The 56414-nt window shown below is 63.2% G+C and carries 53 protein-coding genes and 1 pseudogene (2 of these 54 cut by a window edge); 27 read left to right on the forward strand and 27 right to left on the reverse strand.

Translation table 11 applies throughout. From position 1 onward, the window contains the following. Positions 1–562, forward strand: the 3' portion of a protein-coding gene (gene alr, locus AC57B6_RS36800) for an alanine racemase (RefSeq protein ID WP_051743246.1). Its footprint begins 506 nt before the window's first position; the window shows 562 of its 1068 coding nt (coding positions 507–1068); its start codon lies off the left edge, out of view; its stop codon occupies positions 560–562. A 123-nt stretch (positions 563–685) separates the two neighbouring features. Continuing rightward, positions 686–2620, forward strand: coding sequence for a putative bifunctional diguanylate cyclase/phosphodiesterase (locus tag AC57B6_RS36805; RefSeq protein ID WP_046572301.1), 1935 nt, complete (start codon positions 686–688; stop codon positions 2618–2620). A gap of 84 nt (positions 2621–2704) precedes the next feature. Here AC57B6_RS36805 and AC57B6_RS36810 read toward each other — a convergent pair whose 3' ends face one another. Both AC57B6_RS36810 and AC57B6_RS36815 read right to left on the reverse strand, forming a co-directional pair. Then, positions 2705–3331 (reverse strand): hypothetical protein, encoded by a 627-nt coding sequence (locus AC57B6_RS36810; RefSeq protein ID WP_444514035.1) that lies wholly within the window; start codon positions 3329–3331, stop codon positions 2705–2707. 30 nt (positions 3332–3361) lie between these two features. Beyond that, positions 3362–3919, reverse strand: coding sequence for a hypothetical protein (locus tag AC57B6_RS36815; protein ID WP_315696909.1), 558 nt, complete (start codon positions 3917–3919; stop codon positions 3362–3364). A gap of 276 nt (positions 3920–4195) precedes the next feature. Here AC57B6_RS36815 and AC57B6_RS36820 point away from each other — a divergent pair, with 276 nt between their 5' ends. From AC57B6_RS36820 to AC57B6_RS36845, 6 genes are all read left to right on the forward strand, one after another. Beyond that, positions 4196–4615: a hypothetical protein gene (locus AC57B6_RS36820; protein ID WP_496423173.1), complete on the forward strand. Its 420-nt coding sequence runs from the start codon at positions 4196–4198 to the stop codon at positions 4613–4615. A gap of 141 nt (positions 4616–4756) precedes the next feature. Further along, the gene (locus AC57B6_RS36825; protein WP_106355599.1) at positions 4757–4951 is read left to right on the forward strand and encodes a hypothetical protein; all 195 of its coding nucleotides are present in this window, start codon (positions 4757–4759) and stop codon (positions 4949–4951) included. A 26-nt stretch (positions 4952–4977) separates the two neighbouring features. Then, positions 4978–7092 (forward strand): phosphocholine-specific phospholipase C, encoded by a 2115-nt coding sequence (locus tag AC57B6_RS36830; RefSeq protein ID WP_496423174.1) that lies wholly within the window; start codon positions 4978–4980, stop codon positions 7090–7092. 131 nt (positions 7093–7223) lie between these two features. Further along, positions 7224–7448: a hypothetical protein gene (locus AC57B6_RS36835; RefSeq protein ID WP_028195334.1), complete on the forward strand. Its 225-nt coding sequence runs from the start codon at positions 7224–7226 to the stop codon at positions 7446–7448. Positions 7449–7598: 150 nt separating this feature from the next. Next, positions 7599–8471 (forward strand): class A beta-lactamase, encoded by an 873-nt coding sequence (bla, locus tag AC57B6_RS36840; RefSeq protein WP_496423175.1) that lies wholly within the window; start codon positions 7599–7601, stop codon positions 8469–8471. Continuing rightward, the gene (locus AC57B6_RS36845) at positions 8471–9589 is read left to right on the forward strand and encodes an acyltransferase family protein (RefSeq protein ID WP_496423310.1); all 1119 of its coding nucleotides are present in this window, start codon (positions 8471–8473) and stop codon (positions 9587–9589) included. The genes bla and AC57B6_RS36845 overlap by 1 nt, the downstream gene beginning before the upstream one ends. Before the next feature lie 71 nt (positions 9590–9660). Here the strand turns inward: AC57B6_RS36845 and AC57B6_RS36850 are convergent, their stop codons facing one another. From AC57B6_RS36850 to AC57B6_RS36865, 4 genes are read right to left on the reverse strand one after another with little or no spacing between them, the layout of a single operon-like run. Next, positions 9661–10356 (reverse strand): DUF2894 domain-containing protein, encoded by a 696-nt coding sequence (locus AC57B6_RS36850; RefSeq protein ID WP_496423176.1) that lies wholly within the window; start codon positions 10354–10356, stop codon positions 9661–9663. Continuing rightward, entirely contained in the window at positions 10349–10996 is a 648-nt protein-coding gene (locus AC57B6_RS36855; RefSeq protein ID WP_028195330.1) for an OmpA family protein, read from the reverse strand. The genes AC57B6_RS36850 and AC57B6_RS36855 overlap by 8 nt, the downstream gene beginning before the upstream one ends. Continuing rightward, on the reverse strand, positions 10993–13608 hold the full coding sequence (locus tag AC57B6_RS36860) for a DUF802 domain-containing protein (protein WP_496423177.1): 2616 nt from the start codon (positions 13606–13608) through the stop codon (positions 10993–10995). Before AC57B6_RS36860 ends, AC57B6_RS36855 begins: the two co-directional genes overlap by 4 nt. Positions 13609–13618: 10 nt before the next feature. After that, positions 13619–14395, reverse strand: coding sequence for a DUF3348 domain-containing protein (locus tag AC57B6_RS36865; RefSeq protein WP_496423178.1), 777 nt, complete (start codon positions 14393–14395; stop codon positions 13619–13621). A gap of 348 nt (positions 14396–14743) precedes the next feature. Between AC57B6_RS36865 and AC57B6_RS36870 the strand changes: the two genes are divergently transcribed. Then, positions 14744–16435: a purple acid phosphatase family protein gene (locus AC57B6_RS36870; protein ID WP_496423179.1), complete on the forward strand. Its 1692-nt coding sequence runs from the start codon at positions 14744–14746 to the stop codon at positions 16433–16435. Between the two features lie 8 nt (positions 16436–16443). Here AC57B6_RS36870 and AC57B6_RS36875 read toward each other — a convergent pair whose 3' ends face one another. Further along, positions 16444–17049 (reverse strand): ParB-like protein, encoded by a 606-nt coding sequence (locus AC57B6_RS36875; RefSeq protein ID WP_028195326.1) that lies wholly within the window; start codon positions 17047–17049, stop codon positions 16444–16446. A gap of 143 nt (positions 17050–17192) precedes the next feature. Between AC57B6_RS36875 and AC57B6_RS36880 the strand changes: the two genes are divergently transcribed. Continuing rightward, positions 17193–17504 (forward strand): hypothetical protein, encoded by a 312-nt coding sequence (locus AC57B6_RS36880; protein WP_028195325.1) that lies wholly within the window; start codon positions 17193–17195, stop codon positions 17502–17504. Here AC57B6_RS36880 and AC57B6_RS36885 read toward each other — a convergent pair. Further along, entirely contained in the window at positions 17501–17992 is a 492-nt protein-coding gene (locus AC57B6_RS36885; protein ID WP_496423180.1) for a GlcG/HbpS family heme-binding protein, read from the reverse strand. The two genes, AC57B6_RS36880 and AC57B6_RS36885, sit on opposite strands and share 4 nt — an antisense overlap. Before the next feature lie 120 nt (positions 17993–18112). Here AC57B6_RS36885 and AC57B6_RS36890 point away from each other — a divergent pair, with 120 nt between their 5' ends. After that, positions 18113–19015 carry a LysR family transcriptional regulator gene (locus AC57B6_RS36890; protein WP_496423181.1) on the forward strand — a complete coding sequence of 301 codons (903 nt, stop codon included), beginning with the start codon at positions 18113–18115 and terminating at the stop codon, positions 19013–19015. A gap of 714 nt (positions 19016–19729) precedes the next feature. Continuing rightward, positions 19730–20065 (forward strand): hypothetical protein, encoded by a 336-nt coding sequence (locus AC57B6_RS36895; protein WP_496423182.1) that lies wholly within the window; start codon positions 19730–19732, stop codon positions 20063–20065. An 18-nt stretch (positions 20066–20083) separates the two neighbouring features. Here AC57B6_RS36895 and AC57B6_RS36900 read toward each other — a convergent pair whose 3' ends face one another. Beyond that, positions 20084–20596: a DUF3455 domain-containing protein gene (locus AC57B6_RS36900; protein WP_496423183.1), complete on the reverse strand. Its 513-nt coding sequence runs from the start codon at positions 20594–20596 to the stop codon at positions 20084–20086. A 277-nt stretch (positions 20597–20873) separates the two neighbouring features. Here AC57B6_RS36900 and AC57B6_RS36905 point away from each other — a divergent pair, with 277 nt between their 5' ends. Then, the gene (locus AC57B6_RS36905; RefSeq protein WP_406869227.1) at positions 20874–22025 is read left to right on the forward strand and encodes a peptidyl-alpha-hydroxyglycine alpha-amidating lyase family protein; all 1152 of its coding nucleotides are present in this window, start codon (positions 20874–20876) and stop codon (positions 22023–22025) included. Positions 22026–22250: 225 nt separating this feature from the next. After that, positions 22251–23573, forward strand: coding sequence for an MFS transporter (locus AC57B6_RS36910; protein ID WP_144192195.1), 1323 nt, complete (start codon positions 22251–22253; stop codon positions 23571–23573). Between the two features lies 1 nt (position 23574). Here AC57B6_RS36910 and AC57B6_RS36915 read toward each other — a convergent pair. From AC57B6_RS36915 to AC57B6_RS36925, 3 genes and pseudogenes are all read right to left on the reverse strand, one after another. Next, positions 23575–24857, reverse strand: a pseudogene (locus tag AC57B6_RS36915) (TAXI family TRAP transporter solute-binding subunit). A gap of 153 nt (positions 24858–25010) precedes the next feature. Next, the gene (locus tag AC57B6_RS36920) at positions 25011–25733 is read right to left on the reverse strand and encodes a response regulator (protein WP_496423184.1); all 723 of its coding nucleotides are present in this window, start codon (positions 25731–25733) and stop codon (positions 25011–25013) included. Between the two features lie 309 nt (positions 25734–26042). Then, entirely contained in the window at positions 26043–27371 is a 1329-nt protein-coding gene (locus AC57B6_RS36925; RefSeq protein ID WP_496423185.1) for a DUF1254 domain-containing protein, read from the reverse strand. Between the two features lie 204 nt (positions 27372–27575). Here AC57B6_RS36925 and AC57B6_RS36930 point away from each other — a divergent pair, with 204 nt between their 5' ends. Then, positions 27576–28913: a DUF1254 domain-containing protein gene (locus tag AC57B6_RS36930; protein WP_406869232.1), complete on the forward strand. Its 1338-nt coding sequence runs from the start codon at positions 27576–27578 to the stop codon at positions 28911–28913. Positions 28914–28972: 59 nt separating this feature from the next. Here AC57B6_RS36930 and AC57B6_RS36935 read toward each other — a convergent pair whose 3' ends face one another. Then, positions 28973–30316 carry an MFS transporter gene (locus AC57B6_RS36935; protein WP_496423186.1) on the reverse strand — a complete coding sequence of 448 codons (1344 nt, stop codon included), beginning with the start codon at positions 30314–30316 and terminating at the stop codon, positions 28973–28975. Beyond that, a complete protein-coding gene (locus AC57B6_RS36940; protein WP_496423187.1) occupies positions 30304–32427 on the reverse strand; it encodes an acetate--CoA ligase family protein in 2124 nt (707 codons plus the stop codon). Before AC57B6_RS36940 ends, AC57B6_RS36935 begins: the two co-directional genes overlap by 13 nt. 157 nt (positions 32428–32584) lie before the next feature. Here AC57B6_RS36940 and AC57B6_RS36945 point away from each other — a divergent pair, with 157 nt between their 5' ends. The 5 genes from AC57B6_RS36945 to AC57B6_RS36965 all read left to right on the forward strand — a co-directional run bounded on the left by AC57B6_RS36945 (position 32585) and on the right by AC57B6_RS36965 (position 37612). Further along, entirely contained in the window at positions 32585–34201 is a 1617-nt protein-coding gene (locus tag AC57B6_RS36945) for an IclR family transcriptional regulator (protein ID WP_496423188.1), read from the forward strand. A gap of 99 nt (positions 34202–34300) precedes the next feature. Continuing rightward, complete coding sequence (gene gcvA / locus AC57B6_RS36950; protein WP_496423189.1) at positions 34301–35221, forward strand: transcriptional regulator GcvA; 921 nt, start codon at positions 34301–34303, stop codon at positions 35219–35221. Positions 35222–35312: 91 nt separating this feature from the next. After that, entirely contained in the window at positions 35313–35786 is a 474-nt protein-coding gene (locus AC57B6_RS36955; RefSeq protein WP_444514020.1) for a RidA family protein, read from the forward strand. Positions 35787–35812: 26 nt separating this feature from the next. Next, entirely contained in the window at positions 35813–37012 is a 1200-nt protein-coding gene (locus tag AC57B6_RS36960; RefSeq protein WP_491565246.1) for an aminotransferase class V-fold PLP-dependent enzyme, read from the forward strand. 129 nt (positions 37013–37141) lie between these two features. Next, positions 37142–37612, forward strand: coding sequence for a hypothetical protein (locus AC57B6_RS36965; RefSeq protein ID WP_127837987.1), 471 nt, complete (start codon positions 37142–37144; stop codon positions 37610–37612). A gap of 3 nt (positions 37613–37615) precedes the next feature. Here the strand turns inward: AC57B6_RS36965 and AC57B6_RS36970 are convergent, their stop codons facing one another. Next, positions 37616–38089, reverse strand: coding sequence for an Lrp/AsnC family transcriptional regulator (locus AC57B6_RS36970; protein ID WP_028195311.1), 474 nt, complete (start codon positions 38087–38089; stop codon positions 37616–37618). A 143-nt stretch (positions 38090–38232) separates the two neighbouring features. Here AC57B6_RS36970 and AC57B6_RS36975 point away from each other — a divergent pair, with 143 nt between their 5' ends. Beyond that, positions 38233–41784, forward strand: coding sequence for an indolepyruvate ferredoxin oxidoreductase family protein (locus tag AC57B6_RS36975; RefSeq protein WP_496423190.1), 3552 nt, complete (start codon positions 38233–38235; stop codon positions 41782–41784). Between the two features lie 46 nt (positions 41785–41830). On the opposite strand, the gene AC57B6_RS36980 is transcribed toward AC57B6_RS36975, so the two are convergent. The 6 genes from AC57B6_RS36980 to AC57B6_RS37005 all read right to left on the reverse strand — a co-directional run bounded on the left by AC57B6_RS36980 (position 41831) and on the right by AC57B6_RS37005 (position 47514). After that, a complete protein-coding gene (locus AC57B6_RS36980) occupies positions 41831–43063 on the reverse strand; it encodes an NAD(P)/FAD-dependent oxidoreductase (RefSeq protein ID WP_496423311.1) in 1233 nt (410 codons plus the stop codon). A 101-nt stretch (positions 43064–43164) separates the two neighbouring features. Then, positions 43165–43893 (reverse strand): glutamine ABC transporter ATP-binding protein GlnQ, encoded by a 729-nt coding sequence (glnQ, locus tag AC57B6_RS36985; RefSeq protein ID WP_030099580.1) that lies wholly within the window; start codon positions 43891–43893, stop codon positions 43165–43167. Next, positions 43890–44546, reverse strand: a complete 657-nt coding sequence (glnP, locus tag AC57B6_RS36990) for a glutamine ABC transporter permease GlnP (RefSeq protein ID WP_042274292.1) — start codon at positions 44544–44546, stop codon at positions 43890–43892. Before glnP ends, glnQ begins: the two co-directional genes overlap by 4 nt. Positions 44547–44610: 64 nt before the next feature. Beyond that, positions 44611–45363: a glutamine ABC transporter substrate-binding protein GlnH gene (glnH, locus tag AC57B6_RS36995; protein ID WP_106355557.1), complete on the reverse strand. Its 753-nt coding sequence runs from the start codon at positions 45361–45363 to the stop codon at positions 44611–44613. Between the two features lie 252 nt (positions 45364–45615). After that, entirely contained in the window at positions 45616–46284 is a 669-nt protein-coding gene (locus AC57B6_RS37000; protein WP_028195306.1) for a Vgb family protein, read from the reverse strand. 9 nt (positions 46285–46293) lie between these two features. Next, a complete protein-coding gene (locus tag AC57B6_RS37005; RefSeq protein WP_281663672.1) occupies positions 46294–47514 on the reverse strand; it encodes a helix-turn-helix domain-containing protein in 1221 nt (406 codons plus the stop codon). 138 nt (positions 47515–47652) lie between these two features. On the opposite strand from AC57B6_RS37005, the gene AC57B6_RS37010 reads away from it, so the two are divergent. Both AC57B6_RS37010 and AC57B6_RS37015 read left to right on the forward strand, forming a co-directional pair. Continuing rightward, entirely contained in the window at positions 47653–48420 is a 768-nt protein-coding gene (locus tag AC57B6_RS37010) for a DUF899 domain-containing protein (RefSeq protein ID WP_030099584.1), read from the forward strand. Between the two features lie 41 nt (positions 48421–48461). Next, on the forward strand, positions 48462–49292 hold the full coding sequence (locus AC57B6_RS37015; RefSeq protein WP_496423191.1) for a DUF2182 domain-containing protein: 831 nt from the start codon (positions 48462–48464) through the stop codon (positions 49290–49292). A gap of 28 nt (positions 49293–49320) precedes the next feature. Here the strand turns inward: AC57B6_RS37015 and AC57B6_RS37020 are convergent, their stop codons facing one another. Continuing rightward, positions 49321–50325 (reverse strand): sterol desaturase family protein, encoded by a 1005-nt coding sequence (locus tag AC57B6_RS37020; protein ID WP_496423192.1) that lies wholly within the window; start codon positions 50323–50325, stop codon positions 49321–49323. A gap of 48 nt (positions 50326–50373) precedes the next feature. Beyond that, a complete protein-coding gene (locus AC57B6_RS37025; RefSeq protein ID WP_491564145.1) occupies positions 50374–51384 on the reverse strand; it encodes a YVTN family beta-propeller repeat protein in 1011 nt (336 codons plus the stop codon). Between the two features lie 29 nt (positions 51385–51413). Between AC57B6_RS37025 and AC57B6_RS37030 the strand changes: the two genes are divergently transcribed. Further along, a complete protein-coding gene (locus tag AC57B6_RS37030) occupies positions 51414–51617 on the forward strand; it encodes a hypothetical protein (RefSeq protein ID WP_183797531.1) in 204 nt (67 codons plus the stop codon). A gap of 129 nt (positions 51618–51746) precedes the next feature. On the opposite strand, the gene AC57B6_RS37035 is transcribed toward AC57B6_RS37030, so the two are convergent. Beyond that, positions 51747–52082, reverse strand: a complete 336-nt coding sequence (locus AC57B6_RS37035; RefSeq protein ID WP_030099588.1) for a TFIIB-type zinc ribbon-containing protein — start codon at positions 52080–52082, stop codon at positions 51747–51749. A 36-nt stretch (positions 52083–52118) separates the two neighbouring features. Next, complete coding sequence (locus AC57B6_RS37040; protein WP_183797530.1) at positions 52119–52871, reverse strand: TerC family protein; 753 nt, start codon at positions 52869–52871, stop codon at positions 52119–52121. A gap of 129 nt (positions 52872–53000) precedes the next feature. Between AC57B6_RS37040 and AC57B6_RS37045 the strand changes: the two genes are divergently transcribed. Next, positions 53001–53882 carry a LysR family transcriptional regulator gene (locus AC57B6_RS37045; protein WP_496423193.1) on the forward strand — a complete coding sequence of 294 codons (882 nt, stop codon included), beginning with the start codon at positions 53001–53003 and terminating at the stop codon, positions 53880–53882. Here the strand turns inward: AC57B6_RS37045 and AC57B6_RS37050 are convergent. After that, positions 53855–54307 carry a TerB family tellurite resistance protein gene (locus tag AC57B6_RS37050; protein WP_030099590.1) on the reverse strand — a complete coding sequence of 151 codons (453 nt, stop codon included), beginning with the start codon at positions 54305–54307 and terminating at the stop codon, positions 53855–53857. The genes AC57B6_RS37045 and AC57B6_RS37050 overlap by 28 nt on opposite strands. Positions 54308–54531: 224 nt before the next feature. Between AC57B6_RS37050 and AC57B6_RS37055 the strand changes: the two genes are divergently transcribed. Further along, positions 54532–54864: a DUF2322 family protein gene (locus AC57B6_RS37055; RefSeq protein WP_028195296.1), complete on the forward strand. Its 333-nt coding sequence runs from the start codon at positions 54532–54534 to the stop codon at positions 54862–54864. 20 nt (positions 54865–54884) lie between these two features. On the opposite strand, the gene AC57B6_RS37060 is transcribed toward AC57B6_RS37055, so the two are convergent. After that, positions 54885–55874, reverse strand: a complete 990-nt coding sequence (locus AC57B6_RS37060; protein ID WP_496423194.1) for a zinc-dependent alcohol dehydrogenase family protein — start codon at positions 55872–55874, stop codon at positions 54885–54887. Positions 55875–55978: 104 nt separating this feature from the next. Between AC57B6_RS37060 and AC57B6_RS37065 the strand changes: the two genes are divergently transcribed. Further along, positions 55979–56414: the start of a LysR family transcriptional regulator gene (locus AC57B6_RS37065; protein WP_281663667.1), read on the forward strand. The gene runs 473 nt beyond the window's last position; only the first 436 of its 909 coding nucleotides appear in the window; the start codon lies at positions 55979–55981; its stop codon lies beyond the right edge, outside the window.

A 56414-nucleotide genomic window follows, 5' to 3' on the forward strand; every position in this document is an offset into this window, starting at 1 on the left:
ATGGCAGATGGATCGTTTCGATGCGGTGACGCAAGACATCCCGGGTCAACGAAGTCTCGCGAACTCCGCGGCCGTTCTGTGGCATCCCCAGGCGCATCGCGACTGGGTGCGCCCGGGTGTCGTGCTCTATGGCGGTTCGCCCACCGGTCAGTCGCGTCACATTGACGACGTGGGCTTGCGCGCTTCAATGACGTTCACAAGCGAAGTGATCGGCGTGCAGTCGTTGTCGGCGCAGGAAACAGTCGGCTATGGTCGCGCCTTCGCCGCGAATCGTGACATGCGCATTGGCGTGGTTGCGTGCGGCTATGCGGACGGTTATCCCCGGCATGCACCCACGGGTACACCCATCGCGGTCGACGGCGTGATGACGCAAGTGGTGGGCCGTGTTTCGATGGACATGCTGACCGTCGACCTGTCGCCTTGCCCGCATGCGCGGATCGGTTCGAAAGTCGAGCTATGGGGTGATCAGGTCAGGATCGACGACGTCGCCCACGCGTCGGGAACCATCGGATATGAGCTGATGTGCGCGTTGGCAAAACGGGTACCTGTGGAAGTCGTTTGAGCGGCACTGTGGTTGCACAGGCTTAATGTGTCCGGGAGCAGGGCTGATGCTTTGCACCGGACGCTTTGTGTTTACGTGATAATCGCGCGGAGTATTCCACTAACCATTAAAAATGCGCAGGTCATGGCTTTCAGCGAACCAAGGTCTCCATTTTTCAAATGGGTAGTGTCCTCCGCTCAGAATCTGAGCGCTGACAATCGGCAAATATTGCTTGCCAACCTGTTCACTCGAACCGCGTCGATTGTATTTGCGTCGATTTGCGAAATCAGCGTTTGCGCGACCGCCTACTACCTGTATCCAACGGCCCTTTACGCGGCGTGGGGCTGCGCCGTGGTCGCGTTGCTGATTGCGCGTCTCATGCTGATCTGGCTGTGCCACCGGCGCAGCGCCCGCAACCTTCCGACTCCTACCTCAGCCTTTCTCCTCGCGAGTATTCTCTGGGCAGCCGTATTCGGCTTTGGCACGTTTCTGTGCAATACCAGCGGCGACCAGACGCTTTTCCTGCTCGGCAACGTTTGCGCGGTGGGCGTGATCGGCGGACTGGCCGGACGCAACGCGGGCACGCCCCGGCTCGTGCTTCTGCAGATTTCGTTCATTCTCGGGCTATTGGCTTGCGGGGCGGCCCTTTCTCCCGGCTCCGGCAAGCTCGTGCTGCTGTTCCAGGCGCCGTTTTGCGCGGCGGGTTTCTTCACCGTGGCGTTGCGCAGCAATCGCGACATCGTTGCGCTGCTGCTGGCGCGCGAAAGCAGTCACCGGCTCGCTCATCATGACAGCCTCACCGGCCTGCCCAACCGCGCGCGCATTAACGAGCTTCTGCTGGAGCGCACCGCGGCGGGCTCGTTGCGGCAGGACTATCGATTCGCGGTCCTGCTGATCGACCTCGACGGCTTCAAGGCGATCAATGACAGCCTGGGCCACGCCGCCGGCGATCAGATTCTTCAGGAGGCCGCGATTCGATTGCGCGAAGTGCTGACGGCCGGCGGCCTGGTCGGACGCCAGGCGGGCGACGAGTTTGTCGCCATTACCGACGGCACGGCATCGACCCGTGACGTCGATTTGCTGGCGGATCGCATCGTCAAAACACTCGCACGTCCTTTCGCACTGACCGAGGCATTGGTGCACATCGGCGGCAGCGTGGGCGTCTCGCTCTATCCGGAGCACGCAACCACCGGGCCGCAATTGCTTATCTGCGCGGACCGCGCGTTGTACGCTGTCAAGCGCAGCGGCAAGAGCGCCTTCGCGATCTTCGATGCGGTCAGACACGCCTCCGACGAAAGTTTGAGCTTGCTGCGCAGCGATCTGGAAGGCGCGATGCAGTCTTATCGCGATCTGCGCATGGAGTACCAGCCGATTGTCGATCTCAGCGACGACACGATTTCCGGCCGCGAGGCGCTGCTGCGCTGGACGCATCCGACTCGCGGCGAGCTTTCTCCCTCAGCCTTCATTCCTACTGCCGAACGTACCGGCCTCATCCTTGCACTCGGCGAGTGGGCTTTGCTGCAATCCTGTACGGAAGCGGCCAACTGGCGTGATGCGGTGAGCGTCGCGGTGAATGTGTCGCCGGTGCAGTTGCGGGAGGAGTCGTTTGCGTCGACAGTCGCCGCGATTCTTGGCAAGACGGGATTGCCGCCGGCACGTCTGAATATCGAAGTCACGGAAACGGTGTTGTTGAGCGACGATAGCGTCACCCGGCAAAACGTCGAGAAGCTGCGTGCGTTGGGCATCGGCCTCGCGCTCGACGATTTCGGCACGGGTTTTTCAACCATGTCGACACTCGTGCGTTTCTCATTCGACAAGCTCAAGATCGACAGTTCGTTCGTCAAGGAGTCCGTACATCGCCGCGAATCCGCGGCCGTGGTTCGCGGGATCGTGGCTTTGGCACGGGAAATCGGCATGCCGACCACGGCGGAAGGCATCGAGACGCAGGAACAGCTGAATTTCGTGCGGGTTTGCGGATGCACGCATGCTCAGGGCTTTCTTCTCGGCAAGTCGGTCCGGGGTGAGGAGATCCCGCGGCTCGAAAAAAACCTTGCCGCGCATTCCGCCGATAAGGTGTGATTGGCTTGAAGCTGGCGAGCAACTCTTCTGAACTAAACGATGCGCCCGCCGAATGCAGCGGGCGCCGATCATCGCGGACTGCTTTTACTGACGCAGTTCCGGCGTGTCCTGCATGGCGGCTTGCAGCTTCTGCACGGCGTCAGTCGTCGCGCGTTGTGCGGCGAGACCGAAATTGCGCTTGAATTCGCTGAACTCCGCGTGACCGTTACCCGTCACTTCCTTTTTCGTCACGAGCTTGCCGCTCGGATCGGTCACGGTACACACGAGCGTCACCGAAAAATCGGTCGGCGGCCAGGTCAGAAGGCTAGGCGACGAGGACGTCGTCGAGATGGTCGGCGTGACCACGTAGCTCAGATTTTTTGACTGGACCGTTGCCTGATCCGGCGCGGCATTCAGCTTCACCACATTGCTGAACACCTGGCTCAGTTCGACATAGATCGGCAGTTCCAGATCGCGATACGGTTTGTAGGCTACCTTGTCGCCACCGCCGCCCGGCGTAACGACTTCCTTGGTGCGCAGTTCGTCGGTAATCACAAGCCCGACCGTCTTGTTGATCGGCGGCGTTTGCGCGCTCGCCGGTGCCGTTGCCGCGGTGGTGGCCGCCGTGAGTGCAGCCGGGTCGCCGGAGATGGTGATGTCGTGTGCGCAACCTGCGAGCGACGCGATTGCGCCGGTGACCGCGATACTGCGAATAAGGTGCATCAGCTTCATGATGATTTCTGCTCTGTGAGAAAAGGAGGGTTACTGGATGGCTTGCATGAACGCGGGATCCGCGTAGAGCGACGCGAGCAGTTTCTGGACGATCAGCGGATATTCCTGGGTCGCCCGCGGAATCGCGATCGCGGCTGCGAATGCCGAGTCCCATTGCGTCGTTGCGGTTTTCACGCTGTCGTATCGCACTTCGTCGCCGCGCTTGACGATGAAGCGAGCGGAGATCGTGCCGGTGGCCGTGCCGATGTTGGCGTCGACGTTATTCTTCAGCAGCACGCCGCTCAGTTCGACCTTGGCATCGGGCGATAACGCGCGGGCGATGGACAGTTCCTGCTGCAAGGCGCCAGAAAGGTATTGGGCAAACGAATCGCCAACCGGCGAAGTCATACGGTTCGCACGCAACTGCACGGACGAATGATCGCCGTCGGCTTTATCGTTGGTGAACGTGCCGAGACGCGTTGTCAGAGGTGCTGCGTTCTTGAGTGTCTGGATATTGTCGACGGAAGCCGAATAGGGCGGCGCGACGACCGAGCACGCGGCGAGCGTGGCAATCGGAATGACGAGGAGAATCCTTCGCAAAGCAAACATGGGCTTCTAAATGCCTCTTTGGTTATGGTCTGAATGAGGTGGCCTCCCGCCTCGGCGTTTGTGCAAAGGCAGGTCCACGTGTTATCGGCAAGTCCTGAGAGAAATTGACTGAAGATTGATTTTCTTTTGATTTGAAAGCAGATCGTAATTAACTCATGCAGGAAGCATTGGCGAGTCGATTCCGAATTAACCGGTTTATAGTCGCCACTGCAAGACGGCCAGTAGCGCCGGCTTATTTTCACTAGCGCATGCTGCTGGCGCGATACCGAGGTCGACATGGAACTCACCTGGCAATTCCAGCTAAGAATCACCGTCACGCCCGAGCTTGGCGCTGATCTGCGCGCCGACCAGCAGGCTGTTTCGCATCCGGCGCTTCATGAAGTGCTACGCCGGCACAGCGCGAGCTTGAAGTGTCAGTTCGACGCCTTCGCGGATTACGTCAGCGAAGCGGAAAAGCACGGAATGGAAAACTATCCGCTTTATCAATGGACCCGGCAGACAATCGAGAACCCGCAGAAGCGAGCGAAGTACTTGCAGTCGTTCACGGTCTATGTGAATGGCGAGGAGATATACGGCAAAGAAATCGCCGACGCGATGGAAGCCGAATTGCAGGCACTCGTCAGTGATGAAGGCATCAAGAAGGTTGCCCGGTTCGATACCAATCCGGCGAATAATCCTCAGCCTCCGGGGCGCTAACGGTTATCCGTAGTCGGCCTGTTTTTCACCACGACACTCGCATGTAATAAAGCGTAATTATCTTCTCGGCACCGCTGGCGCATAAGCGCGGCGGTTGCCGACGCGCGCTCGCGTCCGTCATTCATTTCCACGGAGACACTCATGCCGACTTCGGCATTCCGGCTTCTTGCGCTCGTCGGTGCGATTGCCGTGACAACGCTTCTTGGCGCGTGCGGCGACAGCTTGCCGTCGGCCGGGTCGACGCCCGCTGCATCGACGAAGGCGGCATGTGGCAACGCCACGCTCGCCAACGCGCGCATGAGTTGCCCGCCGGGCTTCGTCCCGCCCGCCTCCTGAGCCGCAATTCAAACCAGGTCCATCGCATGGTCACCAAAACGCGCCGAGATTTTCTGAAGCTGTCCGCCGGACTGGCGGGCGCGACAGCCGCCACTACCCTGTTTCCCGAATCGATTCGCAAAGCGCTCGCAATCGAGCCGGCTTCGGTGACGGGAACGATTCAGGACGTGCAGCACATTGTTGTCTTCATGCAGGAGAACCGCTCGTTCGATCACTATCTCGGTCACCTGAGCGGCGTGCGCGGCTATAACGACCGCTTCCCCGTGACGCTGCCGAATGGCCAACCGGTGTGGTTCCAGCCGCGTCAGGAGGATCAGACGAAGGTGATCGCGCCGTTCCGCTACGACACGACCAATCCGAACGTCAACGCGCAATGTATCGGCGGCCTGCCGCATACGTGGGCCACCACGCACGGTGCGATCGACAGCGGCCGCGCCGACAAGTGGGCCGTGCAGAAGAGCAACATGACGATGGGCTATCACGTGCGTGAGGACATTCCGTTCCATTACGCACTCGCGGATGCCTTCACCGTGTGCGACCACTACTTCTGTTCGATCCCCGGCAACACGCACCCGAACCGCATGTATCTGATGACGGGGATGGTCGACCCGCTCGCCACCGGTGGCGGCCCGCTGCTCGACAACACCGATTTCATCGACAACCAGTTCGACACGATCAAGCTGCAGCCCTTCAACTGGACCACCTATCCCGAGCGGCTCGAGACGGCCGGCATCTCGTGGCAGATCTACCAGCAAGGCACCGGCTTCGACAATTTCAGCGGCAACTACGGCACGAACATGCTAGCGTCGTTCCAGAACTTCGTGAATGCACCGGCGGGGTCGTCGCTGCAGAATCGCGGTATGAGTACACGCACGTTGACGCAGTTGAAGGCGGACGTGCAGGCCAATGCATTGCCGCAAGTGTCATGGCTGCTGCCGCCCGCCGCGTATTCGGAACATCCGAAATTCACACCGCTCTACGGCGCGAACTACATCTCGACGATTCTCGATGCACTGACATCGAATCCCGATGTGTGGAGCAAGACGGTTCTGTTCATCATGTACGACGAGAACGACGGGTTCTTCGACCACGTGGTGCCGCCGCAAGCACCCACGTTGCCGGGTTCGGGTATGAGTACCGTCGACATTTCGCTGGAGCGGCATAACGTCGTGACCGCGACGCAAGCCGGTACTTATACCGCCGACAATCTGCCGTACGGTCTCGGTCCGCGCGTGCCGATGACCGTCGTGTCGCCGTGGTCGAAAGGTGGTTTCGTCTGCTCGCAGGTATTCGATCACACGTCGGTACTGCAATTCATCGAAAAGCGTTTCGGCGTGATGGAAACCAACATCTCGCCATGGCGCCGTGCGATTTGCGGCGACCTGACCGCAGCGCTCGACTTCTCGAAATCCGACGCTACCGTGCCGTCGCTGCCTAGCACGCAAACCTACGTTGCCCAGGCCGATTTGCAATGCGCGCGCGCCACGGCGCAGGCTGCGCCGGCCAGTACCGCGCAGCAACTGGTAACGGCGCAGGAACCCGGCCCGCGGCCCGCGCGTGCGTTGCCGTACGAGCTGCATGTGAACGGCCAGGTGCAATCGCAAGGCTATGCGCTGACGTTCGCGAACACCGGTAGGCAGGGCGCGCATTTCTGGGTGTACACGGGCGATCCGACCGCGATGCCGCGTCGCTACACCGTCGAAGCTGGCAAGCAATTGACCGATACGTGGGCGTTCGACACGAATGGCAATTACATGGTGAACGTCTACGGCCCGAACGGATACTTCCGGCGCTTCGCGGGTTCGTCGAGCGCGGACGCTGCCGCCAAGCCGGATGTCGTGACCTGCTATGACGTGGCCAACGGCAACGTCTATGTCACGCTGTCCAACGCGGGGAGCATGCCGCTCACGGTCAGCGTGGCCGACGTCGCCTATGGTCAGGCGCCGCTCACGGTGACGGTGCCGGCGGGCAAGAGCGTGGAAGCGCATTGGGACCTGTCGTGCAGCAGCCAGTGGTATGACTTTCAATTGACTGTTGCTGGCAATCCAGGCTGGTTGAGGCGCATTGCGGGTCACGTCGAAACGGGGCAAATCAGCATCACGGATCCGGCTGCCACCGCGCCGGTAACGAAGCCGATTTAAGCCTGTGGATTCGACATTTCTTTCAATGCCATTTCGACTTCTGGGCTAACTGGTAAATCAATTTTACATTTGGCGACAACGCGTCGAGTTCGTGAGAGGATGGCATTTCACTTTTTCTCGCGGAGGGCGAAATGGGACTCTTGGACGAAGTAGGCAAGATCGCTGGCGCAGTAGCAGCCGTTGAAGCAGCGGAAAAAGTCGATCCGGATGCAGGTCTGCTAACGAAAGGTATTGCAGCGGTGGCCGGCTTTGAAGGTGCCGGTGCATTGGAGGGGTTGGTCGAGAAGAAAGACGGCGAGAAGCAGGACGACGCCGCCAATGCTCAAGCCACCGACGATACGAATCCTCAGACGTGATGGAATGCGGTGAGCGGGCCAGTCCTTCGCGGGACTGGCCCGTTTTTTTGTGTGAATCCAGTACAGCGCATTCCGCCGCCAAGGCCACCAACAAGGTTGAGCCGTTGTATTCCGAAGAAGAAGTCAAAACTCGAATAAAAGGACGATTCGGTGAGTATTTCCGCAACCCGCAGGAGCTTGACGCTCGGATTGCCTCTACTACTCGGTCTCGGCGCGACGGTCGCACGCGCCGCCAATGAGGTTTCGCTAGCCGATGTCGAACGCCGCCATGGCGGACGCCTCGGTGTGTTCGCGATCGATACCGGTTCAGGCCGAACCCTGGCTCATCGCGCCGACGAACGCTTTCTGATGTGCAGCACCTTCAAGGGATTGCTTGCCGCGCAGGTGCTGGCCCGCGTGGATGCCGGCAAGGAAGATCCTGGCCGCCTTGTGCGGTACACCGAGAAGGACCTTGTCTTTACGTCTCCTGTGACGAAGGCGCATGTCGCTGAAGGTGCGATGCCGGTCGGCGCATTGTGCCAGGCTATCGTTGAAGTTAGCGACAATACGGCGGCCGTGCTGTTGATGAGGAGCGCCGGCGGTCCCGCCGGTCTGACCCAATTCGTTCGCGGTCTCGGCGATACCGTGACGCGTTCCGATCGGTACGAGCCCGAGTCGAACCGGTACAGCGGCGTGCTCGATACCACGACGCCACGATCGATCGCGAACTCGGCGAGCAAGATTCTTTTGGGCAATGTGCTGAGCCCTCAATCGCGTGCGCAACTTGAAAAGTGGATGATTGCCTGCAAGCCGGGTCTGAACCGGCTCCGCGCGACGTTGCCAGCGGACTGGGTAGCGGCTGACCGACCTGGAACGAGCGTGGAAGAACAAACCAACGACTACGCCATCGTGCGCCCACCAGGACGCGCGCCACTTCTGATCGCAGCCTATTACGATGCTCCCGCGCTTGGCATGCCCGCTCGCGAGGCTGTCCTGCGAGAAGTCGGCGCCGTATTCGTGAGGTGGACGGCGGCTCGTGCATGATGAGCATTGGCCGACGCAACGCCCGGATCGACGTGATCCGCGGCGTCTCGATTCTGCTTGTCCTGTTCCATCACTTCAACATTGCGTACCGTCTGAACGACACGTTTCTGGCACAGGTATTCGGCTGGGATGCGGTGCGGGCGGTCGCCCGAAACGGTAACTACGGAGTGACGATGTTCTTCGTCATCTCGGGTTATCTGATTACGTCGAATGCCGGGCGGCGTTGGTCCGGTCTTGACGGCATCAACGCGCGGGCATTCTATCGATTGCGTATTGCGCGCATTGTCCCGTGCCTCGTGCTGCTGCTCGGCACGGTCAATCTGCTCGCGCTGGCGGGCGTTGCCATCTTTCAAAATCACGCGCCGGGCGGCACAGCGGTTTCTTTCTGGCTCGTCAATCTGGCGTCGCTGACTTTCTGGATGAATGTGCTCATCGGCATGCATGGGTGGGTCAACTACCCGTTGGGTGTGCTGTGGTCGCTGTCGGTGGAAGAGGTGTTTTACGTGTTCTTCCCGATCCTCTGTCTCGTCCTGCGGCGTGAAGCGCGCCTGCTGATCTTCTGGGCTGCGATCATTGTTATCGGTCCGGTTTATCGCTATACCCATCAGGGGGATGAAGGCGGTTTTCTGTACGCTTATTTCGCTTCGTTCGACGGTATCGCGATTGGCTGCTGCACGGCTTTGCTCGCGAAACGGATAACGTTGCACGGTCGCGCGGCAGCCCTCCTGCAAGGCGTTGTGGCGGCGGCCATGGTGGTCCTGTATCTGGGTGGGCCGATTGCGGAAACCAATGTGCTCGGTGTGACGGGAATGGCCTTGGGAACCGCTGTGTTGTTGTTGGGTGCGTCGGGCCGGGCGGCTATGCCTGCCGTTGGCGTCGGCCGGGTTCTGCTGGGTTTGGAGTGGTTCGGGCGGCTTAGCTACGAGCTATACCTTTTCCACCTGATCGTGCTTGGCGCAATGCGAACACTGTGGCCGCCGCGTGTTGTGACTGGCGACGTAAAGCTGCTGCTATTGGCGGGATTTTTTGTGCTGTCGGCCGCATTGAGCGCGGGCATTGCCAGGCTTTATTCCGAGCCGCTGAACCGCAGGATCAGGGCCTGGCGCACGGCTGCGTAAATGCTGCTGGCGCCGCCGGTTCGTCGTCAACGCACACAGAGCCGATCGGCGAGGCGGCCTCTGATCTCGCGCTAACGGGATTTGCTCCGCGCACTCTTCTTTGCGGTCGCGGCGCGCGGCGCGTCTTTCACCGGCAACGCGCTGCCGCCGTTCATCTGCTCCATCCACGAGAGGGCGTCAACGTACGACAGGAACTGCTGGAGATAGCCCGGTGACAGTTCGCGCATCAACGAGAGCGACCGATGCACGAGGCTGCTCGAATTGAGCGGCCCGGCGTTATCCGGCGCTTTCTTGAGCGACTGCCGCAACTGTTTCTCGGAGCGGAGCTTCGACCACGTCTGCCTGAAGTAGTCGAGCACCTCCAGTTCCGGATAAGTGGAACGCTGGGGCACGGCGTTGGCCGCCGCCGGGCCGTTGCCGTCCGCCGGCGTAGGGTTCGACATGTAGCCGACCAGGCCGGCCAGCGTGTCGAGCGCGGGTTCAGCGGAGGATGCCGCGCCGCCCGGGTGGGCAGCAGTCTCGGCCGCGTTAGATGCCGTGCGTTCGAGATCCCCGGCATAGGCCCCGATCAATCCGGACAGCCGCTGGTCCAGCAGACGCCGCGTCTCGCCGCAGTGGGCGGCGGCCCGTCGTTCCAGCGCATCGATGAAGTGAAAGCGGATCGGGTTCAGCCGAGCGGCGCCGCACTCACGCCATGCATCGAGCGTGGCCCGGGCGCTGCCAGTCACATCGCTAGCGCCAACGTCCGCACGAGTCACATTACTCACGAGGCTTCACCGTTGCGCTCGAGGGCCGCGGGACCGGTGCGATTTCCACGCGCCGGTTTTTGGCGCGGCCCTGGTCGTCGGCATTCGAGCTGACGGGCTGCTGGGAGCCGAACGCGGCTGCAAATACGGCCGAGGAGGGCACGCCCTCGTCGATCAGCGCGCGGGTCACCGTCAACGCGCGCTGGGCCGACAGTTCCCAGTTGTCGGCAAAGCGGCGGTTGGCCTCGCGCACCTGCCGGTCGTCGGTAAAGCCGCTCACCATCAGGATCTGGTCATTGGCCCGCAGGTAGGCGGACAAGGGCCCCGCCAGACTCTTCAGCACGTCGCGGCCTTCGGGCTGCAACTGATCGGAGTTGAGCGCGAACAGCACGTTGCCGTTGATGCCGATGCGGCCGTTGACCAGCGTTACCCGGCCCGCAGCCAGCGGTCCTGCCAGTGCCTGTTCCAGGGTCTTGCGGCGCTGCGTTTCCATCTGCCGCTGCTTGACCTCCTGCTCCAGCCGGGTCGAGAGTTCCAGTTGCACGCCGATCACGCTCACCAGAATCAGCACGAAAGCGCCCAGCAGCACCGACATCAGGTCGCCGAAGACAGGCCAGATGGGCGCCGCCGTTTCCACGCCGCCGTCGATTTCCTCGCTCATGCCGTTTCAGCTCCAACCGGCGCGCGCTTGCCCGCGAGATGCTGCAGGTCTTCGACGATCTGCTTTTGCGACATCATGCTCAGGTCGATCACTTCTCTCGCCTGCGCCACGTAATACGCCAACTGCTCGTCACTGCGCGCGAGGGACTTGTCGAGCGCCGCTTCAATACGTTGCAGATGCTCGATCAGCGTGCTGTTCGATTCGCCGAACAACTGCACGGCCGCGCCGAATGCTTCGCCGAGGCTCGCCACTTCGACGGCGCTGCCGGTCACCTGCGCGGCAATCGCGCCCAGCTTGCCGGTTTCGAGTTCGACCTTGTCGGTGAAACGCGTGCCGACGCGATCCAGCAGATCCGCCGACGTGGTGATCAGCGCGTCGACGGCCGAACGCTGTTCGGTGGATGCGTGGTTCACGGCATCGAGCAGGGTTTCCAGCGTGGCCAGCATGCGGCTGCGCTCTTCCAGCATCGCGGTGTCGCGCACCATGCTGTCGGAGAGCTTCTGACGCAATTCGGCGACGACTTCCGCCGCGGCCTTGGGCGCTTCCGATGCGGCCTGCACGAGTTGGCCGATCTCGGCGATCGTGCTGCTGGCGTGCGCCTGGGTCTGGGCCGAGATGTCGCGCGCGGTTTGTGCGAGCGTATCGCAGATTTCCTGTTGCCGGCTCGCTGTGCGCGCGCCGACCTGCTCCCATTCCTGACTCAAGGTAGTGGCCATGGAACCGAGCGTCTCGGTCCAGGCTGCCAGCCGCTGTTGATCGCGCGCGGCGAGTTCCGCCTGCAAATCCGCTGCGGCCTTGGGAGCTTGCGCCGCCGCTTGTACGAGCTGGTCGATCTCGGCGATCGTGCTGCTGGCGTGTGCCTGGGTCTGGGCCGAGATGTCGCGCGCGGTTTGTGCGAGCGTGTCGCAGATCTCCTGCTGGCGGCTCGCAGTGCGCGCGCCGACTTGCTCCCATTCCTGGCTCAATGTCGCGGCCATGGAACCGAGCGTCTCGGTCCACGCTGCCAGTCGCTGTTGATCGCGCGCGGCGAGTTCGGCCTGCAAATCCGCCGCTGCCTTTGGAGCTTGCGCCGCGGCTTGCACGAGCCGGTCGATTTCGGCGATGGTGCTGCTTGCGTGTGCCTGAGTCTGGGCCGAGATGTCGCGTGCGGTCTGTGCGAGCACGTCGCAGATTTCCTGCTGCCGGCTCGCGCTGCGCGTACCGGCCTGCTCCCATTCCTCGCTCAAAGACTTCGCCATCGACCCAAGCGTCTCGGTCCAGTTCGCCAGACGCTGCTGGTCTCGCGAGGCCAATTCCGTCTGCAAATCGGTATGCGATTGCCCCACCGCGCGCAACAGCGATGCCGAATGCTGCTCGAAGGTCGCTGCGGCCGCCGCCAGCGCCTGCTGATTGCGGTCCGCCAGCTTCTCGCTGACCTGGTCCTGCCGCGACAGCGCTTCGTTCCATGCCGCCGTCACGCTGCCGGCCGTTGCGTCGAGCCGCGCGGCGATGCCATCCAGCAGGCCGGCCGAGCGCTGCTCGAAGGTCTCGGTGAATCGATTGAGAGACGCGCCCAGATGCTCGGTGAGCGCCTCGCCCGATTCCTGCTGCTTCTCCAGGGCTTTGTTCCAGATGTCCGTGACGTTGCTCGCGGTGGCCTCGAACCCGGCCGAGAGTCCGTCCAGTTGCCGTTGCACGGCGTGCGTAACGGTGTCGTGCAGCGCGGCGCTTTCGCGCGCGAGACCGGCCATCGTGGCCGTCATGACCGGCTGCAACGCCGCGCTGGCGGCGCGGGTGCTTTCGGCGACGCTTGCCTTCAACGACTGCTCGACAGAGGCGGCAAGGCGCGTATAGGCGGCCTCGGCCTTTTCGTGGAAGGTGGCCTGGCTGGCGATCTGCCGCTCGTTCAATGTGAGGCTCTGTTGCTCGATAGCGGCCATCATCGCTTGCAGACGGTCGACGAGGGTCGGCATCACCTCGGCCTGTTGCTGCAACAGCCTGAAGCTTGCTTCGCGCTGATGGCTCTGCGAGTAGATGCGCAAAGTCGTTGCGATCTTCACGTCGAGCATTTGCGCGGCCTGAATCCGCTCGCGCCGGCTCAGCGCCGAAAGCAGCCCCAGCATCGCGGAGGTGGCCACGCCTGCAATCGAGGTGCCGAACGCGAAGCCCAGGCCCTTGACCGGCGCGGCGAGCGAATCGCGGATCGCTTGCAGGTCCGTCGCGCTTTCCAGCGCGATGCCGGTGCCGCGCAGGGTCGCGACCATGCCGAGCAGTGTGCCGAGCATGCCCAGCAGCACGAGCAGGCCAACCAGATAAGGCGTCAGCGCCGGGCCCGGCATGGCCACGCGCTCACCCTCGACGCGCAGGCGCACCGCATTGCGCAGGCTGGGATGCAGCGGTTCGAGCCAGCTGCCGAGGCTTGGCGGCGGCGCGGACAGGCCCGCGACCGCCTGCGTCAGCGTGGCTGTGGCCTGGCCGTAGCGCCGCAGTTCGAGCGCGCCCGCCAGATAGCAAACGCCGATCAACATCGTGACAGCCAGGGCGAGGGCGTTCGAGCCGACGTAGCCGCCACCGATCCAGCACACCGCGGCCAGACCTACCAGAAAAACAACGAGATTGAGATATCTGGACATAGTGTCCCAGTTAGCGGGTGCGAAGGGCTGCGAGCAGCCCTTCGACCGGTTGTAAACGAACATCCAGTTCGGCCAGCAACACGCTCTGCATATCCTTGCGGAACGTGTCCAGCCAGGTGCCGGGCGTGACGGCGGGGGCGGCCGCAGTGGCCACTGGGGCCGCTGCGTCGTCCGCCGGAGCTTCTGCGTCGGCCAGCATGTGCTGCTCCGCCTCGCGCAAACGCTGGAAGTGCCCGGCGAGCAAGCCCGGCACGGCGGCCAGCAGGCTCCGCTCGCGCTCGCTGAGCGCGCGCTCCATCACGGCATCTACCACCGCAAGCCGGGCCATGGCCGGCGTTTTGGCGGCCAGCATGGCCCGCAGGCGGCCGCGCAGGTTGCCGACCCCCGTTTCCATCGTCTGCTGCATGGAGAGGTAGCGTTGCCGGAACACCGCGTAGTCGACCGGCGCATCGTCGGAGCCGCCTTGTGCCGGCGCGTGCGCCGCGGAACCGCGACGCCGCGCGGCGGCAAACACACTATCGCCGACGATGACGTCCGCCAACGATGCGCGTGCGCGGGCGTACTCGCTCTCCTCAGCGTCGCCGAAGGCGCGCGCGCCGCCGCCGACGGCCGGCGGGGTGTTGTTTAGCGCCGAGGACAACGCGATCGCGTCGGTCCAGCCGAGCCACTGGCTCAGCCGGTCCGACAGCGACTGGCTGGATTCGGGAACGTCGACGTCCGTCAGGCTGGCAAGTAAGCGTATGAGCGCCGGGCCGCTGAAAGCTGTGCGCTGGGGGACTTGCACCATACCACCAGAGTCAAAAAAGTCAGCAGTTTACACGCCGCAGGGGCGGGTGATGCAGACCCTTAATGAATCGGACTGCCGGGCATGGTATTTCGGCGTGTCCGGCAGGCCGCTCGCGATGCCTGAATATGAGGCGCCGTGCCGGTTTTCTGCGCGCGTGGAAGGCTTTTGCCACCTTGTTCTGGATGCCCGTTTCATCTGGCTGTCATAGCTTCGCGACTAGGATGCGCTGTCACTTCCGTCGTGCCCTGGTGCGGCCCGGCACGCGTGGCCTGCATCGCACCGCGCGCCAACTGGCCGCCATCCGCTTCCGCATGGGCGACATTCCACCCCTCTAAAACAACACCCGACATGACAAACAAGAAAATCGTCAAGGACTTGCCGACCGATCAGGGCGCCAGCATCGTCTCGCGCCGTGGGTTTCTGAAGTTGGCGGGCGCATCCAGTTTCGCGACGGCCGCGGGCACGCTCGCGTTGACGGCGCGCGGCGCCAACGGTGCGCCCGACGGCACGCCGGAGCAGATTCACCTGACCTGGGGCAACGACCCGACGAGCGAGGTGACCGTGTCATGGTCGTCGCCGGCGCCGGCGGTCAACCCGCGGGTGCGCCTGAACGGCGCGGGCGAGAAGGCGCAGACGGTGCACGGTGTCCAGAGCACCTATACCGATGGCATCAACGGCGAGGTCGTGTTCACCTATCACGCGCGTCTGCGCGACCTGAGGCCCGACACGACCTATCAGTATGAGGTGAGCGCCGACAACGACAGCAACGCGGCTCAACCCTTTGCGGCAAGCTTTCACACCGCGCCGCGCGGCCGTGCGCCGTTCCGCTGGACCAGCTACGGCGACCTCGCGACGCCCAATACCGGCTGGGTCCTGTCGTCGCCGCAGAGCCGTTTCGCGGTTCAGGCCGTCGAGCGATTCGAGCCGCTGTTCCACCTGCTCAACGGCGATCTTTGCTACGCCAATCTGAACCCGACGCATCAGCCGGACGTATGGCGCGATTTCGGCAACAACTGCCAGACTTCGGCGTCGAACCGGCCGTGGATGCCTTGTCCGGGCAATCACGAACTCGAATTCAACAACGGCGAGCAAGGCCTCGCCTCGTATCTGTCGCGCTATACGCTGCCGGAAAATCACACGCGTTTTCAGGGGCGCTGGTACAGCTTTCGTGTGAGCTCGGTGCTCTTCATTTCGCTCGATGCGGACGACGTGGTCTATCAGGATGCGGCCGCGTTCGTTGCCGGCCCGAGCCCGCTGGTGCCGGTGGCGAGCACCGGCAATCCGCCGATTCAGCCGGGCACCTCGCTCTATGTGCGTGGCTATAGCGAAGGCGAGCAAACCCGCTGGCTCGAGAGGACATTGCGCCGGGCGGCGGAAGACCACGAAGTCGACTGGATCGTCGTGCAGATGCATCAGGACGCGCTGAGTTCATCGAAGACCGGCAATGGTTCCGACAAGGGTATTCGCGAGGCGTGGTTGCCGCTGTTCGACCGCTACGGCGTCGACCTGGTGCTGTGCGGCCATGACCACGATTACGAGCGCAGCTATCCCGTGCGCGGCTGCAATCACAACAAGGGCACCGATATCGCCACCGGGCGCGTAGTCGATACCTTGCAGCCGCGGCCGGTGATGTCGGCGGTGTCGCCGGGGGCGTCGACGTTCGATACGAGCCACGGCACGATTCACCTGATTCTCGGCGGCGGCGGCACGAGTGCGCCGCTCGACGTCTACGGGGTGGACGCCGGTACCGGCTTGCCGCAGGCGCGCATTTTCACGCGGCCTAATCGTCCGGTTGCGGACACGGCCGCGGGAACGTTTGTACGTGCCGGCGCGGACGCCGTTGAAGATGCCATCTGGTCGGCGCAACGCGACACCGGCACGGGCTACGGCATCGCGGTGTTCGATCACGACCCGGGGCAGCCGGGTGGCGAGACGACGATTACGATGAACTACTACCACGCGCCGGGCGCCGACCAGACACCCACGCAAAACTATGAGTTGTTCGAAACGATCGAGTTGAAGAAGAAACGGCGTGGGTAACCCCGGCGCTATTTCACGCGCCGCGATTTGAAACCCGGCAGCGTTCGGGCGTCGGGACTCCACGCCAGGTGGACAGACTGCTCGACCGCTGCATTGAACTGCGACTCGCTGGTCCACATCGGAATGCGTGTGCGATAAAAATCCGCCCACTGGAACTCGGCGAACGGTTCGGGCGTTTTCAGATAGCCTCCCGCGTCGCGCACGAACGCGGCGAGGCTGCGGTACGGGTCGTCGATAAGCGCGGAGACCTCGTCCGGAATCGCGGAAATGGCGCGCAGGATGCCGCGTTCATCGACGGGATGCACCCAGCGTTTTGCAATCACGGTGTCCCAGAACTTCTCGTCCGGCAGTTGCGACAGGTCCGCTGCCACCTCGACGAATGCCTTCGTGATGCCGCCGTCCCACAGCGCACGCGCGAGATGGTGATGGTCGATGACATAGTGCCTCTCGCGCTTGCCGATGACGGTTGGAATCGGCGCGCTCTTCAGGAAGGCTTTCAAAGACTTTGCATCCATGGCCAGAAGGCGCTTTCGTTTTGCATCGACTTCCAGCATGCCGACCGTTGCCTGCAGCGGGCGCAGTTGTTCAATGCCGATGCTCGTTATGCTTGCCATAGGATGACCCTCCATGTCCGCAGCATTCTACTGCCGCGTCCAGGCCAGGTCACGGTGGACTCTTGCAGGCAGACACGGTAGGCTGTGAGTGCTGGTGACTCTGTTTGGCTATGCTGGTCTTAACGACAACGTGGAGCCTGCACATGGACGTAAGCACGGAAACGCTGGTGGAACTGCTGCGGGAAGTGGAAGCCGACGACCCGATCGACTTCGCGGACCTCCCTTTCGGCGAGCAGGAACTCAGGCGGCTTGTCATGAGTTCACTGGTCGAGCGTCATCACCTGGTCGAAGCAGGCAACATGTCGATCTCCGACATTCATGCGCTGTACCTGTTGAGCACCGCGAAGCTGGTCCTCGAGAACCTGGTGCTGCATGCGAGGCTGCTTCTGCTCCAGGGGCAGCAGGTCGACGTACGGTCTCTGCTGGCGCCGTTCACCCTCAAAGGCAAACCTTAACGGCCGCCTGGCGATTCCGGTTCCGATTCTGGTTCTGATTGCGCTGCTGTTGCCGGCAGCGCATCGGCGCCGGCCTGGGCGACCTGTGCGTCCTGGTCGGAGCGCATGCCCGACACACCTATCGCGCCGACTATGGCGCCATCGCGAATCAGCGGGATTCCTCCATCCAGCGGCACGAGGTTGGTCATGCCGAGCAGACGCAGCTGGAGCCCGCCCTGCGCGAGGGCGTCCTCGAAAACGCGCGTCGGGCGCCGGAATCGCACGGCCGTTTCGGCTTTCTGTCTTGCCACCTCGTAACTGCCGAGTTGCGCGCCATCGAGCCGCTGCTGAAGCACCAGGTGTCCGCCGCTATCCACCACCGCGATCACCATGGGCCAATCGTGACGCAGAGCTTCCTCTTCGGCTGCGCGCGCTACCTGGCGTGCATCGGCGAGGGTGAACCGGTCGCTGTATTTCATCGGCATGCCATTCTCGTTACGTTGAGTCATTGATCGCCTCCTTGCGAATCGGCCGGGTATCGACATGGCTAGAATGTACGGCGGTGAGCGGCTCCCGGCTAGCTGTGCGAGCCGTCAGAGATTCTTCCGGAAAACGAGAGAATGACGGGCATGAACAAAGACGAATATGAAGTGCTGCTGGCTATCCTCGACGAAGGAAGCCTGACGGCTGCGGCGCGCTCGCTGGGTCGAACGTTGCAATCGGTGAGCCGTGCTATTGCAGCGCTCGAGCGTGAGTTGAACACGACCTTGTTTCACCGTACGACGCGCCTGGTCGAGCCCACCGCGGCGTGCCTGAAATTCGCCGCGCGAATTCGGCCCGCACTGGGAGAAATCAGCGCAGCGCGCGACGAACTCGTCGACCAGGCCACACAGTTGCGCGGCAGTATTCGCGTTGGCGCGCCAACGGCATTCGGCGCCGAGTTTGTCTCGCCGATTCTTGCGACGTTTCTGGCGATTCACGAGTCTGTCCGGGCCGAACTCGTGCTCGCCGAACAGCATCTCGACCTCGCGAAAGCCGACATCGATCTCGCGGTCCGCCTCGGACGTCTGCCGGATTCGAACTTACGCGCGAAACAGGTGGGCACGCTGCGGCGCGTGGTATTTGGCACACCGAGCTATTTCGCCGCGCGCGGCTATCCGGTCCATCCGTCCGATCTTGCCTCGCACGACTGCATCCTGCGCCAGCATGCCGAGCGTGAGACATGGACGTTCAATCGGGCCGGCGGCGCTGTCGAGGTCACGGGGCGGTTTCGCTCCGCCAGCGCGCTCGCGTGCAATGCCGCGGCTGCGGCAGGCGCGGGTATCGGCCGGGCGCCGATCTTTCAGGTGCAGAAACTGCTCGACGCGGCGCAGGTGGTGACGGTGCTGGACGCGTTCGAGCCCGAGCCGGTTCCGGTTCATCTGGTGTGGAGCGCGGGCCGCCCGGTTGCGCGCCGCATCCGCGCGCTGATCGACTTCATGGCGGCGCGCCTTGTTTCCGGAACGGGAGGAAAGGCTACACACCTCCGTTAACGTAACGAGCCTCTAGTTCGTTGCCGACAAAAATCTGACCGATCCGGACGAGAAAATTACCCGTTTCCGACTGGATCTTCCGCTGCATCACGCTGTAATCCCTGCTGGCACCGGGCACGCAGAATGCTCACACATTGCGGAGTTCCGCGCGCGGGCTTGTTGCGCTCGGCACGGATTGTTTTTTCGCATTAGCATAGGCAGCATGTCCCGTGCCGTTTGGTGGCGTGAGCCACCGGACCGTTCCCGCTGGACACGTCAACGTGTGCGGGCCGCGCAAATCATCCCCACATCAACCCATCGCGGGCCTGCGCCGCGAACTGCCGTCCGGCGCGTTCTCCGAGCGGGCGGCCGTCATCAATCCTGTCGCGTCGATTGAACGAATCGTTGGTTAATATGAGGAATGTAAGCAAATCTTTGATAGTCGGCGTGCTGCTCATCGAAGTGGCGTTCGGCGCTTTTCTGCTGTTGCAGGAAAGAGATCGCGCAGCGGCCGATACCGAGGTCCCGAGGGACAATTCAGCGGAATTGGCCGCGACTTCCTTCCAGGCTGCTCCCCAACTGGATGACGCTCATGCGACAGCGGGAACTGTGGTCGGCGCAGCGCCACTGCCCAGGCCCGCAGCGACTGACCCCAATCAGGTTGTGAGCGGAACCGTGGCAACGCAATCCGGTTCGCCAGCGAAAGAGATCGTGCAAGTACCACCGAAAGCGGATATGCGCCCACGTGAACCGGTCGCGCAGCATGCATACGTCGCACCGCGCCCTGTCCCCGTGCCGCGCACCGAAACCCGCCGTGACAGCTTGCATCGTGACGGCGCGAATCCTATTGCTTCCGCGATGACCGATGCGCTGGTCAAACAGTCCGCGCAACTCGATCCGGCATTGCCGCCGCCCCGGCCACAATCTCAACCTCAACCGCAGTTCAGCCGCAACGATCCGTATCGTCCGGGCTCGAACCCGGTTGCGGCTGCGATGACCGAACAACTGGTGAGACAGTCCGCGAAACTCGATCCGGCGCTGCCGCCGCCGAACCAGCCCAACGTGAAGTAAGCGGACGGCTTTGCCTGCCTAGCGGTAGAACACGTAGTTCGCGAGATAGGGCGAGCTTCCTGATGCATGTTCCGTTGAACACGATGCAGCCGGCGCTAACCCGCCGACGGTATGCACGCGTTGCACATATCGCACTGCTGACAATGTGCCGCTACCGGCCGTGCTATGTGTTTCGAGCAATAGCTGGGGAATGCTCGCCGGTGTTTCGCTGGGCTTCTGCGCGAGCACGCGGCCTACGATCCGGCTACCATCTTCCGCCTCCCAGGACGGCCCCGCGCCATGCCGGACCACTGCGCGACCGCTTGCATCGTAGAGCGTGGCTTGTGGACTCCGGAACACCCATGCCAGATGACCCTGCGCGTCGAGTTCGCACGAATAGTTCTGCACGCCCGATGCAGTGAGGGTCATCACGCGCTCGGCCTGAGGCGGATCGATAGACGCGCTCGGCGGACCGGCGGGTGGCATCGCACAAGCGCCTAACATGGCGATCGTGACGGTTGCGAAGCTGGCTTGCGAAAGATTCCTGAGCATGGATGTCACCTCGAGTGAAGCGTGGCGCATGGCGGTTGCGGCCGTTGAGTACGACCGTCGATCCGGACAGACGGGATAGTACGCGTGATCTGCGTGGTCTGCGTCGTCTGCGTCGTCTGCGTCGTCTTCCAGGCAGCGGGAATTTGCGTGTGCGTCTTCCCGGTGTATCCTCGCCGTGCAAGACTCTGTGCGCCTGTTATCCGGACATGCCGCATACCTTGGCGCGTAAACCGACCACGCCGCTGTCCCGCAAGGCGAGCGAAAGGAAGACAAGCCAATGAACGATCAACAGTCGTACTCCTGTCTTTGCTGCAGTGACTCTCCGGGCGCGGTGTTGAGCCGTCGCCGCTTCCTCGCTCTGGCCGCCGAAAGTGCCGCGGCGCTCGCTTTGTTCCCCAGTCTCGCCTACGCGGAATCTGTCCCGGGCATCGCTTACGAGTCGGTTCCGAATCTGCTGCGTCTCCCAGACGATGTGTATTTCGGCGAGTGTTCGGGCGTCAGCTTCAACTCGAAGGGACATATTTTTGTGCTCTCGCGCGGCAACTCGATTGGGCCGGCCTACGGCGCGGCTGCAGCCCAGCTTCTCGAGTTCGCACCGGACGGCCGCTTCGTCCGCGAGATCGGCCACAACCTCTACGCGTGGTCGTTTGCGCACACGGTCAAGGTCGACCGGCACGACAATATCTGGGTGACCGACAAAGGTTCCGACATGGTAATCAAGTTCACGCCGGAGGGACGCGTAGCCATGGTGTTCGGCCGCAAGCAGGAAGCGGCGGACGAGGCAACCGGTCCGCTCAAGCATCCGAATCCGCCGCTGCCGGCGGAGCCGGGACGCTTCAGGCAGGTTACCGATGTCGCGTGGGACAGCGCCGACAACACCTACATTAGCGACGGATACATCAACTCCCGCGTGGCGAAGGTCGACAAGGACGGCAACTGGCTCAAATCGTGGGGCGATCGCGGCACCGGTCCGGGTCAGTTTCATACGCCACACAGTATCGCGGTCGATGCGAAGGGTCTCGTCTATGTTGCCGATCGCAGCAATCGCCGCATTCAGGTGTTCGACGGCGAAGGCAATTTCCAGCGGCAGTTCACGATCGACGTGCCGGTGCCGCCAGGCGCTCAACCGGCCATCGGCAACGTGCCGGACGAAGCCGCCATAGCCGAGGGTACCTTTGCGCCCGGCTCGCCGTGGGCGATCTGCATTTCGCCGGGCCCGAATCAGGTGCTCTACAGTTCCGATGCGTTTCCGGGGCGCATCTACAAACTGACGCTCGAAGGGAAACTGCTTGGCGTGCTGGGCCAATCCGGCAAGCAACTGAAGCAGTTTGGCTGGATTCATCAAATGGCTTGTCCGTCCGAGAACGTGCTGTTGGTGGCCGAGCTTCTGAACTGGCGAGTCCAGAAGCTGCTGTTGCGCCCGTCTTGATGGAGCGGCCGATAACGTAAACGCTATCGGCCCATCCGGTTTCCTCATTGGAGTCGGCGGGTTTCGGTCCGTACACTGGTTGCTCGGTGGCCGCTTAATTGCTGCTTAATTGCCGCTTAAGGGCCACACAGCGTATGCACGTGAGCATCGTGCTGCGCGCAGCGCGCAAAGACGCCACTGGCGACAATGAATGGCCGCATAAAGCCATCTGGACGGAGACACGATTTGAACAAACCCATCATTCCGGTACCGGCCGCCGCGGCGCCGTCCACTCAGCTCAATTTCCGCTGGCACGTGCTGATCTGGCTGCTGATCGGCGGGATCATCAACTACATGGATCGCGCCAGTCTTTCGATCGCCGCACCCGGCATGATTCAGGAACTAGGGCTGACGCGCACGCAGATTGGTCTGCTCGGCAGCGTGTTCGCGTGGACCTATGCGGTCATGCAGTTACCCGCGGGCTGGGTGATCGACCGTTTCGGCGCGAAGCGTGCGTATGCGCTCGGCATGATCTGGTGGAGTGTCGCGACCTGGCTGACGGGCGTGGTGGGTTCGATCTCCGGCTTGCTGGTGATGCGTGCGTTGCTCGCGGTGGGCGAGGCGCCGTGCTGGCCGACCTCGGCAAAAATCACAGCGGCGTGGTTTCCCGCCAAGGAGCGCGGCTTCGCGACGGGCGTGTGGGATTCATCGTCGAAGTGGGGACCGGCGCTCGCGCCCGCCATGCTGGTTGCATTGATGGTCGCGTTCGGCTGGCGCTCGCTATTTCATGTGACCGGCGCCGTCGGGATCGCGTTCGCGCTGCTGTTCCTGCTGCTGTATCGCAATCCGGTCGACAGCAAGCGCCTGTCGAAGGACGAACTGGCCTACATCGAAGCGGGCGGCGGCGGTCACGAACGGTCGCTGACGAGTTCGTCGCTCAAATGGCGTTCGCTGTTCGGCCGCCGCAGCGTGTGGGGCATGATCCTCGGCTACTTTTGCACGATCTGGCTGTGGAATATCTTCCTCGTGTTTTTGCCGCTCTATCTGCTCGACCGCTTCCACATTTCGTTCGCGCAGCTCGGCGTGGTCGCGGGTATTCCGTGGGCGGGCGGCGCTGTGGGCGAAATCGCGGTGGGCTATCTGGCGAAGAAGATCGTCGATCGCCATCTCGCCTCGGCGATCGATGCGAAGCGGCTACTGATCGCCTGCTGTTCGGTGGGCGCGGCGGCGTGCGCGATTGCGTTGCCGTTCACCCACGTATTCAGCGTGACCATCGCACTGTTCACCGTCGGTCTCGCCTTCATTGCCGCCGTGGTCGGCTCGGCGTGGGCGCTCGCGGCGGATATCGCGCCGTCGTCGATGATTGCGTCGGTGAGCGCGATCCAGAATTTTGGCGGCTACTTTGGGGGGGCATTCTCGCCGGTCGTCGCGGGCTTCATCGTCGATCGCACGGGTTCTTATGCGCTCGCGTTCATCTCCGGCGGCATCATTGCCGGATGTGCCGCGCTGTTCTACTGGTTCATGGCTCGCCAGCCGATCGTCGACGACGCTGCCGCGCCGGCGCCTTAAGCTATGCTTGCCGCGCGACCCGGGCAATCCGGTCCCGGACTACGCCAATCGCGCATAGACGTCGTGGATATAACGCTGTGGCATCTTGATCTGGTTGGCGTTCGCATCGATATGCTCGATCTCTTCCTGCCATTGCGCGATCTGGTCCGCGGTGGGATGGCGGTTTTTCCATATTTCATCCTCAAGCGCCTTGATCTCGCGATACCAGACCACCAGGCGTTTCTTGATGCGGGCCTCCGCCATGCGCGGCAACGCCTGCAACAGCCCGAGCATTAACGCCATGAAGGGGAGCAGGATCAGCAAGCGCCTTTCGATAAAACTGGCTAGCCAGAATGGCAGGTAGCGCTGCAGAAAAGGGCGCCCCGTTTTGAAGTAACGCTCGCTCTCTTCAGAAACAGGAAATTCCTCGGTGTTCAGATTGGGAAACACGCCAAGCCGCGTGAAGTAATCTTCGCCGCCGTGGACGGTTTTGGCCGCGTCCAGCAACAGATAGACCAGCGCGGGGTGCAGCGTGTCTTTTGCAACGAGCAACGCGGTGGCGGCGAGCAGCGTGACGTCGGTCTGCGGCAGATCGTTGACGACGCTGGTCGACGCGCGCGGAAAGATCACCTTGGATAGCGATGGGAATTTCTGCACTAGCGCATCGGCCTGCGCAAAACTCATCAGCTTGAGATTGCTGTTCAGCAGGGTTGTCTGCATGGGCGCATCGGGTCTGCCGATAAAGAAGGCCGCATCCAGTTGGCCGTTTTCGAGCGCTTGATAGGATTGGGCCGCGTCCATTTCGAGCAGCGTTGTATTGTCCCGTGTGACGCCGCTGTATCCGAGCAATACCTGCGAAACGTTCAGCAGGCCGCTGCCGGGAACGCCGATTGAAATCCGCTTGCCACGCAGTTGCGCCAGCCGGCTGACGGTGGGCTCGCCTCGGTAGAACACCCAGATCGGTTCATAGGAGACCGCGGCGATTGTCTGCAGGTGATCGGTGTCCTTGGGGCGGGTGGTGCCGGACTGGAAAAAACCCACTTCGTATTCGCTGTTCGGGTCCGTCAGGCGCTGATAGTTTTCGCTCGAACCCGACGAACTGCGGATATCGAGTTTGATGCCGTCGCGTTTCAGGAGGGGCGCATAGCGGTCCGCAAAGCCGCGATAGATGCCGTTGTCCGCACCGGTGGTGATGACGATCGTATGGCGGAAGGCGGGTTCGAGGATCACCGAGAGTCCCCAGCCTAACGCCGCTATCAGCAGTATCGCGCCGGCAATGAGAAGCCGCCGGCGGCCCGGTGTCATGGGGACTTTTTCGTTGCGATGAAGCGCTGGGTTGTGCCTGGGCATTGTTCGCCTCTCTGGTTCGGCGCTGCTCGCCAGCAAGGATAATGCAGTGCCTTGAAGGCCTTGTCCACATCCAGGCTCAGCGTTGCGATCGTCGCGGCAAGCGAAGCATCAGTGCCTCGTGGTCTGCTGCGCGCCATCCGGCACGAACACATAACCGTGACTGCGCACGGTCTGGATGAAGCGCGGAGAGGAGGGGTTGCTCTCGAGGATTCTGCGCAGCCGCCACACCTGGACGTCGATACCGCGGTCGGTATGATCGTCTTCCGGGCCATGCAGCAGCTCGAGCAGGCGCTCCCGGGTCAGCGTGCGCATAGGGTTGCTGACGAAGACCTTTAGTAGCGCGAATTCTCCGGCCGACAGCGTGAGCCGCCTGTTTTCCATGATCAGCGTGCGCAGTTGAAGATCCAGTGTGAATGGGCCGAATTCGATCACGGCGTGTTCATCCCGCGCGGTGCCCGGCGCAGCCTGGGTTTGTCGGCGCAATACGGCCCGCATGCGCGCAAGCAGTTCGCGCGGATTGAAGGGTTTGCCGATACAGTCGTCCGCGCCCATTTCGAGTCCCACGATCCGGTCCATGTCGTCGGGCCCCGAGGCCAGAATCACGGGGACAGTGTTGCCGGCGGCGCGCAGTTTGGTCAGCGCGGCGAGACCGTTTACGCCTTGCATGATCTGGTCGAGAACAATCAGATCCGGCGGGTTCCGTTCGATCTGATCGCCAAGCGATCTCACCTCGTGCAAAACGGAGACCGCCATTCCTTCTCGTCCGAGAAAGGCGGCAAGCGAACCAAGGAGTTCGACATCGTCGTCAACGACCAGTATTTGAGTTGTCATAGTAAGGGAATCGAACGCGAAGGCCTGAAAACAGGGGGCAATAACGTTGGCCGAACCCTCACGACGGCTGGTTGGCTATGCCAGCTTTCAGTGTTGTCAGGATGTGGGTGATGTGCGAACGTTGTGCTCCAGTCTCTTTAACGGAGCAGGTCGCGGGAATCCGTCGCCGAATATTGGATTTTTTACTTTGGCGGCGCGGCCGCGCGGGAATGGGCGGCCGGCGTGGAGGTCAGCAGGCGCCTGGACTTTGCGGCGCCTTAGCTAGTCGACGGTCTGGTCAACGGGCTGGTCTAACGAGCTGACGGTTTTTCAGGGTCGGTCGGCCGGAACGCGGCGGATCGGCGGATAGTGAAACTTTCTGTCGAGATGAAGCGCGCCCGGTATGTAGATGCGCAGCATGATGTAGAACAGCCCGTCCGGCGCGGGGAGCCAGTTGGTTAGCGCGGCAGGGTCAAGCGGCGGTGTTGCCGACAAGGTCAGCGACAGGCCGCCTTCATCGTAGCGAAGCTGCGGTGAGCGATCACCGATCGAGTATCGCTCGATTGCGTTATCCACCAGCATGCGCGATGCCTTGTCATACATCGTGATCGACCAGAATGCCTGCGAGTGCGGCAGGCCGCCAGGCGGAAACGACAGTTCGTACGTATGGCGCCCGTCAAGCGGTTGTCCTTCGCTGTCCCGGTCGGCGGTGACGTACATCGCTTCCTCTATGCCGAGTGCGCCGATGTAGTTGCGGCTGACGTGCGCGCGCTTCAGATAGTCGTCGCCGAACGAAGCGCGGACTTCCACCGGCAGGAACCATCCGCCGCCGAGCGCCGACGGCTGGGGCACGCCCAGCTCGGCGATCACGTGCTCGAGCGCGCTGCCGAGCGCGGCGAGCGTGGGCGCCGCGAGCGTCGATACATCGATGTTTGTGCCGATGCCGACCGCGGCAAAACGGGCGACGAGTGCGGATTCGGCGGCAGGCGGAGGATTGCGGGCGAGCGCGGCGTTGACCGCCGCTGCATAAAAACGCGGATCGCCGGCCGCCGCGCCGCGCGCCATGCCGACATCGAAACGCCGGTGTGCGGGTTGGCCGCTGAGCGTCTTCACGGCGAAGCGATCCTGCAGGGCATGCGCGGCGGCCAGATCGTCCACGCCGTCGACCAGGATGCGGCCGATCATCCAGACCTCTCGCGTTGGGCAGGCGATCGCTGTGAGATCGTCGTCGGCGAGCGGCGGCACGTCGCCGTAATAGAGCAGAAAGCGCCGCGCGCCGTTGCCGGTTGTGCGCGTGCCGATGGATTCGAACGGGTTGGTGTAGAAGTCCAGCAGACCGAGTACGTAGTAGCGGTCCGCCGTGTCGGGCACTTCCAGCACGAGCGGTTCGTCGCCGAGGTCGAGCCACGTGCTGAGGTAAAGCGTGTCGTTATTGGGCGTCACGACTTCGCGGTTGCGCGGGCCCAGCAACTGACGGCCGCGCACCAGCTGATTGACCCAGCCGAATGTCGAAGCCGGACTGTCGCCGGCGAACTCGCCGTTGTCGTCGCGGCGGGGGCAGGCCGCCGCGCGCGCGCGCGCCATTTCGAATAGTGGCAGGGTGTAGATCACCGCATCGCGGGCGAGTGCGGTGAGATTTTCGCTTGCAAAGCCAGACATGGATACCGCTCCGGTTATGGACAGGAAGGAGTGGGATCGAGCCTACCGCGCCGGCCGGATAACGGTACCAGGGTTTCGCTATGTTAAACACTCGCGCGCCGGCCGCTGCCTATACTTTGCGCTCCTCAGGCTTGCAAGGGGATCCCGCTATCCCGCCTCCCCGTGCGTGCTCGCATGCAAGCCGATCCTCACGGAGTTTCTCGAATGACCATTGGCAATGCACAGCAGGAGTGGGCTTACGTCGCAGGGGTTCAGGCATTCATATACGGTTATCCGCTCGTCGAAATGGTGCGTACGTGCGCGCTCATGACCGCCGTCGACGAACCGCAGAACAACGGCCGTGCGCCGATCAACCAGTTCTCGCATTGTCCGCGGCCGTGGACCCACGAGGACCGTGATGTCGTCACGCCGGCCAATGACCTGCTTTACTCGATGGCCTGGCTGAATCTCGCCGACGGTCCCGTCATGTTTTCGACGCCGGCACCGACCGGGCGTTACTTCGTGATGGAGTTCATCGACGCGTATAGCGACAATTTCCATAACCTCGGTCCGCGTGTGATGGGGCCGTCAGCGGCAAGCTTTGCCATTGTCGGCCCCGACTGGTCCGGCTCGCTGCCGCCCGGTTCGATCGAAATCCGCTGTCCGACGAATCTCGTGTGGGTGCTGGGCCGTGTGTTGATCGATGGCGTTGAAGACATGGAGGCAGCGCGTGCCTTCCAGGCCGGTTTCACGCTGCGCGCGACGGCGCCGGCCCGCGTGCCGCGCGCGGTGGCGGCCTACCAGCCCTGGAACGAAGCAGGCGAGGCGTTCTTCGCGAACCTGGCAAGAGCGATGGCCGACAACCCGCCGCCCGCGGTGGATACGGGCCTCGTCGCCCAGTTTTCCCGCCTGGGTATTTCAGCGGAGCGGGCGTTCGATGCCAGGCTGCCCAACGACGCGCAGGTGGCGGTTTTGCGAAGGGCGGTGGCAGCGGGTATCGAGATCGTCGATGGCCATACCCGTAGCCGTCGCGCGCGGCCATGGTCGATCAACTATGCGGGTGGCCGACTGGGCACGGACTATCTGGCGCGCTCCTGTACCGCGATGAAAGGGCTCGGCGCGCTCGCGAGCGAGGAGGCGCTCTATGCGCTGGGCGACTTCGACAGCAAGGGCGAGCAGCTCGACGGCGCGCATGACTACGTGTTGCACTTTCCTGCCGGGGGCTTGCCGCCGGTGGATGCCTTCTGGTCAGTATCGATTTACGGCAGCGACTTCTGTTTCGCGGATAACCCGATCCGGCGCTATGCGATCGGCGATCGCACGCGCGATCTGCACTACGGCCCGGATGGTTCGCTCGACATTCTGATCCAGCACGCGCAACCGCGGCAGGGGATCTCGAACTGGTTGCCGGCTCCTGCGGGCCGTTTCTATCTCATCTTGCGGCTATACCATCCGCGCGAAGCCATCCTGTCGAAGGCCTACACGATTCCGCCGGTTGAGCGTATCGACGAGCGAGTCAATGAGCGCGTCGACGGGCAGGTCGACGAGGATGTGCAGCGGTAAGCCGGAATGCAGCCTGTCCGCCGGTGGACAGGCTGCGCTTCCGATTGAACGTTATTCCGTCAAGCCGCTTCCTCGCTGGCGGACGGCCCTGCGGCCACGTCGTTGCGAATGCTGCCGGCGCGAGCGTGGAAGTGCTGCAAAGCGCGCACCGAGCGTTCGGGATTCAGTAGCCAGATGCCGAGCACGCCGCACGGCACCAGAATGCAGCCCAGCACGGTGAAACCATGCCTGAAGCCTTCGGCGATGCCCTGTGTATCGCTCACGAAGTGCCCCATCAACGCCGGCGCGATGAGACCCGCCAGCGTTCCGAGGGAGGCGTTGATGCCGAGCCAGGCGGCGCGCTGTTTGATCGGCGTGACTTCGCCGATCATTAATGGGCCGAAGAAAAAGATCAACTGGCTCAGCACATTGGTCGCGCTCAGACACAACACCTTGAGCGCGGGACTGAGCGCAAGCGTCGTGCCGAACAGGGCGAGGCCCGCGAACGCGACCGGCACGCTTGTCATGACGCCGCGCGATAGGCGCGAACTCACGCCCCTGCCGCCAAGCCACTGAGAAAGGAACGACGCGGCGAGCGTGACGGGAATGCCGGCGCTGACAATCAACGAGAACAGCCAGCCGGCGTCGGCCGCCGGATAACCGAGCGCGAGCCGCAGATAGGCCGGAAACCAGGTGAATCCAACCGACAGCACCGAATAGCCGACGAAGGTCAGCAGGATGCAACCCACCAGCGTCGGATCGACAATCAGCCGCCGGTAGGGAACATGCTGGCCCGGCGGCTGTGCCGTCTGTGCGGCCATCGCATCCGCCGCGTCCGCCGTTTCGTCGACCGTACCTTCGGCGCCCAGTAGCAGCCACAGCACGGTCCACACACATCCGGCAATGCCGAGTACGAGAAACGCGCGATGCCAGTCGTAGTGAATGATCAGATAGGTCAGGCACGGGCCGGCCAGCAGCATGCCGGTGTTGGCGCCTTGCAGCACGATCGCGCTCGGGATGCTGCGCTTGCTGTTATCGAACCATTTGTAGGTCGCGTGAATCGCCAGCGGGTAGGCCGGTCCTTCGCCCGCGCCGAGCAGAATCCGGCAGAGGATCAACAAGGGGAACGAGACCGTGCCGACGAGCGGAAACTGCACCAGCGCCCACGCGAGCGCGAGCACCGCCAGCAGCCACTTTGCCTTGATGCGGTTGGCCGCGAAACCGAACAGCACACCGGCCGTCGAAAACAGCAGAAAGAAACTGCTGCCGACGAGGCCCAGTTGCTGCGGCGTCAGTCCAAGGTCATGCATCATCGGCACCGCGGCGAGACCGATCACGGCCTTGTCGGCGAAATTGATCAGCATGAACAGGAACATCAGCGCGACCACGATCCATGCGCGCCATCGGGGGCTTATGGGGAACATGTTTTCTCCGTTGAGCGGATTGTTACGAGCGCATCCACGGCGCACGAAAACTGGCCTCTGGGCCGCGCGATGAACGGGTTGATATCGATCGACTCGATGCTGCCGGCGTTGGCCGCGGCGAAACGCGAGAGCGCGGCCAGTGTGTCGGCGATTGTGTCGACGTCGACCGGCGGTTGACCACGCACGCCGCCCAGCACGGGCCACGCGCGAATCTCGCGAATCATCCGGTGTGCTTCCGCGACGTCGAAGGGCGCCTGCCTGAACGTGACATCCTTGAGCACTTCGACGAGAACCCCGCCCAGTCCGAACATGACGACGGGACCGAACACCGGATCGCGTGTCACGCCGAGAATGCATTCCACGCCGCCCTGGATCATCGGCGCGACCAGCACGCCTTCGATATGCGCGTTGGGCGCGGCGCGCGCGGCGTTCTCCGTGATACGCGCGAAGGCGGCCCGAACCGCCTCTGAATCGGCCAGCCGCAGTGCGACGCCGCCGACATCCGATTTGTGTGCGATGTCCGCGGACAGCACCTTGAGCACGACCGGAAATCCGAGCCGGGTGGCTGCGTCGGAGGCTTCGTCGGCGCTTCTTGCCACGCGGCTCGAAACCACCGGAATGCCGGCGTCGGCGAGGAGGCGCAGCGCGTCGGCTTCGTCGAAACGCGCAGGCTCGATGGCGACCGGTTCAGGCAACGCAATCGACGTCCGCTGCTGCTCGAAATGGCGGCTAAATGCGTGTAGCGCCGCAATCGCCCGCACGGCGGCAGCGGGTTCCTCGAACGTCAGGCAGCGGTGCGATTCGAGAAAATCGCGGTTCTGCTCGTCGAAGAGCGAGACCACGGCGATAGTCAGGTCCGGATGAGCGGCGCGCACGCGGGCCCACAACTCGGTGACCATCGGTCTGTGTTGCGGCGAAATGCCGGTGACCGCCTGGAACGACACGATCGCGCCATATTGGCCGTGCTCCAGCATCGTATCGACGGTGTCGCCCAGCAGCGCGGGCTCGTTGAGTATCTGGCCGGTGATATCGACCGGATTGACGGCGGACGCGAACGGCACGCGCTCGACAATCGCCTGCTGTCCGGCTTGCGCCAGCGGCGGCACCGAGAGTCCTACCCGCTCGGCTTCGTCGACCATCAATACGCCGGCGCCGCCGGAAAGCGACACGATGCCAAGCGCCTCGGACGCAGGCAGCGGTGCGACCGAACAGGCATAGCCGATATCGAACAGTTCGTGAATGTCTTGCGCGCGGTACACGCCGTACTGGCGCAACACGGCGTCGTAGATTTCATCGCAGCCGGCAAGCGAGGCGGTGTGCGATGCCGCGGCTGCGGCGCCCTGCGTGGTGCGGCCAACCTTGCACATCACCACGGGTTTGCGCTGCGCGCGAGCCAGTTCGAGCGCGGCGCACAGTTTCTCGCCGTCGCGCGCGCCTTCGAGGTAGCACAGGATCACGGAGGTGGCAGGGTCGAGCGCTTGCCACGCGAGCGCGTCGGCGAGTTCGATATCCGCTTCATTGCCCGTGGAGACGAAATGACTGATACCCAGACCGCGACGCTGCGCGAGCATCAACGCGAAGATCCCGAACGCGCCGCTCTGGCTGATCAGTCCGATGTTGCCGCGCAGCGGCGCGGCGATTTTCAGCGCGGGGGTGAACGTCGCGTACACGCCTTGATGGTTGTTGACGAAGCCGAGGCAATTCGGTCCCAGCAAGCGGATCGCGCTGTCCTTCACGAGCGCGCGGAGTTCGTTCTGTGCGCGCACACCGGCTGCACCGATTTCCGCGAAGCCCGAGGAAAACATCACGATCGAGCGGACCCCGGCGGCCGCCGCATCTTCCACTGCGGACATAACGCCTGCTGCGGGCACCGCACAGATGGCCATGTCGATTGGCGCGCCGACGTCGCGCAGGTTCGGGTAAGACTGCAGACCCTGGATGCGATCCTGTTTCGGGTTGACCGGATAGATTGCGCCGGGATACTGCTGGGTCAGCAGATACTCCACCGGCAGGCCGCCTATTTTGGCCGGATTCGACGAGGCGCCGACAACGGCAATCGATTGGGGATTGAACAGCGGGCCGAGCGCCTGCTGACAGGATGACAAAGGCATTGAGACCACTCCGCGTAGACCTGTAGGGGTGGCTTAGCCTAGCAATCTGGCAGGATGGCGGTACCAGGGTTTCGCTATGTTAAACACGGATGGAGGACGGCTGGCGAACGTGTTCCAATTGGCGCAAGCACGCCCCGAGCGTTTCTTCGCATAAACGATGGCACCGAATCCACTCCGCAATCCCCAGTTTGCCACCACGCTCGCGCACGGCCTCGCGTTACTGAACTGCTTCAAGGTGGGCGACGCAATTCTCAGCAACAAGGACTTTGCCGAGCGCACAGGCCTGTCGAAAGCCACGGTATCGCGGCTCACGTATACGCTCGCCGTGCTCGGCTTTCTGCGCTACGACAACAGCGCACGCAAATATCGGCTGGGTTCGGCGGCGGTGTCGGTCGGGTATCCGTTTCTGCAGGGCCTGCGGATCCGCGAACTGGCGCGGCCGCTGATGCGGGAGCTTGCCGATGTGGCGCGCGGTTCGGTGTCGCTCGGCATTCGCGATCGCTCGCACATGGTGTATGTGGAGACTGCGCGCGGTCATGAATCGCCGGCGTTTCGTCCGGATACCGGTGCGTCGCTGCCCATGCTTGCCTCCGCGATGGGCCGGGCCTGGCTCGGCCGCGCCGAGCCCGCGCAACGCGCTCTCGTGCTCGAACAGATTCGCACCCGCGACCCCGAGCAATGGGACGCGTATCACGCCGGATTGCAGGGCGCGCTGCGCACGTTCGATAAGTGTGGCCTCGCGCTGGGCGAAGGCGATTTCGAGCCTGCAATCCATGCGGTCGCCGTACCGTTGCGCGAATCGATCGATTCAGAAACTTTCGTCTTCAATTGCGGCGTGCCGCGAGTGCAGCTGACCGACAGGATGCTTGTCGACGAGATCGCGCCGCGTCTCGTGGCGATGGTGGAAACGGTCGAACGCCAGCTCGCCTTGCAGCCTGCCGCCGACGACGAAGCGCGACTCTCACCGGGTCCATTTCCCGGGCGGCCGACCATGGACTCGTTTCCCGACGACGACGACCGTCAATTCGCGTTCACGCTCGCGCGCGGTCTGGAAATTCTGCGCTGCTTCCGGCCCGGCGAAGCGGCGCTCGGCAACAAGGATTTCGCCGAGCGGACGGGTTTGTCGAAGGCCACGGTGTCGAGGCTTGCCTACACCTTGACCGAGCTCGGCTACCTGCGCCATGACCAGGTGGCGCGCAACTATCGGCTCGGCGGCGGTGTGCTCTCGATGGGCTATCCGTTGCTGGCCGGCATGCGCATCCGGCAGATCGCGCGGCCTTTCATGCGCGAGCTTGCGTTGCAGATTCGCGGGTCGGTGTCGCTTGGCATGCGGGATCAGTCGAATATGGTCTACGTCGAATGCTGTCCGGGCGACGAGCGGATTCTTGCCCGGCCCGACGTCGGCGCGGTGCGTCCGATTCTGCGGATGGCGATGGGCCGGGCGTGGCTGGCGGCGGTCACGCCGCAGGAGCGTGAAGTGGCGCTGAACCGGCTGCGCGTCGCCGTGCCTGAGCAATGGCAACTTTATGGGGCGCAGGTGCAGCAGGCGCTGCGCGACTACCATGAAGCCGGCGTGTGCTTTTCGTATGGCGATATGCAGAAGAACGCGTACGGCGTCGCTGCGCCGTTGTGCGGGCAGGTGGACGCTGAGACGCTGGTGTTCAACTGCGCGGTGCCGGCGCAGTCGGCGCAGGGACGTCGTTTGATCGACGATGTCGCGCCGCGGCTCATGGCGATGGTCGCGAACGTCGAAATTGCGGCCGGCTTGCGCTAGCGCGTGCGGCGGCATTCGTATCGCGCTGCGTGCCTGAGGCGCGCGCGGCAATACAAGTGGCGTAGCATGGCAAACTCTTCGTGCCATTGCCAAGCTCCGATGCATTCCGCCCGCTCATTACCGCCGCTCCTGTCGCTACGTGCTTTTGAAGCGGCCGCGAGGCGTCTGAGTTTCAGTCATGCGGCTCAGGAACTGTTCGTGACACAGAGTGCTGTCAGTCACCAGATCCAGAAACTGGAAGCCGACCTGGGCGTTGCGTTATTCGAGCGGCGCACGCGTGCCGTCGAGCTGACCCCAGAGGGCCTGGCGTACTACGCGAAGGTGCATGCCGCCTTCGAACTGCTGCGCGCCGGTACCCGCGAGGTTCGCGTTCATCCCGGCGAGCGGGCCACCTTGACGGTCGGGATCCTGGCTTCTTTCGCAACACGCTGGCTGGCGCCGCGCTTGCATGCTTTCTCGGCCGCCCATGCCGGTATCGATCTGCAGTTGCGGCCCGAGATCGCCTTGGCCGACGTGTCGGGCGGCGAGGTCGACGTGGCGATCCGTTATGGCCGTGGCGGCTGGCCGGGCGTACGTTCGCAGCAACTCATGCCTGAGCGTCTGTCGCTGGTTTGCATCCCGTCCCTTGTCAGTGGCCGAAGCCGTCCGCGCAAGCCGCAGGATCTGCTGCGCTTTCCGCTTCTGGCCTCGTATTCGGAGCATTCCTTCGAGTGGGAACTCTGGGCGAATCGGTTCGGCGTGGACCTTAGCCGGGCGCAGCATGTGCAACTGCATGACTACAACATCGTCGTGGAAGCGGCGCTCGCCGGGCAGGGCATTGCGATGGGCCGCCATCGGCTGATTGGCCAGCAACTGGCGAGCAAGGCGCTGGTGGAGGCATTGCCCGACGCGGTGCTGGACGAACCTCGCGTCGGCTGGTGGCTCGTCACGCCCAAGGGCGGCTTGAGCGATGCCGCGTCTGCTTTTCGCGCGTGGATCACGCAGACCGCCGCGCAAGACGTGCTGGACGGTACGCATTAGTTTCGCTCATGCATGGCGTGTAAAAATTGATTGGTCACCCCAAGGGCGAGCCCATAGGATGGGTTCTCCCTTACGATCGGACGCTCCTGATATGACCTCTTCCATCTCCGCACGTGTCGCCGAACTCGGCCTGACGCTTGAAGCCGCAGCCTCGCCCGCAGCCAATTACGTGCCGTTCGTGCAGGAAGGCAATCTTCTCTTTATATCCGGTCAGATATCACGCAAGGGCGGCCAGCCGGTCTACCTGGGCCGCCTCGGCGACGAGCTCACGGACGATCAAGGCATCGAGGCGGCGCGCCTCGCGGCGCTGGGCGTCCTGTCGCAGATTGCGGCCGCCACGGGCGACCGGCTGGAGCGTGTCGCGCGCGTCGTTCGCCTGGGTGTGTTCGTCGCCAGCACGCCGGACTTCAATCGTCATAGCGTCGTTGCCAATGGTGCATCCGATCTGATGGTCGATGTGTTTGGCGCGGCCGGCCGCCATGCGCGCAGTGCGGTCGGCGTCGCGTCGCTGCCTGCCGGTGTGGCCGTCGAAGTCGAAGCCGTGATCTCTCTTACAGCAGCTTGAGCCCAACGCCCGTCATTGGAATAACCATGCCATCTCCTCTCTCGCTCGCCGACGTGGAAGCGCTGCGCGCCCGCACGCCCGGCGCTCAAACCGTCACGCATTTCAATCACGCGGGGGCCTCGCTTCCGTCGTCCGCCACGCTTGAAGCGATACGCGCGCAACTGTGGCTCGAAGCCACGACGGGGCCGATGGAAGCCGGCGTAACGGGACGTGAGCAAACCGAGCGCGCGCGCCTGCTGGCTGCGCGCCTGCTGAACGCCCGGCCCGCGGAGATTGCGCTGACGACAGGCAACTCGTCCGGCTGGGGGGCCGCATTCGCGGCGCTTGCGCCCTTGCGATCCGGCGAGCGGATTCTGGTCGGGCGTCATGAGTGGGGCGGTAATCTGGCCTCCATGCGTCTTGCGGCACAGCGCGCAGGGGCGACGATTGACGTCATTCCGTCCGACTCGAGTGGCGCCGTCGATCCGCAGGCGCTGGAGGCCATGCTCGATGATCGTGTGCGCCTGATCGCGCTGACCTGGATGCCGGCGAACGGCGGACTCATCAACCCGGCCGCGGCGATCGGGCAGGTCGCGCGCCGCCACGGCATCCCGTACTTCATCGATGCCGCGCAGGCGCTTGGGCAACTTCCCATCGACGTCGCCGCGGTGGGTTGCGACGTTCTGAGCGGCGTGTGCCGCAAGGCGTTGCGCGGCCCGCGAGGCACCGGTCTGCTGTACGTGCGCGAGGACTTTCTGCCGCGCCTGACGCCGGCTTTCGTCGATACGCGATCCGCGCCGCTGGGCGCCGACGGCGAACCCGTCTTGCGTAACGACGCGGCGCGTCTGGAGGTGTCGGAATCGTCGCCCGCCTTGCATTGCGGCGTGGCCAATGCGTTGGAAGAGGCGTTGGAGATCGGCATCGACAATGTTCGCGCACGCATCGACAGCATTGCTCAGGCTTTGCGCGTGCAACTCGCGGAGATCCCCGGCGTAACGGTGCTGGATCAGGGGCGCGAACAGTCCGGCCTGGTGGCGTTCAACGTAGCGGGTCTGGAGCCGCTCTCAGTGCAGCGCAAACTGGCGGCGCAGGGCATTACGATCGGCAGTAACGGTGTGGGCTACACGCCGCTGGATATGGAGGCGAGAGGTCTTAAGCAGATTGCGCGTGCGTCCGTCAGCTATCTGACCACCGAGCCGGAGATCGACAGGCTGCTGGATGCTATACGGGCGCTCAGGGGCGAGTGACGTGTCCCGACTTTATATCGGCACGCTGGATCGTTGGCATGCGTATCGGCTATCCTTATTGCCGCAATGAATGGCGCGGAGCCGGGACACGAGGTTCCCGACCACATATCAAGAACTACGGGGCCAACCATGCTATGCCACGAGACATGGAGTTTTCGACACGCTTTCGCCGGCTTCGTGCTGGCCGCGATTTCCTGCCTGATCAGCGGTTGTAGCGACGGCATATCGGACAGCGACGTTGCATTCGTTACCGCCGCGACGCCGCCCCAATTCCAGTCGCTACGGATGTACGGCGCAGCCGCGAATAGCGCCCCTCTGGGCAGCAGCGGCGTTCATGCGGCGGGCGGCCTTCATCAGGGGTGTCAGGCGGTGATCAGCGCCGGCGGCCGCGAAATACGCGAGACGGTGATTCTCGAAGACGAGCCGGGCGCGAACTTCGATCTGGACGCTACCCGCACCGCCGACGGATGGAACGTGACCTCGGATGGACTCACGCCGCCGAGTACCGACCCTGTCGGCTTCCGCACGCGCTTCACCCGCTGCGTGAACGCGCTCCGTGACAAATATGCGGCTGAACCGGAAAAGGCGCCCTTCAGCTAGGCATTATTCGTCGCGAATGCGTAGCGGCAGCGCGGTTTTATATTCGACGCGACGCAGCGCGACGGAGGTGTGAATGTCGCGCACGCCGTCAACCTTCGTGAGCCGGGTCATGACGAAGCGCTCGATGCCCGCAATGTCGGCCGCGACCACCCGGAGCATGTAGTCGAAAGCGCCGGTCATCAGGTAGCACTCCATCACTTCATCCAGGTTCGCAATCGCGCGCTCGAACGCCGCGAGCCGTGCCTCGCTTTTCTTCTCGATTGCCACGGACACGTACGCATTGACGGGAAACCCCGCCTTCTCCTGATCCAGCAGCGTCACGTACTGGTTGATGACGCCGGCCTCTTCAAGCATCCGGATACGCCGGTAAAACGGCGACAGCGAAAGACCCAGCGACTCCGCGAGGTCGGCGGCCTTCGTATGGGCGTCGAGCTGCAATGCGCGCAGGATGGCGACGTCGGTACGGTCAAACTTCATTGGCTAACTTTCCCTTAAAACGGTTGAAAATCGGCGCGACTTGCCAATTTCAAGCGATTGTGGGACTGAGTTTGGCACGAATCGCCTCTATCGGCTACCTAAAATGGCTCGCATGCCACCCCTACAGGCAGAGGAGACACACAATGAATATGCGAGCAGTAGAGCTGGGGCGTCCGATCGACATGGACTACGGTCTCGAGGACCGCTACGTCAGGGAGAACGGAACCGTTTTCCTGACGGGCACCCAGGCGCTGGTGCGAATTCTGCTTGAACAGGCTCGCAGCGATCGCGCCGCGGGCATCCGGACGGGCGGCCTGGTGTCGGGCTACCGCGGCTCGCCGCTCGGCGGTTTCGACCAGGAACTGTGGCGCCAGAAGAAACTGCTCGCGGACCACGCGATCCGCTTTGAACCCGGCTTGAACGAGGACCTGGGCGCCACCATGCTGTGGGGAGCGCAACAGGTCGACGCCTTTCCCGGCAAGCGCGTCGAAGGCGTTTTCTCGATGTGGTATGGGAAGGGCCCGGGCGTCGACCGAACCGGCGATGTGTTCCGCAACGCGAACATTGTGGGCACGTCGAGGCAAGGCGGCGTGCTCGCCGTTGCGGGTGACGACCACGCGGCACAGTCGTCGATGTTCCCGCACCAGACGGACCATGTCTTCGAAGGCGCGATGATGCCGATTCTGTTTCCGGCGTCGGTTGAGGAATATATCGAGTTCGGTCTGGCGGGTTACGCGATGTCGCGTTTCTCCGGCCTGTGGGTCGCTTTCAAGGCCATCACCGAAACCGTTGAAAGCGGCCGGTCGATGACCGTGCAGGCGCATGACGCCGGCGCGGCGCCTCGTTTCAGATTGCCGGCCGACATCCACGTGCCGGAAGGGCGCGGCTTCAACTACGATCCGAATCTTCGCTGGCCGGCCGAGCGCAGCGAACTCGAACGACGCATACTCGATGAGCGTTTGCCCGCCGCCCTCGCTTTCATGCGTGCCAACCCGCTCGATCGCACGCTCGTACGGCCGCGCGGCGCGCGGGTCGGTATCGTCACGGTCGGCAAGGCGCACGGCGACGTGCTGGCGGCATTCGCGGCCCTTGGGCTGTCGGCGCAGGAGCTTGAGCGCCTCGGCATCGGCGTCTACAAGATCGGCATGATCTGGCCGCTGGAGACCGAGGGCGTACGCGCCTTTGCGCGCGGCATGCAGGCGCTGGTCGTGGTCGAAGAGAAGCGCTCCTTCGTCGAGCGTCAGATCAAGGAGGCGCTGTTCAATCTGCGGCCGGACGAACGTCCCGCTGTGTTCGGCAAGGACCTCGGCGAAGCCGGGCCGCTGCTGCCCGCCGCGATGGAGTTCGCGCCGGACCAGATCGCGGCCGCGCTGAAACGGTTCTTTGCCCATACCCAGGTCGAACTCACGGTATCCGTTCCGCCGGTTCCGCTCGTTGCGCCGGTTCAACGCAATGGTTCGCGCGTCATTGCGCTCGCGGCGGCCGGCAACGATGCGCAGCCGCTGAGCCGCAAGCCGTTTTTCTGCGCCGGCTGTCCGCACAATACGTCGACCCGGTTGCCGGATGGTTCGTACGCTGCCGCCGGCATTGGCTGTCACATCATGGCCTTGGGCGAAGCGGGCGATACGGCGACGTTCTGTCAGATGGGCGGCGAGGGCGTGCAATGGATCGGCATGTCGACGTTCATGGATATTCCGCACATGTTCGTCAACCTGGGAGACGGCACCTATCAGCACTCGGGAAGTCTTGCGATTCGCCAGTCGGTCGCGGCGAAATCCAACGTTACGTACAAGATTCTCTTTAACGACGCGGTTGCGATGACTGGAGGCCAGCCCGCCGAAGGCAGCCTGACTGTTCAGCGCGTGGTGGCCCAGGTGGTCGCCGAGGGTGTTGCCAAAGTGGTGGTCGTTTCCGACGAGCCTGAAAAGTACACCGGTTCCCTGCGGCTGCCCGCGAACGTCGAGATTCAGCATCGCGACGACCTCGACGCACTCCAGCGCACGCTGCGTGCGGCCAAAGGCGTCTCGGTCATCGTGTACGACCAGACCTGCGCGGCCGAGAAGCGCCGGCGCCGCAAACGCGGCAAGCTGATCGACCCGCCCCGGCGCGTGGTGATCAACCCGGCGGTTTGCGAAGGCTGCGGCGATTGCTCGGTGCAGTCGAATTGCATTGCGATCGAACCGCTCGAAACGGAGCTCGGCCGCAAACGTGCCGTCAATCAGTCGAGTTGCAACAAGGACATGTCGTGCCTCAAAGGGTTCTGCCCGAGCTTCGTTACGGTTGAGGGGCTGCAACCCAAACAGCCGGATCAGAAGCGTATTGGCGCGATTGAGGCTGAATGGCGCGTGAAATTGCCTGCGCCGGCGGCTGTGCCGGCCGATCTGGACGCACACGCGAGCATTGTCGTCACCGGTATCGGCGGCACGGGCGTGGTCACGATCGGTGCGATTCTCGCGATGGCCGCCCATCTGGAAGGTAAAGGCGCCTCGACCCTGGATTTCACGGGTCTCGCGCAAAAGAACGGTGCCGTGATCAGCCATGTGCAGATTGCGAGCAGCCGCGCGCAAATCGTGACGTCGCGCATCGGCGCGCACGCCGCGAATGTTCTGCTTGGTTGCGACGCGGTGGTCGCGGCGTCAGCGGGTGCGCTCTCGCGGGTCGCGCCGGGCGTGACGCGGGCCGTTGTGAACGAACGGATTACGCCCACCTCGGACTTTGTGCGCGATGGCGATCTGCCCGTGAGCAAGGCCATTCACCAGCGTGCGATCGAAGGCGCGCTCGGGTCGGGCTCATCCGCGTTCTGGGATGGTTCCGGCGCCGCCGAGATTCTGTTCGGCGACGCGATTGCGTCGAACATGATGATGGTTGGGTATGCGTATCAACGAGGCTTGATTCCGCTTTCGGAAACGGCCATTTTGCGGGCTATCGAACTGAACGGCACGGCCGTGAAGATGAACGGGCGCGCGTTCTTCTGGGGCCGCTTGCTGGCTCACGACGCGAGTGTGATCGAGCAGGTTTCCGGCGCGGCTGTGGTGCCATCCGGTGAGTTCGAACTCGAGCGCTTTGTTGCCGACCGTGTGCGCGACCTTGAGCGTTATCAGAACGCCGCCTATGGCCGCCGCTACCGGGCGCTTGTCGAGCGGGTGCAGCGGGCCGAGCAGCGTATTGCCGGGACCGCCGGTGAACTTACCGAAGCGGCGGCGCGCAACTATTTCAAGGTGCTCGCGTACAAGGACGAGTATGAAGTCGCGCGTCTGCATACCGACGGCAGCTTCCAGTCGTACCTGTCCGGCGCTTTCGACGGCGGTGGCAAGAAGACCTTCTACATGGCGCCGCCGCTTTTGACGCGTCGCGATCCTCGTACCGGCCGCAGAACCAAGATTGCCCTTCGCGCGGCGTGGCTCGATCCGCTGTTGCGCGTGATGAAGCACGGCAAAGTGTTGCGCGGCACCGCCTTCGATCCGTTTGGCCGCCAGAAGGATCGGGTCATCGAACGTGCGTTGATCGGCGAATTCGAGGAAGACGTCGAACTCGCGCTTCAACGGCTCACCCCGCAAACGATCGAAGCGGCGCTGGCCTTGTTGCGGGTGCCGTCGTCGATTCGCGGCTTTGGCGTGATCAAGGAACGCAACTATGAAAACGCCCGGCCGGTGCGCGAGCAGTATCGCGCGATGTTGCAGACGAGCGGCCGGTAAGCGCTCCCGCGCGAACTGAACGGATCAGGCGTGGAGCGAGCGGCCTTTAGAACCGCTCCACCCTGAACGGCCGCGTGTCCACGAGCGTTTCCTCGTGGGTCATCATCTCGGCGATCAGCCGGCCCGTGACGGGGCCAAGCGTCAGCCCATGGTGCGCATGGCCGAACGCGAACCACAGGTCCTTGTGATTTCTCGCCGGCCCGATGATCGGCATCATGTCGGGCGTGCAGGGGCGCCGTCCCATCCACGCCTCGTTGTCGAGGCGCTCGCCCAATGGAAACAGCGTGCGCGCAACCGGTTCGACCGCGGCGAGTTGCGTGGGTGTTTTAGGCGCGTCGCAGTGCGCGATTTCCGCACCCGTAGTCAAACGGATGCCTTTTGCCATGGGTGCCAGCACGTAGCCCTTCTCGACGTCCAGAACCGGATGATTCAGACGGGCTGTCCCCTGCGGCGCATAGTGCATGTGATACCCGCGTTTGACGGCGAGCGGCAAGCGATAGCCGAGCCGCGCGCTCACACGATCCGACCACGGTCCCAACGCGACGACCGCCGATGAAGCGGTGATGGTTCCGTCTTGCGTGTCGACCGTCCAACTTTCACGAAACGAGTCCGCGTCGCCGATGAAGAAGCGTCCGCCGAGCGTTTCGAAATACTTTGCGTAGGCGGTGACCAGCGCATTGGGATCGCTTACGGATTCGGACTCCGTATAACGCAGGCCGCCTAACAAGGTCTTGTCGAGATCGGGCTCCTTCTGTTGCAGCCGGCCCGCATCCAGCGATTCGAATTCGACGCCATATTCCCGGTGCCACTGTTCAGCATGCCGGATTTCTTCGTCCCACACGGCCGCCGTGCGGAACACCTTGATCCAGCCGGTTGGCCGCAATAATGCGCTCGCGCCGGCCTCGGCCGCCAGCGCGCGGTGTTCGTCCACGCAATGCTCGATCAGTGTGGCGTACGACCTTGCGATAGCCGCGTGTTTTGCCGGGTGAGAATTGCGCCAGTATTGCCAAAGAAAGGGCGCGGTCTTGAGTATGGCGTCAGCATGGTAGCGAACGTCCGGCGACTGGTTGCGCGCGTACCGAAGCAAGGTGCCGAGGTCGCGCGGAAACGCGTACGGATACACGCCTTCACGCTGGATCAGCCCGGCATTGCCGAACGACGTTTCGTTGCCGGGCTGCTTGCGGTCGACCAGTGCGACCCGACGGCCGCGTTTCTGAAGATGCACCGCCACCGACACGCCGACAATGCCCGCGCCGAGCACGACGGTATCGAATTTCATGGTGGTCATTGCAGAGGCTCGATCGTGTAGGGCATCGACCCATCGTCACATAATGGCGATGGGTTGGCAAGCCGATGCCAGCATCCGAGGCGTGCAATGACCTAAGCCACATGCTTCAAAAAGTCCTGCAAGCGCTGCGTAGGCGGATTGTCGATCAGCGCCGCCGGCTCGCCGTCCTCCGCAATCCCCCCGTTGTCCATGAACAGCAGACGTGTCCCTACCCGCTTCGCGAAGCCGATCTCGTGTGTGACGACGATCATCGTCATGCCTTCAGTCGCGAGATCCTGCATGACCTTGAGCACTTCGTGACGAAGCTCGGGGTCGAGCGCGGACGTCGGCTCGTCGAAGAGCATCAGCTTGGGCTTGATGGCAAGCGCCCGCGCGATCGCAACACGCTGCTGTTGTCCACCGGACAATTCCGACGGATAGTGATTGGCCCGCGATTCGAGACCGACTTTGTCGAGCAGCGCCATTGCCTGGTCACGCGCTTCGGCACGCGTTGCTGCACGGACCTGAATGGGCCCGAACATGACGTTCTCGAGCGCGGTCATCTGCGGAAACAGGTTGAACTGCTGAAACACCATGCCGGCTTCGAGGCGAATCGTGCGGATGTCCGACGCATTGCCTTTGACGCTCAGGCCGTCGACGAGCAGCTCGCCGCCACTAATCTTTTCGAGCGCATTGATGCAGCGAAGCAGGGTCGATTTGCCGGAGCCCGAAGGCCCGACGATCACCACGACTTCTCCGTTCTCGATACGAAGATCGATGTCCTTGAGCACGGGCACGTGGCCGAAGCTCTTCGAGACACTCTGGAATTCGACCATGCTCATAGGATGCGCATCCTTCTTTCGACGAGACGCAACGACAGCGTCATCACACCCGTCAGGACCAGGTAAATCACCGCGACGGCCGACCAGATTTCGACCGCACGAAAATTTCCGGCGATGATTTCCTGGCCCTGGCGCGTCAGTTCGCCTACGCCGATGACGATAAAGAGCGACGTATCCTTCAGACTCACAATGCACTGATTGCCCAATGGCGGAATCAGCCGGCGGAACGCCAGCGGCCCGACGATTTTCAGCAACACCCGCGGCATCGACAATCCCATGGCGAGACCGGCCTCCATCAGGCCTTTCGGAATGGACAGCAAAGCCCCGCGTACAACTTCGGCAAGGTAGGCGCCCGAGTTCACCGTGATCGCGATGATGGCGGCGGTGAGTCCGTCGATCCGGATATGCGCGAGCAGCGGCAGCGCGAAGTAAAGAAACATCACCTGAACCACAATCGGCGTACCGCGAATGAGTTCAATGTAGACCTGCGCGACGACGTTAAGCGCAAGCGGACCGTACGCGCGGAACATGCCGGCGATGACGCCGACCACGAACCCGCCGGCCAGTCCCACGAACGCAATGAACACCGTCAGTTTCACGCCGGCCATCAAGTCCGGAAGTGCAGTCCAGATAACTGACCAATCGAATTCCACACACCGCTCCTGGTTGAGTCGTCCTGCGCGCAGCGGGCTTCGCTGCGCGTCCTGCCAATGACGATTACGACTTGGGCGGCTCCGAGCCGAACCATTTCTTGTACAGCGTCGCGTAGCGGCCGTCCGCTTTCATCCTGATCAATTCCTGGTTGACCTTGGCGACGAGCGGGCTGCCCTTCGGAAAACCGATGCCGTACTTGTCGCCGCTGACCGGTGTGCCCGCGACCTTTACCTTGCCTTTGCCGGCGGTGCTGACGAAATAGAGCACGTTCGGTGTGTCGTGCATGGCGGCGTCCACCCGGCCGGCCTCCAGCGCGAGATACGCCTGGTCGATGTTCGGGAACTGACGGATTTCCTTGGGTTTCAGATGCGCCTTGATCCAGTCGATGGTGGCCGTGCCGGTTTTGGCCGCGATCACCTTGCCGTTCAGGTCGTCGATCGACTGGATGCTGGTGTTGCCGGTCTGCACCATCGCGGCCAGGCCGCTGTCGTAGTACGGATCGGAGAAGTCGATCGCCTTCTTGCGTTCTTCCTTGATCGTCATGCCGGAGAGCGCAACGTCGATGTTCTGCGTTTGCAGAGCGGGAATCAGGCCGGCGAAATCCATCGGCTGAATCTTGTAGGTCCAGCCCTGATCTTTGGCAATTTCCGCCCACAGGTCCAGATCGAAACCAACGTACTTGTCGCCCTGCTTGAATTCGAAGGGCATGAACGATGTGTCGGTGCCGACAACGAGTTCCTTGTTGTCAGCGTGGGCGAGGGTTGTGCCGAGCATGGCGACAGCAACCATAGACATGAGGAAGGAGCGACGTCCCATAAATTCTCCGCGGTGGTGGGCAATGCCCCTGACAGCGTCAAGGGGCGGCTGACTAACACCGGGTGGCGTCGCAACATGCGATGCGCAACCCGCCTATGTGGCAACATGTGTTGTCAAGGCGGATAGTACGACAACAAAAAGTTTGGCAACAGCTATTTCTGTTGATGGAAACCCTGGATTGGCAACGTTTGTTGTTTATCGGCTGGCGTGTCGATCCGGGCGTTGTGCCAGGTGGCGCACTGTCTGCTTCGCTTATTCGTCCACAGACTCGGCGGGAAGCTCGGCGCCTCGTGCGGGCCGACGTACCGCGCGCACTTTCCCGCTGGTTGCGCCGCCGCAGAAGAACTGATCGCCGCCATCGGCTTCGAGTCCCGACACGTAGACGCCCGGCGGCATCTCGAGGCTTTCCAGCACTTCGCCGGTACCAGGATCGATTCGCCTCAACTCGCTCGCGTCGTCTTCCCAGGTGCCGTGCCAGAGTTCCCCGTCGCTCCAGGTGACGCCGGTGACGAAGCGGTTGGATTCGATGGTGCGAAGAATTTCCCCGGTTTGGGGATCGACCTGATGAATCCGCCGGTCGCGATAGCGTCCCACCCAGAGCGATCCTTCGGCCCACGCGAGCCCTGAATTGCCGCCACCGCCGGGCGCCGGGATCGTATCCAGCACGCGGCCGCTAACCGGATCGATTTTCTGGATGCGTTCGTCGGCGAGCTGAAACAGGTGCTGGCCGTCGAAGGCCGTGCCGGCCCGCGCGACCACGTCGATCGTGCGCAGCATGGCTCCGCTCGCCGGATCGAAAGCGTTCAGCTTGTCGCCGCTCGCGATCCAGACGTGTTGCCCGTCGAAGGTCACGCCATGTACGGCGTCGACGCCCGGAAAGGGTCCATATTCACGGACGATATTGGCGGCTGATCGTTTCATGGCTGCATCCTAATCAATCGGCAGAGACGCGGGGAGTAACAAAGTAGTCGTGAATCCGGGCATGGGCGGCGTCATCCAGCGCCGCGCCCGCCCGCGGCCGAACGACTGCACCTTGCCGGCGGCCGCCAGCGTGTCGAGTGCGCGCTGCATGGTGCGCTGGCTGGTATCCAGCGCAATCGCGAGCGCCGAGCTCGACCACGCCTCACCGTCGGCGAGGAACGCGAGCACCATGGCGTGCGGCTCTTCCACCGGCCGCGCGAGTACGACGACCTCGCGCGCGCCGTGCGGCGCGAGCGCAAAGCCCCGCCTCGTTGCGCTGATGCCGGCCAGTGGCCCGAGCAAGGCGCGCAGCCGCCCGACTTCGACGCGCAATCGCGCACGATGCGTTTCATCGGCGTGCTTCGTCCGGAATGCTCGCGCGATAAGCGCGTCCCTCGGTACGTCTTCAGGCCATGCTTCGGCCAGGGTACGTGCCAGCGTGAACAGCACCGGACGCCTCGCGAGCGGTACGACGATGTTGGCTTCACGTACGACGTATCTGCACGCGTCCACAACGAGCGCCTTCGACGCCAGCAATGCTTCGACTTCCTCGAGCAGCAGGGGCCGTTCCTCGCCATGCGCGACCAGCCGCGCTGCGGGCGTGTTCAGCAGGAGGCGGGCGCTGTCGACTTCCGCCGTCAGCGACGGGATACCGGCCTGACGGGCGGCGCGTTCAGCTTCGGCGAGCGCGGCGCGCGCCTGTTTCGTCTGGAGGCGGCGCATTGCGATTCCCGCGACGACCAGCTCGTGAGCGGCGCGCGGAGCGGGTGGGAAGGGCGCGGGGTCGAGCCTCGCGAGCAAACGCTCGGCCTCGTCGAGGCGGCCGATCAGGAGCAGGCGCCGGACTTCGAGATACCGCGCATGCGCGGCATTCAGCCGGTCGCCGTGGGCTTCGAGCGTTGCCCGCGCGGCGTCGAGCGCCTTGGCGGGCCAGCCCAGATCGCGTGAGGCGAGCGCGATTTCGGCCTCGGCGACCACACATCTGGCACGGGCTACCGGCTCTTTCGGACCGAAGGCGCGCGCGGCGCTTCGCACCAGCGCCTTTGCTCGAACGAGATCGCCGAGCTGCGCCATCGCGATGCCGCGCAGTGCGAGCGCGGCTGCGTCGTCGCGCAAGGCGACCCGGTTCAATGCGCCGAGCGGGTCGCCTGCCGCCAGCGCCCGCGCCGCCGCCGTTACTAGCGCGTCCATGGTGTCATGGTCTATCTGAATCCCGCCACACTTGTCACTCCCACCGTCCGGGTTCCCGTGACTAATCTAGCACGACCACCAACCACTACGTCGTATCGACAATCAGGCGAACGACGCAGAACGCCCAAGGAGGCAAGCATGACTACGACACATACGACCGGAACGCGTGACGCATGGCTGGCCGCGCGGCTCGAACTGCTCAAGGCGGAGAAGGCGCTCACACGGCAGAGCGATGCGGTGGCGCAACAGCGGCAGGCGCTGCCCTGGGTGCGCATCGACAAGCAGTACCGGTTCGAAACCGATGCGGGCAGCGCTTCGCTGGCGGACCTCTTTAAAGGACGCTCGCAGCTTCTGGTCTATCACTTCATGTTTGGGCCTGACTACAAGGCGGGATGTCCGTCATGTTCGTCGATCGCGGATGGCTTCGACGGCGTCGCGGTTCATCTGGCGAATCACGACGTCACCTTGTCGGCGGTGTCGCGGGCGCCGTTCGAGAAGCTGCAGGCGTATCAGCGCCGGATGGGGTGGACGTTCCCCTGGGCGTCTTCGCACGGCAGCGACTTCAACTTCGACTTCAACATCGCGTTTACCGAGGCGCAACAGCGTGAAGGGAGCATTGAGTACAACTATGAGCGCGGCGGCCACGCGATGGACGCGGCGCAGATTCCCGAGCCCGTCGCCCAGTTCGCGGCGACCTGCGGCACCGACGCGGCGACGTACACGCGCGACCGGCCGGGTTTGAGTGCGTTCGTTCTCGAAGACGGCGTGGTCTATCACACGTATTCCACCTATGCGCGAGGCGTGGACGGCATCTGGCCGATGTATCAGTGGCTCGACCGCGCGCCGAAGGGGCGCAACGAGACGGGCGTCTGGTGGAAGCGCCACGACGAGTACGAGACGCGCTGAGCCCTGCGATGGAGCACGTGAGCGCAAACGCGGGGCCGCCTATGTCGCGGCACCCGATCGGCGCACCCGTTTCGCAGCGGGCGTTCCTGGGCGTCTCGGCGCTGCTGTTCGCCGTCAGCGCGGCGGTGACGGCGGTGAGCGCCGCGTCCATGTCGGCAATGGGCGGCATGCCGATGCCAGGCGGCTGGACAATGTCGGCGGCATGGATGCGAATGTGTGGACAGACGTGGCTCGGACTCGCGGCGTCGTTTGTCGGCATGTGGATCGTGATGATGGTCGCGATGATGCTGCCGTCGCTCGTCCCCATGCTGTGGCGCTATCGCCTCGCCGTCAGCGCAATCGGCGAGACGCGCGTCGGCCGGCTGACGCTGCTGGTGGGCGCGGGGTATTTCTTCGTATGGAGCGCGCTTGGTGTGGCCGTATTTCCGCTCGGCGTTGCGCTCGCGGCGCTCGAAACGGAACTGCCGGCGCTGGCGCGCGCCGTTCCGCTTGCGGCCGGTGTGATTGTGCTGATCGCCGGCGCGTTGCAGTTCACTGCGTGGAAGGCACGCCGTCTTGCCTGTTGCCGTACGCCGCCGGGGTGCGGCCAGATGTTGCCGGGACGGCCCGGCTTGCCCGCTCTGCCCGTGGATGCCGCCACGGCGTGGCGGCACGGCTTGCGTCTCGGCCTCCACTGCAGTTCCTGCTGTGCCGGGCTGACCACGGTCCTTCTGGTGACCGGGATGATGGATTTGCGGGTGATGGCGGCCGTGACGGCGGCGATCACCGTCGAACGCGTTGCCCCACATGGCGAGCGCGCAGCGCGCATCATCGGGGCCGGGATCGTCGGCGCAGGCGGGTTGCTGATTGCGCGGGCCGTTGGCTTCGGATGAGGCGCCCCAGGCTGCACCGCGATGTCGCTCAGTCTGTCACGCCACCGTAGGAGCGTTGGCCCCGCAGACGCAGCGCGATGCGGCCAAACGCGCGCCATTGCTGGGCGATCAAGCCTTTGCCGTAGGAACGTCCGGCGCCGTGCGGTGCCGGCAACTGGTCGCGAATGCCGGTCGGCTCGACGGTGCGGTCCCACGACGCGGTCTTGAACATCATGTCCCACCACGGAAACAGCACGCCGAAGTTGCAGCCGTAGCGCGTGCCTTCATGGCCGTAGCCGATCGCATGATGACGCCGGTGAAAAATCGGGCTGACGATCGTGCGTTCGAGCAGCCACCCATACGGCAGACGCGCGTTCACGTGCTGCACGCTCTGCATGAAGTTGCCGACGGCGACCAGCACGACGAACTGGGTCGGCTGCACACCGATGAAGAGCGAGATCGCGGCGAAGAACGCCGCCTGGATGATGTCGTCGAGAAAGTGATTGCGGTCGTCGGCCCACAACGACATCTGCTGCTGGCTATGGTGCACCGCATGCAGTTCCCACCACACGCCGAAGCGGTGCTGCCAGCGGTGATACCAGTAGCCGAAGAAATCGAGCGCGATCAGATAGATCAGGAACGACACCCCCGGTTGATCGGTGACGCCCGGCCACAAGCCGTCGATATCGATGTTCGGCACGTTGTAGATCGCCATCAGGCTCTGCCAATGATTGAACAATGGCTGCAGCATGAAGAAGAACGCGATATTGATGATGCCGAGCTTGGCAATCCACGTGTAGATCACATCGGCGCGCAGCGCTTTGCGATCCGACCATGTCTCGATGGGCCGCAGCGCTTCCAGCGGCCGCAAGGCGATGTACGTGATCAGTATTTCCAGCACACCGATGATCACCCAGTAAAGCGCGTCGTAGGTGTCCTCGTCGTAGCCCATCAGGCCGAAGCGATAGAACAACGGCTGCACCACGTCGACGTACAGAAGTGTCTGCAACGCCGAGACGCCATTGTCGAGTTGCGCGACGATCTCGTGAATCATCGAAAACCTCTTGAAATTGCGGATGCTGTCATCAAAACGAAAGCCTGGTCAGTCTGGATTGGGCGCGTACACGGGGGCACGGTTGGCAAAATACAAACCATGCGGTGAGCGTCCGACAGCGATTGTGTCGATAAGTTTATGCGTTGTCAGATCGATGATGCCGACATGCCGCGCAAAACGGAATGTGACCCACAGATAGCGATGATCCGCGGAAAGTTCCATGTCGTCGGGTCCGGGCATGAGTCCGGTGATGTCGGCGGTTTTCGTCAGCGTGTTGTAATCGAGAATACTGATCGTACTTTCCACGCGGTTCGTGACCGCCACGTGATGGCCGTCGTCGAGGTTGCGGAAGTTGTGCGCGCCGCGCCCCGTCTGGATTTTCTTCACGACTTGCTGCTTGTGCCAATCCACCACGGCGACGTCGTCTTCGCCCGTCATGCCGATCAACAGATAGCGGTCGCCCGGCGTCATCCAGAGGCCGGCGGGCGTATTGCCGACATGCAGTTTCCACAGCACCGATTGCGTCGCCAGATCGATCGCGGCCACTTCGCCGGTGTCTTGCAGCGTGACGAACACGATCTTGCTATCGGACGAGAACGTCATGTGGCTCGGCGTTTTCGAAAGCGGGACGCGTTTGGCGAGCGTCATGTTCTGGCCGTCATAGTGATACACGTCGATGCGATCCAGCCGCAGCCCGGCGGTGACGAACCATTTGTGATCCGGCGAGAAACCGAGCTGATAGGGATCTTCGATATCTTCGACCTTACGCTGCACGCGGCCGGTGTGCGGATCGAGAAACATCAGATCGTTCGAAATCGAATCGGCGACGATCAGCGAATGACCGTCCGGCGTAATCATCAGATGATGCGGTTCCTTGCCGGTCGGCTCCGTGCCGATGACCTTGTGCGTCGCCGGATCGACCAGCGTCAGTTGGGCTTCGCCGGAGTCGAGCACGATCACGTTGTCGGCTGCATGAGCCGGCATCGCGATGCTGAGCGCGCAATAAGCGAGCGCGGCAAGCGCGCCGGTTTTTTTGATCGAAACGAATGAAAGTGGCATCTGAAGGATAAACGGGCAGGCAAAACAATTTGGGGAAGCATCAAGGCAGTGTGCGCGAGGAGATTGAGCGCGTGCGCGCCGCGCTCAAACCGCCAATGCTGAGCGTTACTGGTGATGGGTTGGTGCGCCGGTTGTTGCCGCTAGGTAACTGCTGCTACAACTGTGCCGCCTTAAATGCGTTAACGCGGCAGATCGCCTCGCCGATGACACGCGGCGCGTTGTTATTTGTATGAAGGGTTTGACGTTGGCATGAGGCCACGTCAGCAGGGATCGAGAGGGAAAAACTGAAAGGGCGCGGCTGCCAGATCAGCACGCGCCCTTTCATTCGATACAGCCGCGAGTCCGAATAGTGGTGGACAGGTTCAGTCGAAATCGAACATGTCGAACAGCGAGCGCTTTTTCTTGTGTCCCCGATAGTCCGTGCGGTGACTGTCATACGAGCGGTTATTGTCATACCCACGATTGCGGTCGTAGCCATGCTCGCTGTTGTGTGAACGGTCGCGATCGTGATGGTCGTTCCTGCTCGGGGGTGCGGCCGCGCTCACCGGCGCTACGTTGCTGCCGGCATCCTGCGCGATCAGCTTGTCGAGTTCGCCGCGATCGAGCCAGACGCCGCGGCAGACCGGGCAGTAATCGATTTCGATCGAGCGTCGCTCGGTCATCAGCAAGTCAGCGGTCTTGCAAACAGGACATTTCATTTCGTTGCTCCTTAAGGATAGAAAGTCGGCGGACGCTCATCGCTCGACGCTAAGCGCCTGCTTCGATTTCGCACGGCGCACGAGCATGTTCAATGCTTCGACAAACGCGGAGAACGCCATGGCCGCGTAGATGTAAGCCTTCGGCACGTGGGTGCCAAAACCTTCGGCGATGAGCGTCATGCCGATCACCAGCAGGAAGCCGAGGGCGAGCATCACGATGGTCGGATTCCGGTCGATAAAGCGCGACAGCGGGTTGGCCGCGAACAGCATCACGGTGACCGCGGCGATCACGGCAATGAACATGATCGGCATGTGCTCGGTCATGCCGACCGCCGTGATGATGCTGTCGACCGAAAACACGATATCGAGCACCAGGATCTGTCCGATTGCGGCCATTGCGGTTAATTGCACGGTCGTGCTTGCCTTGTCGCGAACCTCCTCGGCATGGACGACGTTGTGGTGAATCTCACTCGTCGCCTTCCAGACAAGGAACAGGCCGCCGCCAAGCAGGATCAGGTCGCGCCACGAAAACGCGTGGCCGAGCAACGTCACGGCGGGCGCGGTCAGCTGCGCGATCCACGCGACGGTGCCGAGCAGGCCGAGCCGCAACACGAGCGCGAGCATGATGCCGAGGCGCTGGGTACGCGCGCGCTGGGCTTCCGGCAGCTTGTTGCTGAGGATCGAGATAAAGATCAGGTTGTCGATACCGAGCACGATTTCCATCACGACCAGCGTGAGAAGCGCAGCCCATGCGGCGGGGTCGGCAGCGAGAATGAGTAAGGAATCCATGGGTCCGTAAGTATTAAATGACGAGTGACGGGCAACTTCGGTATGTCGCTATCATCGCCGTCTTCATGGTTCGGATAAATCAGTGATAATCTGATCGATATATCGGTTTTTTCGAACTATTTCCTGCCCATGCTCAACTATCGCCATCTGTACTACTTCTGGATCGTCGTGAAGGAGGGCGGCTTCGCGCGCGCGGCCGAGCGCCTCGACATGGCGGTGCAGACGATCAGCGCACAGGTGCGCGAGCTGGAAAAATCGATCGGTCGCCAGTTGCTGAAGCCGGCCGGGCGCGGCGTCGCCATGACCGAAGCGGGCGAGGCGGCATTCAATCGCGCGGAGCAGATTTTTCAGATTGGCGAGGCGCTGCTCGACGAGATGCGCGAGACGGGCGGCGAACGCATTGCGCGGCTTGCCGTGGGGCTTTCCGACGGCATCTCCAAGCTCGCGGCGCACGCGCTGCTGGCGCCGGTGCTCGATACGCCGTCGCTCAGGCTGTTATGTCACGAAGGCGAGCACGCGCAACTGTTGTCCGAACTCGCGCTCCATCGGCTCGATCTCGTTCTTGCGTGCCAACCCGCGCCGCACAATGCGGATTTGCGCGTGGTGAGCCAGCGCCTGATCGGCTCGCCGGTCGACTGGTACGGTCCGGCGGCGATTGTCGGCAAGGCCGCCCGTGCTGGCTTTCCGCAGTGCCTCGCCGATGTGCCCGTGCTTCTGCCTACCGGGCACAGCGCGTTGCGCGCGCGGCTCGACCGCTGGTTCGAAGCTACGGCTATCCGGCCGCAAATTGCCGGCGAATTCGAAGACAGCGCGCTGATGGCGGTGTTCGCCGCGCGTGGCCTTGGGGTGTTTCCGCTCGCGGAACTCGGCGCCGGGGACGTCGCGTTGCTGCGCGGACTGCGCCGGCTCGGCCGGGCGGAAGGCGTGGTCGAAGAGATCCACGCGATCCGTTCGCGGCGCGGGCAACATCATGCGCTCGCTTCTCAGGTGGTCGCTGCCGTGCGCGCGTGAGCGCGCGGCGCGCTCAGCAGTGCGACGTGCCGGTTCGTGGGCTGGACCGGCTGAGGTCCCCACGCCCTGAACACGGCGGTGAGCAAGGCGATTTCGCCGTCCGCCAGATAGTTGTCCGCGACCGTGACGGCGAGGCACAGGCGGATCACCTTGCGACGCAAGGCGTCGTCGTCGATCTCGCCGAACAACGTGGTGAGCTGGGCCGCATCGAGCTGGCCGACCGCCGGGGTGTGCGCGACCGACTGGTCTTCGCACATCGTCTGGACGATCTGCGCGAATTGCGCCGGGGCGAGACCCAGCTCGCCGGCGATATCGAGGCTTTCGAGTGCACGCTCTTCCGAGCTGCTGACGTGACCGTCTGAGATGAGCGCCAACGCGACGATACGTGCGGCGGCTTGAGGACTGTTGCGCGGATAGTTACGCATATCGGGGCTCCTTGGCGCGGACAAGGTCCGCAGTGGTGGTGAGCCTCAGTCTGCGTCAGGTTGGGAAACGGATAAATCTGCTAAACCGGGAGCGATAGTTCGAAAAAACCGAAGTTCGCGCGACGCCGGGCCTTGCGGCGCGCCGTGTGTTGAGCGCGATGCGCAGCACCCTATCGGATAAGATACGGCTCGCCGTATTTTTTCGAATAGAAGGAGTGTTTTCAGTGATTCAGCCGAGCAACGTGTTCAAGGACAACCTCGCCCAACTGCCCGCCATTGGTGGCATCGAACGTATCGATCTGCTCGACGGCAAGGGCGCCGTAGTGGCCAGCATCGAGAACAAGCCGGGCAAGCAGGGCTCGCTGGCGGTATACAACTATCTGCAGCAAACCTTCGGCACGCTGGACGCCAAGGCGGCAGAACACGGCCTCGCCGTGTTCGCCGAGCATACGGCCGACGCGCGCAACCGTCCGGGCGCGCACCCGAACGTCGACCATTTGCTGGCGATTGCAGCCGGCGGGGAAGCCTTGCGTATCGAGGTCGTCGCAGCCGGCTGAGCGCGCTGTATCGGCCGGGTTCAAACCGTCACGACAATCTTCCCGAACTGTTGGTTCGACTCCAGAAAGCGATGGGCGTCGACGATCTGGTCGAACGGGAATGTCCTCGCGATGACGGGTTTTAACGCGCCCGAGGCCAATCCGTCGAGGATGAAAGCCTTGGCCGCCGCGAGTCGCGCCGGATCGCCGATGATCTCGTGCACCAGATAGCCGCGCAGCGTCAGCGCCTTGCTCAACACCGTGAATAGCGGGAAAGGTGTCGGCTCAGAACTCAACGCGCCGTACTCCAGCAGGATGCCGCCGTGAGACATGGCGTCCGTGAGCGGCTCGAATATCGGGCCGCCGATTGGGTCCAGCACGACCCTCACACCCTGCGGCCCTGCGATTTCCTTCAGGCGGCCCGCCAGGTGTTCCTCCGCGGAAGCGACGGCATGGGCGGCGCCCAACTCGAGCAACGCCTGCCGCTTGGCCGAGGTGCGCGTGACCGCAATGGGGGTGGCGCCGACCCGGTTGGCAATCTGTATCGCCGCAAGGCCGACGCTGCTCGACGCCGCGGTCACGGCAACGAAGTCTCCCTTACCCAGTTTGGCGATGTCGATCAACGCGCCGTAAGCGGTGAGATATTGCATCCAGACTGCCGCGGCCGCTTCCCAACTGAGCGAAGGCGGATGCTTGACGACAAACCTGGCGGGAAAATTGACGACCTCACCATAAGCGGGCCAGCGCAGCATGGTCGGCGGCGGCACGACGCTGACGGCGTCGCCTGGCGCGAATTCTTGCACGCCTTCCCCGACCCGATCGACGATACCCGCGGCCTCGTACCCAAGACCCGACGGCAGCGTAGGCGTTTCGATGTAATTGCCCGCGCGCAGCATGGCCTCGGCGCGGTTAAGACCCAACGCCTTCACGCGGATCTGAACTTCCCCTCGAGGGGGCGGTGGAACGGTGACGTCCTCGATGCGTAGAACCTCGGGGCCGCCATGCTGATGAAAGCGAATAACACGTGTCATAGGATTTCAACTCGAAAGTGATTGGAATGAATGAACTATGACGGCGATGCATGACGGGATAAATAGCGTTATAACTAGAACAGTCGAAACCAACAGTTATCAATATGGACCGTCTCACGAGCATGGCCGTGTTCGTCAAAGCTGTCGATTTGGGCTCGTTCGCGGCCGCGGCAGACGCGCTCGCCTTATCCGGACCGATGGTCGGCAAGCACGTGCAGTTTCTCGAGGAGCGTCTTGGCGTGCGCCTGATTACCCGCACCACGCGGCGGCAGAGCCTGACGGAGTTCGGCCGCGCCTACTACGAACGCTGCCGGGCCATACTCGCCGAAGCGGATGCGGCGGATGCTCTCGCGGCCGATCAACTGTCCGAACCGCGCGGCAAGCTGCGCGTCTCGATGCCCGTTCACTTCGGGCGGCGCTGTGTGGCGCCGGTCCTGCTGGCATTTGCGCAACGCCATCCGAGGCTGGAACTGGATCTCTCTTTCAACGACCGTTTAGTCGATCTGGCGGAAGACGACTACGATCTCTCCATCCGGACCG

The organism is Paraburkholderia sp. BGA-UO-ETr-F12 (assembly GCF_059567945.1).

What these genes read in the sequence shown, in the direction of transcription:
- AC57B6_RS37045 (WP_496423193.1), top strand. Translation starts at nt 53,001, where the DNA reads ATGCTCAACTATCGCCATCTGTACTACTTCTGGATCGTCGTGAAGGAG.
- AC57B6_RS36830 (WP_496423174.1), top strand. Translation starts at nt 4,978, where the DNA reads ATGGTCACCAAAACGCGCCGAGATTTTCTGAAGCTGTCCGCCGGACTG.
- AC57B6_RS36975 (WP_496423190.1), top strand. Translation starts at nt 38,233, where the DNA reads ATGAATATGCGAGCAGTAGAGCTGGGGCGTCCGATCGACATGGACTAC.
- AC57B6_RS36845 (WP_496423310.1), top strand. Translation starts at nt 8,471, where the DNA reads ATGAGCATTGGCCGACGCAACGCCCGGATCGACGTGATCCGCGGCGTC.
- AC57B6_RS36885 (WP_496423180.1), bottom strand. Translation starts at nt 17,992, where the DNA reads ATGACTCAACGTAACGAGAATGGCATGCCGATGAAATACAGCGACCGG.
- AC57B6_RS36935 (WP_496423186.1), bottom strand. Translation starts at nt 30,316, where the DNA reads ATGTTCCCCATAAGCCCCCGATGGCGCGCATGGATCGTGGTCGCGCTG.
- AC57B6_RS37000 (WP_028195306.1), bottom strand. Translation starts at nt 46,284, where the DNA reads ATGAAACGATCAGCCGCCAATATCGTCCGTGAATATGGACCCTTTCCG.
- AC57B6_RS36820 (WP_496423173.1), top strand. Translation starts at nt 4,196, where the DNA reads ATGGAACTCACCTGGCAATTCCAGCTAAGAATCACCGTCACGCCCGAG.
- AC57B6_RS36940 (WP_496423187.1), bottom strand. Translation starts at nt 32,427, where the DNA reads ATGCCTTTGTCATCCTGTCAGCAGGCGCTCGGCCCGCTGTTCAATCCC.
- AC57B6_RS36875 (WP_028195326.1), bottom strand. Translation starts at nt 17,049, where the DNA reads ATGGCAAGCATAACGAGCATCGGCATTGAACAACTGCGCCCGCTGCAG.
- AC57B6_RS37010 (WP_030099584.1), top strand. Translation starts at nt 47,653, where the DNA reads ATGACTACGACACATACGACCGGAACGCGTGACGCATGGCTGGCCGCG.
- AC57B6_RS36965 (WP_127837987.1), top strand. Translation starts at nt 37,142, where the DNA reads ATGCTATGCCACGAGACATGGAGTTTTCGACACGCTTTCGCCGGCTTC.
- AC57B6_RS36900 (WP_496423183.1), bottom strand. Translation starts at nt 20,596, where the DNA reads ATGCTCAGGAATCTTTCGCAAGCCAGCTTCGCAACCGTCACGATCGCC.
- glnQ (WP_030099580.1), bottom strand. Translation starts at nt 43,893, where the DNA reads ATGAGCATGGTCGAATTCCAGAGTGTCTCGAAGAGCTTCGGCCACGTG.
- AC57B6_RS36925 (WP_496423185.1), bottom strand. Translation starts at nt 27,371, where the DNA reads ATGTCTGGCTTTGCAAGCGAAAATCTCACCGCACTCGCCCGCGATGCG.
- AC57B6_RS37050 (WP_030099590.1), bottom strand. Translation starts at nt 54,307, where the DNA reads ATGCGTAACTATCCGCGCAACAGTCCTCAAGCCGCCGCACGTATCGTC.
- AC57B6_RS36960 (WP_491565246.1), top strand. Translation starts at nt 35,813, where the DNA reads ATGCCATCTCCTCTCTCGCTCGCCGACGTGGAAGCGCTGCGCGCCCGC.
- AC57B6_RS36880 (WP_028195325.1), top strand. Translation starts at nt 17,193, where the DNA reads ATGGACGTAAGCACGGAAACGCTGGTGGAACTGCTGCGGGAAGTGGAA.
- AC57B6_RS36805 (WP_046572301.1), top strand. Translation starts at nt 686, where the DNA reads ATGGCTTTCAGCGAACCAAGGTCTCCATTTTTCAAATGGGTAGTGTCC.
- AC57B6_RS37005 (WP_281663672.1), bottom strand. Translation starts at nt 47,514, where the DNA reads ATGGACGCGCTAGTAACGGCGGCGGCGCGGGCGCTGGCGGCAGGCGAC.
- AC57B6_RS37020 (WP_496423192.1), bottom strand. Translation starts at nt 50,325, where the DNA reads ATGATTCACGAGATCGTCGCGCAACTCGACAATGGCGTCTCGGCGTTG.
- gcvA (WP_496423189.1), top strand. Translation starts at nt 34,301, where the DNA reads ATGCATTCCGCCCGCTCATTACCGCCGCTCCTGTCGCTACGTGCTTTT.
- AC57B6_RS36920 (WP_496423184.1), bottom strand. Translation starts at nt 25,733, where the DNA reads ATGACAACTCAAATACTGGTCGTTGACGACGATGTCGAACTCCTTGGT.
- AC57B6_RS36905 (WP_406869227.1), top strand. Translation starts at nt 20,874, where the DNA reads ATGAACGATCAACAGTCGTACTCCTGTCTTTGCTGCAGTGACTCTCCG.
- AC57B6_RS36945 (WP_496423188.1), top strand. Translation starts at nt 32,585, where the DNA reads ATGGCACCGAATCCACTCCGCAATCCCCAGTTTGCCACCACGCTCGCG.
- AC57B6_RS36815 (WP_315696909.1), bottom strand. Translation starts at nt 3,919, where the DNA reads ATGTTTGCTTTGCGAAGGATTCTCCTCGTCATTCCGATTGCCACGCTC.
- AC57B6_RS36810 (WP_444514035.1), bottom strand. Translation starts at nt 3,331, where the DNA reads ATGAAGCTGATGCACCTTATTCGCAGTATCGCGGTCACCGGCGCAATC.
- AC57B6_RS36895 (WP_496423182.1), top strand. Translation starts at nt 19,730, where the DNA reads ATGCGCCCACGTGAACCGGTCGCGCAGCATGCATACGTCGCACCGCGC.
- AC57B6_RS37040 (WP_183797530.1), bottom strand. Translation starts at nt 52,871, where the DNA reads ATGGATTCCTTACTCATTCTCGCTGCCGACCCCGCCGCATGGGCTGCG.
- AC57B6_RS37015 (WP_496423191.1), top strand. Translation starts at nt 48,462, where the DNA reads ATGTCGCGGCACCCGATCGGCGCACCCGTTTCGCAGCGGGCGTTCCTG.
- glnH (WP_106355557.1), bottom strand. Translation starts at nt 45,363, where the DNA reads ATGGGACGTCGCTCCTTCCTCATGTCTATGGTTGCTGTCGCCATGCTC.
- AC57B6_RS36930 (WP_406869232.1), top strand. Translation starts at nt 27,576, where the DNA reads ATGACCATTGGCAATGCACAGCAGGAGTGGGCTTACGTCGCAGGGGTT.
- AC57B6_RS36980 (WP_496423311.1), bottom strand. Translation starts at nt 43,063, where the DNA reads ATGAAATTCGATACCGTCGTGCTCGGCGCGGGCATTGTCGGCGTGTCG.
- AC57B6_RS37035 (WP_030099588.1), bottom strand. Translation starts at nt 52,082, where the DNA reads ATGAAATGTCCTGTTTGCAAGACCGCTGACTTGCTGATGACCGAGCGA.
- AC57B6_RS36870 (WP_496423179.1), top strand. Translation starts at nt 14,744, where the DNA reads ATGACAAACAAGAAAATCGTCAAGGACTTGCCGACCGATCAGGGCGCC.
- AC57B6_RS36855 (WP_028195330.1), bottom strand. Translation starts at nt 10,996, where the DNA reads ATGAGCGAGGAAATCGACGGCGGCGTGGAAACGGCGGCGCCCATCTGG.
- AC57B6_RS36970 (WP_028195311.1), bottom strand. Translation starts at nt 38,089, where the DNA reads ATGAAGTTTGACCGTACCGACGTCGCCATCCTGCGCGCATTGCAGCTC.
- AC57B6_RS36865 (WP_496423178.1), bottom strand. Translation starts at nt 14,395, where the DNA reads ATGGTGCAAGTCCCCCAGCGCACAGCTTTCAGCGGCCCGGCGCTCATA.
- AC57B6_RS37025 (WP_491564145.1), bottom strand. Translation starts at nt 51,384, where the DNA reads ATGCCACTTTCATTCGTTTCGATCAAAAAAACCGGCGCGCTTGCCGCG.
- AC57B6_RS36825 (WP_106355599.1), top strand. Translation starts at nt 4,757, where the DNA reads ATGCCGACTTCGGCATTCCGGCTTCTTGCGCTCGTCGGTGCGATTGCC.
- AC57B6_RS36955 (WP_444514020.1), top strand. Translation starts at nt 35,313, where the DNA reads ATGACCTCTTCCATCTCCGCACGTGTCGCCGAACTCGGCCTGACGCTT.
- AC57B6_RS36860 (WP_496423177.1), bottom strand. Translation starts at nt 13,608, where the DNA reads ATGTCCAGATATCTCAATCTCGTTGTTTTTCTGGTAGGTCTGGCCGCG.
- AC57B6_RS36835 (WP_028195334.1), top strand. Translation starts at nt 7,224, where the DNA reads ATGGGACTCTTGGACGAAGTAGGCAAGATCGCTGGCGCAGTAGCAGCC.
- AC57B6_RS37060 (WP_496423194.1), bottom strand. Translation starts at nt 55,874, where the DNA reads ATGACACGTGTTATTCGCTTTCATCAGCATGGCGGCCCCGAGGTTCTA.
- AC57B6_RS36890 (WP_496423181.1), top strand. Translation starts at nt 18,113, where the DNA reads ATGAACAAAGACGAATATGAAGTGCTGCTGGCTATCCTCGACGAAGGA.